We start from the raw sequence: 57,671 nt of genomic DNA on the forward strand, positions 1-57,671 counted from the left end.
TGGATATTTTTCATTAGCGTCGTCATTTTTTAATTCCTCCAATAATACACTCGATTTCCTGTTTTTCTAGCTGCTTTACGATTTTCTCTGGGATTGGTGTTTGTGTGATTAGGCCTGTAATGCCGTTCCATGATATTTTGAAGTTTGTTGTCTGGTGGAATTTCGTCTGATCAGCCAGCACGTGCACTGTTTTTGCATTTTGAATAATGGCTTGGTGGAGCGGGATATCGTCGATGCTATCATAATAAATGCCCTGCTCGTCCACTCCGGAGGCGCCGATAAACGCAACATCGAATTGAAATTGATGGATTTGCGCAATCGTGGCCGCTCCGTTCAAAATATTCGCGCCATGATGATAAAAACCGCCTAATACATAGATTTTCTCTGTATGTTTTGAAAAAGCTAGCGCGTTATCTAGTGAATTCGTGACCAACATCGTATTTCTAGCTGTCATATGTTCTTCCATTAGTTGTACAGTCGTTGATACATCTAGCCATACCGTTTGATTATCCTGTATGAAATGGCTCGCCTGTTGCGCAATTCGTTGTTTTTCCTGACTATTCTTGATGAGTCGTTCTGAATAGTTCTCAATCTTCTGTTGCATGCGTGGCAAAGCAATCCCGCCTCGCCTTCTTTCCGCAAGACCTTGCTCTACTAATTTTAAAATGTCGCGTCGTGCTGTGTCTTTTGAAACGCCGAAATAGGCTACTAAATCTGCGAGTTCGAGCGATTCTTTTTCATCTAATAAATCTAATATTTTTATTATCCGTTCTTTTTGTTCCATTTGCATCACCATGTATAGTATAGAATATATAGGATTAGTTTGCAAGTTTATAAGTTTTATATGTTTATATATAAGTTTTTATAAGTATTTTATTTTAATATAGCTTTATTCTCCAAAATAATCTAAAATAAACCTGTATGCGCTTTATCATAAAAAATAAAGGGAGAGAATAAAACAATGAAACCAGCACAAACAGTACTTAAAAAAGGGAATTTACTTCTGATTATCTTGATGCTCTTCATCTCAATGACTTCGTTTCATCAACAAGCGCAAGCCGCAGAGCCACTTACAGTAGGTGTTTTGGCGGGAAGTGATGTAGAAGGAAACAATGTGAATATCCATGTCCAGACTAATCTGCCGAACAAAATGAAATTTTTCGCTACGATTACTGGGCCAAATGGTTATAACGAAGAAATAAAGCTGAAAGTAAAGAAGGATGGGAAACTTAAGAAGACTATCGGAGAACTAGATAAGGGCACTTACGAGATTAAATTCCAATCCTATCAACCCAAAAAACAAACCGATAGCATGCGCAAAATCATCGGTAAAAAAGGCGGTAACCTAGAAGGCGATCTCGTTAATAAGAAGAAAGTGATCAAGTTTACAGAAACAATTAATATCACAACTCCTTCCGAGAAAGAGCTACAAAAAGCAGCCGCAGAAAAACAAGCACATATTGATGCTGAAAATGCCGAAAAAGAGCGTATCGCAAAAGAAGAGCAAGCCGCCAAAGAAAAAGAAGCTGCTGAGCAAAAAGCGAATGAAGAAAAAGAACGCGAGCAACAAGAAGCTCAGGATTCAGCTCCTGCCCAGGAACAAGGACAGATTAAAGGAAGCTATAGCGGCATTTATCATGTACCTGGCAGCACATATTACGACCGAACAACGAATGTAAAAGAATGGTTCAATACTGTAGCCGAGGCTGAAGCTGCTGGTTATCGCGCTCCAAAACGATAAGAATGACTCGAAAGCTTTCTTTAATGTATAACTTATGATGTGGAAATCATTTGTTGGCGTTTTAGAAAGCTTTTATGCGCATTATGCCTGTTCCAATCGTAATGCTTGACGCATGAGGAACAGCAGTTTATATTTATACATAGACTCTTATCTATATGATATCACCTAACAAGTAACTACTGGCAGTTTTAGCTGCTCGAATAAAGGGGTTTACTATGCAAATTACGCTTACTATTTTAGTTTTTATAATCACGCTTATTTTTGTCATCTGGCAGCCGAAGAACTTATCCATCGGTTGGTCAGCTTGTGGCGGTGCGGCGCTCGCGTTACTACTTGGTATCGTCACTTTTACGGATGTTATTACCGTTACAGGCATCGTTTGGAACGCGACACTCGCATTTATCGCAATCATCATTATTTCGCTTGTCCTTGATGAAATTGGCTTTTTTGAATGGGCGGCACTACATATGGCACGAATCGCCAAAGGAAACGGCATTTTGATGTTCGTTCTAGTTTCTGTTTTAGGAGCTTTGGTCGCAGCTTTCTTCGCAAATGATGGCGCGGCGCTTATTTTGACACCGATTGTTTTGGCAATGGTACGCGCGCTTAAGTTTGATGAGAAAAAGGTATTTCCTTTCATTATCGCAAGCGGATTCATCGCGGATACAACGTCTTTACCGCTCGTTGTCAGTAACTTGGTGAACATTGTTTCGGCAGATTTTTTCGGGATTTCTTTTTCACAATATGCGTTAATGATGTGGATTCCCAACCTCTTTTCGCTAATTGCTAGCATCGTTGTCCTGTACATTTACTTCCGAAAAGCCTTGCCAAAACGGTATGAAACAGCTGAACTAGCCGCACCAGCCTCCGCTCTTAAAGATGTAAAAATGTTTCGAATCTCTTGGGGCGTCTTGATTGTGCTTGTCACGGGCTACTTTTTGAGCAGTTTCTTGGATATTCCTGTCTCCTTTATTGCCCTGTTAGTCGCTGGCATCTTCTTGTTTTTAGCGAAAAGAAGCCATGCTGTTCGCGCTAAATCCATTGTGAAAGCCGCGCCTTGGAGTATTGTATTTTTCTCGATTGGGATGTATATCGTTGTGTACGGCCTTCAAAACGTTGGAATTACAAAATTATTGGCGGAAGCTGTCGAGCATATTGCGAGTTATGGCTTGTTCGCCGGCACAATTGGGATGGGCTTTATTGCCGCGATTTTATCTTCCGTTATGAATAATTTGCCAACAGTGATGATTAATGCGTTAGCTATCGACCACACGTCGTTTACCGGAGTGATGAAAGAAGCACTTGTTTACGCGAATGTCATAGGATCAGATTTAGGTCCAAAGATTACACCGATTGGGTCTTTGGCTACGCTGTTATGGTTGCATATTTTAGCACAGAAAAACGTGAAGATAAGTTGGGGTATGTATTTTAAAATCGGTATTGTAATTACGATTCCAGTTTTGTTTGTGACGTTGGTTGGGTTGTATTTGTCTTTGGTGATTTGGAATTGATACTATCTATATATGACAAAAAAACCGCTAGACATAGTGAATAGCGGTTTTTTTGTGTTACTTTATTTCTTAACTTGATTCATTACTTCCTCAACAAAGTTATCTTCTTTCTTCTCAAGACCTTCTCCAACTTCAAAACGTACAAACGATTTGATTGTAGCGCCTTTTTCTTTAACGAATTGGCCTACAGTTACGTCTGGGTTTTTAACGAATGGTTGGTCTTCAAGGCTGATTTCGCTTAGGTATTTTGTTAAGCGGCCTTCTACCATTTTCTCAACGATATTGGCTGGTTTGCCTTCGTTAAGTGCTTGCTCTGTTAGGATTTTTCTTTCGTGGTCGATTTCGTCTTGAGAAACGTCTGCACGAGAGATATATTTAGGGTTGATTGCTGCAACATGCATTGCCACGTCTTTAGCAACAGCATCGTCCGTTGTACCTTCAAGAACAACTAATACACCGATACGTCCGCCCATGTGGATGTATTCGCCGAATGCGTGATCTGCTACTTTTTCTTTGATTTCGAAACGACGTAGTGAGATTTTTTCTCCGATTGTTTGGATCGCTTCATTGATGTAGTCTTGTAAAACTTGACCGTTTGGCATTTCTGTTTTAAGAGCTGCATCCAAGTCAGTTGGACGAACAGTCAATAATTGGTTAGAAATGTCTTGAACTAATTGAATGAACTTGTCATTTTTAGCTACGAAGTCAGTTTCTGCATTGATTTCAAGTACGATTGCGTGTTTGTCATTGCTGACAACGCTTGTCATACCTTCTGTAGCGATACGATCGGATTTCTTAGCAGCTTTCGCAATACCTTTTTCGCGTAGGTAGTCGATTGCTAAATCCATATCTCCATCTACTTCTACTAATGCTTTTTTACAATCCATCATACCAGCACCAGTTTTTTCGCGTAGTTCTTTTACCATTTGAGCTGTAACGTTAGCCATTTTACAATTCCTCCTAAAAATAAAATCTTTCAAAAAAGGTGATAAGAGAGTGTCACTTATCACCTTGTGAGTTTAAAATTACGCTTCTGTTGTAGTTTCTTCAGTAGCAGCTACTGTTTCTTCTACTTTTACTTCTTCAGCTGGAACTTCTTGCTCTTCACCTTGGTTCACTTCGATGATAGCGTCAGCCATTCTAGCAGTCAAAAGTTTAACAGCGCGGATTGCGTCGTCATTTGCAGGGATTACGTAATCAATTTCATCTGGATCACAGTTTGTATCAACAATACCGATGATTGGGATGTGTAGTTTACGAGCTTCTGCAACAGCAATACGCTCTTTACGAGGGTCAACGATGAACAATGCATCTGGAAGACCTTTCATATCTTTAATTCCACCTAGGAATCTTTCTAATTTCTCTTGCTCTTTCTTAAGAAGAACTACTTCTTTCTTAGGAAGAACTTCGAAAGTGCCGTCTTCTTCCATTTTCTCGATTTTCTTAAGGTGTTTAATACGTTTTTGGATTGTTTCAAAGTTTGTCAAAGTTCCACCTAACCAACGATGGTTAACGAAATATTGACCTGAACGGATCGCTTCATCACGAACTGAATCTTGCGCTTGTTTCTTAGTTCCTACAAAAAGGATTGTTCCACCGTCAGCAGATACTTCTTTCATGAAATTGAAAGCTTCATCTACTTTCTTAACAGTTTTTTGTAAATCGATAATGTAGATACCATTTCTTTCTGTGAAGATGTATTTCTTCATTTTTGGGTTCCAACGGCGCGTTTGGTGACCGAAGTGAACACCAGCTTCTAACAATTGTTTCATTGAAATAACAGGCATGTTATTCCCTCCTATGGTTTTATTTTTGCGGATCATTCCGCCCTCCGCATGTATCAACCAGACAAAGACTTGCAAATGCAAGCACCGTTTGTTCTGTCCACAATGCGTGTGTGATTTAACACCGTTTACTATAATAGCACAAACTTCGCACTATGACAAGCATTTCGCGCTTTTTTATGTTTTGATTTTGCTAATATCAAGGAACATCGGTTGTAATTCGCTTTGAGATTGGAATAAAGCGCCGTATTTCATAAAGCCGAATGATTCGTACTTCTTGATAACTTTCTCCACATTGACGCTATCCAAGACAACGATTTTTCCGCCAACCAAGTTACGCGCGTTATCAATTTCTTGTATGGCGTGGGTTAATATATCGTTCGCGCAAAACCCAGACAGTGTATTATTTTCATTCTTTGCAACTTGTGCAATTAAATAGGCTGGTATTTCCGCAATATTATTTGGGCTTTTACTGCTCGCAATCAGTTTCTTCTTCATTGCGGTTTCTAACGCACTTATTTGGAGAATTTTTAATGATATTGTGGAGAAGCCTAGCCATTCCTCTTCATTAGTATAGAAATAAGTTCTTGTTAAATGATGTAATTCACTATCAAACGCTTTGTTTCTCAAAAAAGTCATTACATCTTTGTTTTTCGTACAATAAAAAGAAGAATCTACCCTATTAATAAAACGACGTCTAGCTTCTCTTTTGATGGATTTATCGCTTAGTTCAGGTGATTCTTCTTTAATTACGTGCATTAAATTTGTAATGATATTACTCAAAGTGTCCGTTTTGTATTGTTTGCCTATGCTCTCATCCAACTCGCAACAACTCTTTCTGTCGTTTTTCTTTTGGCCATTGCTGCCTTGCTCTCTGTACTCAACATTTTCTTTAGTTTCTCGGTGGGGACTGCTTTGTCTAATTTCTCTAAATCGTCAGCGCTCAAAATTATTTGTCTATCAATACTAACCGTTGCCATGCTCAGCCTCTCCTTTCTAGTTCGTATAACTCCTCTGAATTATAGCATATTTCCGATGTAAACATCAAGTGATTTCGTTCAAAATATTACTAAAAAATCTTTATAATTAGGCATATAAAAACCTCGCCAACAGCACCAACTCATTGACGAGGTTCCCATTTTATTCGTGCGTGTGTCCTGAAAACGGTGTGTACACATTATCGTATTGCAAATGCATCATCATTCCATTCGTTGCATGATCGAGATTATGACAATGATCCATCCAAATACCCGGATTATCTGCTTTAAAGGCCACTTCATATGTTTCACCTGGCGCGACATTTAGTGTATCTGTCCACCACGGACTACCAGTTGTTGCTTTTCCATTTCGTGTTAATACGAGCATTTTATGTCCATGTAAATGCATAGGATGGTGACTATAACTCCGATTCACAAATGTTGTTTTGACTAGGTCACCTTCACTTACCATCAACATCGGTGTATTTGGATAAAGCTTGCCATTTATCGTCCATAAATGATGCACCATGCCATCAAAAAATGCTAACTTGCTATCAAAAACCATTGTAAATTCGCGGTCAAATCCTTTACTGACATCCAAACCGCTATTCATCTTAGTCCCATAACTTTCGCGCTGAAAAGCTTCTTCTGGAATCTCCTTCGACGGTGCTGCTGATTTTCTTTCTGATTGGAACACCCAACCGCCCGATTCATCTTTTGCATCAAAAATTCGTACCTCGTTATTTGGCATCACAAACGTTAAATCGACGCGTCCCCCTGCTGGTATTTGCACATACTTGCCCTCAACATCAGTCGGCTGATTCACTTCATTTCCATCAATCGCAGCAACTTTAAACGGTACGCCATTTAATACAATTTTTTGCGGTTTATTATGCGCATTTGTTAAACGAAGACGGATTTTTGTATCTTTAAGTAATTGTTTTGGCCACTCATCGCTTGAAATTAGCGCCCCGTCGTTATCGATATATTTCGGTGCAACGAACGCTACCATATCAAGCTCGTCGTCTGGCTTTGTTTTTGGATCAACAATGAGAGAGCCAAATAAGCCATGCCCCACTTGCTCTGATGACTGGCTATGCGAATGATACCAGAACGTACCGACCGTGTCTGCCTTGAAGCGATACGTATAGCTTTCCCCGATTGCCACCGCTTTTTGCGAAATATCAGGCACACCATCCTCAGCATTTGGAACATCGTAACCATGCCAGTGAATCGTCACGCCATCTTCAATATTTTCGTTTGTCAGCGTGACTTCAACCACATCTCCCTGTTTCACGTGAATCGCTGGCCCCGTCATTTGTCCATTGAAAAGCCATAATTCTTTTGTCGATCCATCCGGAACTTTCATTTTCTTCGTTGCTGCTGTGAATTGAAATCTTTCTGTCACGGCGGTTTCTTTAGGTCCTGTCAGTTTTGTCACGTCAAGCTCCGGCTTCATTCCCAAGTCCTTTCCACCGCCCCAATCCATCACCATGTCGTCACCACTGGCATTTAGCGCCGTCGCATTCATTAGCAATGACCCAAAAATAAACGCCACAACCAAAATCACACTACCAAAAGCAATCCAACCACGGTTCCACTTCCCAGCAAGCCATTTCTCCCAAACATATAATAAGAAGAAAACCAGAACTGGTACACCAAAACATAATATATACGTCGCAAAAGTCGGAAATGCAGGAATCTGAAAAACAATCATAAACACCGCAAGCCACGACACAATAACGGCATACCGCTTAACAAGTCTCATCCAATTTGCCCTTTTTGCAAAAATAAACAACAAAACAAACGGCGAGAACACCATTGGCATGAGCATTCCAAAAATCTGCCGCACAAATTCCCAACCGATACTTCGCGCGGCAATGAACGTTACCAAACACCAGCCAACAAAAAGCACCGCGTTAATCCAAAGCAACCAACGTCCCCGTCTAAACGGAAATATCGACCACAAAACCGCCATGGCTACTAATAACAAAACAGAACTCCCAAAAAACATCATATACATCTCTATGTAACCCCTTTTTATCTATAGATTCGCGAACACTCCATTAGTATACTATAAAATGCACAATCTTTCTTAAGAATAGCTATAAATCCTCTTACAGTAAGCTAAGATGCTCTTAATGAACTCTCATTTCACTCTTAAATTCGCTAAGTCAAATGCAATATCTGTCTCTTTTTAAATATGTCTTTTTTACCATTTTAGTTATTAGTGAATGTTTTCACAAGAAAAACCTAGACAAAGACTTTGTGAAGTGTTACACTTACTTTGTAAATAAGAAAGCCAAAAAAAGAAGGGCGAGTCGACCGCCTCAATTTTTTTGAAATAACAGGGACGTTAAATGTCACAAATGGACGTTTTTAGTCCCAATATCATTGGAGGGTTCACAAATGGCAATGAAAGAAAAAGCTGTTGATGAAGTAGTAGAAGTTCAAAAAGTAATTGATAAATTAGCAAGTAACGGACAAAGCGCGTTAAAAGCCTTTGCAAATTATGACCAAGAACAAGTAGATAACATTGTACACGCAATGGCACTTGCTGGCCTTGACCAACATATGCCGCTTGCAAAAATGGCTATCGAAGAAACTGGTCGCGGTATTTATGAAGACAAATGTATCAAGAACATTTTTGCAACAGAATATATTTGGAATAACATTAAAACAAATAAAACAGTCGGCATTATCAATGAAGACAAACAAACTGGTGTAGTTGAAATCGCAGAACCAGTCGGTGTTGTCGCTGGTGTAACTCCAGTAACGAACCCAACTTCTACTACATTATTTAAAGCAATCATTGCAATTAAAACACGTAACCCAATCATCTTCGCTTTCCACCCAAGCGCTCAAAAATGTTCCTCTGAAGCCGCTCGTGTTGTTTATGAAGCAGCCGTTGCAGCTGGCGCACCAGAACATTGTATTCAATGGGTTGAAAAACCATCCCTTGAAGCGACAAAACAATTAATGAACCATAAAGACGTTGCCCTAGTTCTTGCAACTGGTGGAGCAGCAATGGTTAAATCAGCGTACTCTACTGGTAAACCTGCACTTGGCGTTGGTCCTGGTAACGTTCCAGCATACATCGACAAAACAGCGAAAATCAAACGCGCAGTAAACGACATCATCCTATCAAAAACATTTGACCATGGTATGATTTGTGCATCTGAACAAGCAGTCATCGTTGACAAAGAAGTTGCTAAAGAAGTAAAAGCAGAAATGGAAGCAAACAACTGCTACTTCGTAAAAGGCGCTGAATTCAAGAAATTAGAAAGCTATGTTATCAATCCTGAAACACATGCGTTAAACCCAAATGTTGTAGGTAAATCCCCTGCTTGGATTGCAAACGAAGCTGGATTCAAAGTACCGGAAGATACGAAGATTCTTATTGCTGAAATTAAAGGTGTAGGCGATGCTTACCCACTATCACACGAAAAATTAAGCCCAGTTCTTGCATTCATCGAGGCAAAAGATCAAGCAGAAGCTTTCGATCGTTGTGAAGAAATGTTAGTATACGGTGGTTTAGGTCACTCTGCAGTTATTCATTCCACAAACCGTGAAGCACAACTTGCCTTCGGTTTACGCATGAAAGCTTGCCGTATCATTGTAAACGCACCATCTGCACAAGGCGGAATCGGCGACCTTTACAACGGCTTCATCCCTTCCCTAACACTAGGTTGCGGATCTTACGGTAAAAACTCTGTATCCCAAAACGTTAGCGCAACAAACCTATTAAATGTAAAACGTGTTGCAGAACGGAGAAATAATATGCAATGGTTCAAACTTCCACCAAAAGTATTCTTTGAAAAATATTCTACTCAATATCTACAAAAAATGCCAAACATCGAACGCGTATTCATCGTAACTGACCCAGGAATGGTTCAATTCAAATATGTAGACGTTGTTATCGAACACTTGAAAAAACGCAGCAACAATGTGGACTATCAAGTTTTTGCAGATGTTGAGCCAGATCCATCTGATGTTACCGTTTATAAAGGTGCAGAATTAATGAAAGACTTCAAACCAGACTGCATTATCGCCCTTGGTGGTGGTTCCGCAATGGATGCCGCTAAAGGTATGTGGTTATTCTACGAACACCCAGAAGCTTCATTCTTCGGCTTGAAACAAAAATTCTTAGATATCCGTAAACGTACTTTCAAATATCCTAAACTTGGTGAAAAAGCACAATTTGTGGCTATCCCTACTACATCAGGTACTGGTTCTGAGGTTACCCCTTTTGCGGTAATTACGGATAAAGAAAACAACATCAAATACCCACTAGCTGACTATGAGCTAACTCCTGACGTAGCGATTGTCGATGCACAATATGTTATGACAGTTCCAGCACATATCACAGCTGACACTGGTATGGACGTATTAACACATGCGATTGAGTCTTACGTATCTGTTATGGCAAGCGATTATACACGCGGATTGTCTCTACGTGCTATCGAAATGGTATTCCAATCATTACGCGCTTCTGTTTTGGAAGGCGACGAAGATGCACGCGAAATCATGCATAACGCTTCTGCAATGGCTGGTATGGCATTTGCCAACGCATTCTTAGGAATCAACCATAGCTTGGCACACAAAATCGGACCTGAATTCCACATCCCTCACGGTCGTGCGAATGCTATCTTGATGCCACACGTTATTCGTTATAATGCAACAAAACCTAGAAAACATGCGTTGTTCCCAAGATACGAATCTTACCGCGCTGACCAAGATTACGCACAAATTGCTCGCGTACTAGGTCTTCCAGCTTCTACTACAGAAGAAGGCGTGAAATCACTAGTTGATGCTATCATCAGCCTTGGTAAAGATTGCGGAATTGACATGAGCTTGAAAGGTCAAAACGTTGATAAGAAAGCATTTGATGCAGTGGTTGATACACTTGCTGACCGTGCATTCATGGATCAATGTACAACTGCTAACCCCGTTCAACCGCTTGTTTCTGAGTTGAAAGAGATTTATATTAACGCTTATAAAGGTGTTTAATAACATATGATTAGAAGAGCAGCCCCTTTTACCAGGGGTTGTTCTTTTTTAGCTTATATAGTTTACATAATAATATTATTGTCACTTAATATGTTTTATAAATGGTATTTCCATCTCGAATCACTTATACTATCCCTATCACCGAAGCGTGATAAAAAATGGAATCCTAGGAGGAAAAGACATGCCAACGACAATACCATATTTAATGTTCGACGGGAATGCAAGAGAAGCTTTAGACTTTTACGTAGAGGCTTTTGATGCGAAAATAACACAAATCCAAACGTATAAAGAAATGGGCGATTCGCGAGGCGATGAAGCTTTAGGCAATCGCATTGTCCATGCCCGTCTTGAAAAAAATGGTGAAGAGATTCTGTATTTCTCTGATGCTTATGAGGACGGCGAAGTTGTTGCTGGTAACATGCTTTCTATCGCTTTCTTGTATACAGATGAAACCTCATTGACTGCTAGTTATAATTTCTTGAAAGAAGCTGGTACAATCTCTATCGAACTACAAGAAATGCCTTGGGGCGGCCTGTACGCCAAAGTAACCGATAAATTCGGTGTGGAATGGCAACTTAATTGGCAAAAAGCGTAAAATAAAGCGAAGAGTAAAGCCCGTGAACGTCGTGGCTTTACTCTTCGTTTTTATTTATGACCGATTCTCCGTATGATACGGACATGTAATCACATGATCATCAATCATACCAATTGCTTGCAAATAAGAATAAATAATCACAGGTCCAACAAAAATAAACCCGCGTTTCTTCAAGTCTTTACTAATCCGCTCTGAAAGCGCTGTTTGGGCTGGCATTTGTGACATATCTGTCCAGTGATTCACGATTTGCTTGCCATCTGTGAACCCCCAAATATACGCACCAAATGAACCAAACTCTGCCTGCACTTTCAAAAACGCTATCGCATTCTTGCGGACGCCTCGTATTTTCAGTTTATTTCTGACGATTTCGGCGGTTTCGCGAATGTGTTCTAGCTCTTCATCCGTTAACATCGCACATTTATCCGGGTCAAAATCGTGAAAAGCCGCCTTGTAAGCTGCTCGTTTATTTAAAATCAGGCGCCATGATAATCCGGCTTGCGCACCTTCTAAGTTCAACATTTCAAATAAATAGCGCTCGTCATGACTTGGTACGCCCCATTCATTATCGTGATACACCTGTTCTACAGAATCATTCATGGCCCATCCACATCGTTCTTGCTGCATCGGCTTATCCCTCTTTCCTATTTGAATAACGCGCGAACAGATGCGATTTCTTCATTTGTCAGCGCGGCATTTAATGTTTGCATATTCGCTCGAACTTGCGCCGGGCTTTTAGCGCCTGGGATCACTACATCGATGCCGTCAATGCCAAGCGTTGTCGCTAATACAATATTGGCAATAGACACATGATGGCGGTCGGCTAGTTCTTGTAAACTTGTGACTTTCGCGACGGTATCTAGGTAAGCTTGCCCTTGGAAATGCGGACGGTCTTTACGGAAGTCTTGTGGCGGATTCTGCGCTGTGAATTTCCCTGTTAATAGGCCACTGGCAAGCGGTGTATAAGGTATGAAGGAGATTCCTTGTTCGATACAATACGGAATCATATCCGCTTCTAATTCTGGATACACTAAGGAATATCGGTCTTGAACGACGTCGACATAGCCGTCTTGATTCGCCGCACGCAATGCATCCACGCTAAAATTAGACACACCGATAGCGCGAATTTTGCCGGCTTCTTTCAGTCTTTGTAACGCGCCAACTGCTTCTGCTGGAGGTGTCACGCCGTCTGGAAAGTGAATGTAGAACAAGTCAATGTAATCCGTGCGTAAACGCTCTAATGCGATGTCCACAGACTTCTCTAAAAATGCCGGTGAATTATCTAATTTCACACTAGCATCCGTCACAATATGCGCCGCCTTCGTTGCCAGCACTACCTCCGAACGACGCCCAGTCCCCGCCAAAATCTCACCAATCAGCTCTTCTGAACGCCCAAGCCCATACATAAAGGCACTATCAAAAAAGTCCACACCATCTTGGAGCGCCACACGCAGCGTTTCACGGCTCACTTCTTCATCAATATTTTCAAATAAATTATGCGCACCAATCGTGTTCGCGCCAAAACCTATCGGCGTCACGCGCAATCCTGTATTGCCAATCTCCACTTGCTTATTCATCTCGTAAAACCTCCCTTATTTTCTATATGCTATCATGATAACATAAAAAATCACCAAACGCACGTTCTGGTCTGGTGATTTTCGAATTTATTTTTTTAGTTTGCCACGGAGTACCATTGGAAGGATTCCGCCGTGACGGTAGTAGTCGATTTCTACATCTGAATCAAAGCGTACAATTGCTTCGAATGTTTTATGTGTGCCGTCCTCAGCAACTGCTGTTACTGTTACAAGGTCTTGTGGTGATACCGATTCATCGATGGCTACGCTGATTGCTTCGCGGCCAGTTAAACCTAGAGAATCTGCTCCTTCGCCTTCTTTGAATTGTAGCGGTAACACGCCCATCATCGCTAAGTTAGAACGGTGAATCCGCTCGTAGCTTTTGGCAATAACGGTTTTAATTCCTAGGAGATTGGTTCCTTTTGCAGCCCAGTCACGCGATGATCCCATACCATAATCGTCGCCCGTCAATACAACAAGCCCTGTTCCTTCTGCTTGGTATTTCATCGACGCGTCATAAATCGGCATGATTTCTTCCGTTGGCCAATACGTTGTGTAGCCGCCTTCTGTGCCTGGTGCGATTTGATTACGAATACGAATATTGGCAAAAGTACCACGCATCATAACATCATGATGACCACGACGCGAACCATATGAGTTAAAGTCACGAATTGCTACACCATGTGCTTGCAAGTACTTCCCAGCTGGTGTATCTTTACCGATGGCTCCCGCTGGTGAAATATGGTCCGTTGTTACAGAGTCGCCAAATTTACCAATAACGCGAAGACCGTGTAATGCTTCTACTTTTCCAGCTTCGGCTGATAAATGCTCGAAAAACGGTGGGTTGGCAATGTACGTTGATTCGCCGTCCCAGTCATAGAGCGCTTGTTCCGACGTCGCAATCGCATTCCATTCCTCATTTTGGCTAAAGACATGCGCATATTGTTCGCGGAATAGTTCTGGCGTCACAGTAGCTTCCACTAGCGCCTTCACTTCTTCTTGTGCTGGCCAAATATCGCTTAGGAACACGTCTTGCCCGTGTGCGCCTTTACCAATTGGCTCATTTAACATATCAATGTTTGTCGTTCCAGCAAGCGCATACGCCACGACAAGCGGTGGTGAAGCTAAGAAGTTCGCTTTCACTAACGCATGAATCCGCCCTTCAAAATTCCGATTTCCACTTAGCACGGCAGAAACGAGCAAGTCGTTATCAATAATCGCCTGTTCAATCTCATCTTTTAATGGACCTGAGTTACCGATACACGTCGTACAACCGTATCCTACCAAGTCAAAACCTAATTTTTCAAGGTATGGCAATAATCCTGCGTCTTCTAAATAACCAGTGACTACTTTCGAACCTGGCGCAAGGGATGTTTTCACGAATTTCGGCACTTCAAGACCTAGTTCAACGGCTTTCTTCGCCACTAATCCAGCGCTTAACATGACGTAAGGATTCGATGTATTCGTACAACTCGTAATCGCTGCGATAGCTACAGAACCGGTCTTCATCGTTGACTGATCGCCATTTCCGAACGTTACGTGCGCTTCTTTATGCAAGTCTTTCTTGGCTAATCCAAAACCTTGGTTGCCATTTGGTGCTGTAATCGATGCTTGGAAAGTTTCCTTCATTTTGGAAAGTGGAATTAAATCTTGCGGGCGTTTCGGACCTGATAAATTCGGTTCGATAGTGCTTAAATCAAGCTCCACAACGGATGTATAATTCGGTTCTGCATTTTCTGGCGTGAAGAAGAGTTCGTTATTTTGCAAGTATTCTTTTACTAGCGCGATTTGCTTTTCTTCGCGGCCTGTCAAACGTAAATAAGTCAATGATTCTTCGTCTACTGGGAAAAATCCGCACGTTGCGCCATATTCGGGAGCCATGTTCGCAATCGTCGCACGGTCTGCAAGTGGTAATGTTGCCACGCCTTTTCCGAAAAACTCGACAAATTTGCCAACGACTTTCTTTTCACGCAAAACTTGGGTGACTTTTAAGGCTAAATCGGTTGCTGTTGCGCCGTTTGGTAAGGCATTGATCAGCTTCACTCCGATAACTTCTGGGATTGGGAAATACGAAGGTTGGCCTAACATTCCTGCTTCTGCTTCAATTCCACCAACGCCCCAGCCAAGTACGCCGATACCGTTAATCATCGTTGTATGTGAATCTGTGCCGACTAAACTATCTGGGAATGCAGTATATTCGTTGTCTGCCACTTGGTTCGCAATGACAACGCTCGCTAAATACTCCAAGTTCACTTGATGCACAATTCCTGTTGCAGGAGGCACCGCACGGTAATTATCGAACGATTTTTGCGCCCAATTTAAAAATTGATACCGTTCCATGTTGCGCTCAAATTCAAGTTTCATGTTGATTTGCAATGCTTCTGGATTCGCGTAGCTGTCCACTTGCACAGAGTGATCGACAACAAGATCGACCGGAATTTCGGGATTGATGTCCTCTGGGTCCCCGCCCATGTCCGCCATCGCTTTACGCAACGAAGCTAAGTCAACAACCGCTGGAACTCCCGTGAAATCTTGTAAAATAACACGCGCCGGTTTAAATGGTACTTCCCCGTCGTTCTTGCCATCTGCATTCCAGTGCGCTAAATCTTCAATATGTTTATCCGTGATGATTCTTCCGTCCGCTTGACGCAATACTGATTCTAGCAATACGCGAATGGAGTAAGGCAGGCTTTTAATGGATGTTTGACCATCCGCCTCTAAAGTTTTTAATTGATAATAATGGTACGTGTCGTCGCCGATTTGAAACGACTGCTTTGCTTTTTCATTCCAATTTGTCATCGTTTTTTCCTCCCACTTGTAATCCCATCTTGATTACCATGCACTCTCGTTGCAGTTTTCTACCTCTCTATTGTACGAAAAAAACCGTGATAAGTAAACTAAGATAAATCGATGCATTTCGATAAGTAAAAATTATGACAGTGCACAAGGCAAAAAAGCCAAACAAATTTGCCTGACTTCTTTATTTTGTAGCGATATCTTTGTTCCACGCCTTCTTAAACTCATCGCGGTAAAACAAAATATCTTTGACATACACATCGCTATGATTGTATTTAAAAATCGCCTGGGCTTCCTTCCCGTCCTTCGCGCCGTTATCCGCTAAGAAGTTCGCCGTCGAAAACACCGCGTCCTCCAAATCCCATGGATCAGCCTTGCCATCCCCATTCGCGTCCACACCGTACCCGCCGTACTTCTTAATAATAGCAGGATCGACCAAATCATCATCCGTAAAAGAACCAACGCCTCCCGTTGCTGGACAGCCGTCTGCACTCCATCCCACAAACGTACATGGCATAAACTGCATCGGACCAATCGCACCAACACTAGAAATCATCGGCTCTACCGTCGAAAATTTCGTCTCCACACGATGCACCGCAGCTAACAAAAACCAGTCAAGACCATACTCCTTGGCCGCACGCTGATAAATCGCCACGTACTGCTCCGGAATATCTTGCGTATACGGTTTTGGCTTCTCCACCGCGCGAAACTGCATCAAAATCACCAATGCAAGTCCTAATACAAACAAAGCCAAAATCGCCAAAAACATGCTGCGTCGTTGCTTTATTTTACGTTGTTGTGCCTTTGTTGGCTTCTTTTTTTTGACCACAATTATCTCGCCAAAATCAAGATTTCGCCGCTGTGTATCGCACGAACAAACTCATCAATTTGCGCATCTGTTAAGTCAAAATCCGCCAATAAACGTTTCACCGATTTATCACTCGTATTCGAGAACCATTTCGCGAATGGCCCTGCCGCGTAAAGTGCGCCGTATTTCGGGTTGTATACTTGCGGAATCACGATCGCACCGCTAAGTGATTGTAAAATCCCCGAAATAACGCCAAATGCTGCTTCGTTGACTGGACGTTCGCGTTCCACATCTGTTGACTCGATAATTTCTTCTATTTCATCTTCTTGATCTGATTTCGCCAAGATAGAAATATTCTCTTTTTTATAACCACGAACTTCTAATTCTGTAATTTTTGCAACGGCTTCCTCATCATTTCCAACGACAAATACTTCCCAGTTTTCCATAATTGCATCGTCCCTTCATTAATTCAATGTTAAAATCTCTTTTATCTCTTCTGTTGTTAATCGATGTAACATTTTTTCGCCAGGTTGGATTAGTGCATCCATCAAAGCTTGTTTTTGCTTTTGTAAATTATAGATTTTCTCTTCAATCGTGCCTTTTGTAATCATTCGAATGACTTGGACGACGTTTTTCTGGCCGATTCGGTGCGCCCGGCTTGCCGCTTGTTCTTCCACAGCTGGATTCCACCATAAATCATACAAAATCACGGTATCCGCGCCAGTCAAGTTCAGCCCAGTTCCCCCAGCTTTTAGCGAAATAAAGAATAAATCCGCATCGCCTGCATTAAACGCGTTTACAAGGTCCATTCGGCTTTTCGAAGGTGTGCTGCCATCCATGTAAAAATAGCGATATTCCTCTTCTTCGGCCTTGGCTTTCATGATTTGCAACATCGATGTAAATTGCGAGAAAATCAAAATTCGTTTGCCGTTTTCACGTGCTGTTTGTATTGTATCAAACAATTGCATCAGTTTACCAGAACCACCATCGTAATTCTCGACAAATAATGCTGGATCACAACAAATTTGACGTAACCGCGTAAGTCCTGCGAGTAATTTGATACGGTCTTCTTGCTCGTTTTCGCCAATTTCCTGTTGAATTTTCTCCAAATAAGCTAGGTAAATTTTCTTTTGTGGCTCTGTTAATTCGGAGTACAGGTTCGTTTCGATTTTGTCTGGCAGTTCTTTTACGACATCGCGTTTCAAACGGCGCATCAAGAACGGCCTTATCATCTGTGCCACGCGTTCGTGCGGTAATTCTTTAAACTTGCGTAGCGACGGGAAAAATCCTGGCATAATCGTTTGGAACATCGTCCACAGCTCATCAATGCTATTTTCAAGCGGCGTACCACTTAAAGCAAAAACATTCGTCGTCTTCAGGCTCCGTACAGCTTGCGACGCCTTCGTATTATAATTCTTAATCGCTTGCGCCTCATCCAAAATAATCGTCTGAAAACGCGTCCCTAAAAATTCATGTTCATCTTGACGTAACGACGGATACGAAATTAAATACACATTATTCGGCGCGATTTTCTGAATCATTTCCGTCCGAATTGGTGACGTCCCGTGAATCACTGTCACCGGCACTTCTGGTGCAAACTTCTCAAACTCGCTCGCCCAGTTGTAAAGTAGCGATGCTGGCGTTACAATCAGAACTGGTTTCATGTCCACATTGTCTTCTAAGCAAGACGTAATGTACGTAATCGCCTGCAACGTTTTCCCAAGACCCATATCATCAGCCAAAACACCGCCTAAATGATATTTACTCAGCGACTTCATCCATTCAAAACCAGTTACTTGATACTCGCGAAGCTCCGCGTTCAAATTTTCTGGTAGTGGGTACGAAACCGCCTCTTGGTTCACAATTTCATGTAGCAATTCGCGGAATGTGCGGCTGAACTTGTTGTGTTCGGTCTTCGCACTCCCCATCGCTTCATAAATCTGCATACCCCGGTAAAGCGGCACAGCCATTTGTTGCGCGACTTCTTTTTTGCGTACATCCAAAATATCAAAAATTGCTTCCATTTGTTGATAACTCTCGTCTTCCAGAGAAAGAAAACGGCCATTATGCAAACGATGGTACTTTCTTTTTTCACGTAGCGATTGGAGTACTTCTTGGATTTCATTCGTGTCGATGCCTTGAAAATCAAATGCCACAGATAAGAAATCATTATCCTGCGATACATCGATTGTCGTCGTTGGCTTGACGTGCTCTTCCACCATTTCCTCCAAGCCATCTTCCAAATACACCTCCACGTCTGTCGCAAGGCTTGGTACAACGCGATAATAAAACTCATAAAGACTAGCCTCATCCGCATTCACAACCATCTGTGTCTCGGAAAAATGAACAGGTGCCGCTTCCATCCGGTGCATAATTTTTGCTTCCATTTCCATATCGCGAATCATAATCCGCCCATCGGGATCCACACTATCTGTCAGCGCGAACGGATCAAACACTTGGGGACCGTAATGATATTCCAATTTAACGACATGCTCACCATTCTTTTGCGAAATCCACATCTTGGCAAGGAGTGGTTGTTGAATAACACGGTCTTCAATCGATGGATCAATTTGGACATGTCCACTTTTTTGCAAAGATGGCAATACGTAAGACATCACTTCGCTCAGTTGCGATTCCGAGAACTGGACCACTTCATTTTCCGTTACGTTATGAAAATGGATCAGCGGCGTCAGTTGCTCCCAAATCGCATCACTCGGACGGTAAAACACGCCATTCAGAAATAATAGTCGATAGTTTTCCAAATAACTCGCCTGTTGCAATTCTTCCATCACAAGTTGGTACATATCGCCGTTTTCATTTTTACGAAAAACGAATGAGAACGGTAGCGCGCCTTTTTTAAAAGCGAGACCGCTATATTTAATATCATCATGAATACACGTCGTATTTTGCAACATTAAATCGGCCAAAATTGTCTCAGCCAAGCTCGGCGGAATGATCAACACCTTCTCCTCCGCATACGATTTGTTCCAATAAAAGCTGTCCGTATCATACATCTTAGCAATCTCATGAATCTTCATCAATTCATTAAAAATCGCTAAATCACGCGTATCGAAATAATGTTCATTCGGATCAAAACTGAAATTCTTCGTGAAAAAGTAGCTCGTATTTTCTTGAATGGCTTGCAAAAAGTCACCAATATTTTTCACAACATACGTACGATCTTCGCCCACTTTCAAATCAATTGTCAGCGCATTTTTTTCCTTACTTTCTTGCATTCGCAAAATGTATTCTACTTTTAATGGTGATTTCGCCGTTGTATCAAAGGTATCGAACTGTCGATCCATGTTTTCTTGAAAAAGCGATAATAATGTCGTTGCTTCTTGTGCTAAAATACGTTGTTTGAAATTCGCTTTCTCGATTTGGGTTTGGCGCGCTTCATGTTCTAGTTGAATCGCATAAATATGCGCACATATACCGCCTTCTTGGTACACGATACAATCGCATTGGTATTTCTCGTGATTCATATGTTTTATTTCATAAGATACGCCATCATCCACGACGACAGAACGCGTTATTTGCGGCTGACTCGTTTTTTCCTCAAAAACAGTAATCGCCCCATCTTCTAGTAATTCGCGCCCCTTTTTCTTCATCGAAACAGGAATCATCATGTTTTTTGGATCTGTTAACAAACCGCTCAACTCCTGACATTTTGGGTCATATGATAATAATCATGACCGGATAAAACCAAATCGTATTCCGATTCGTAACCTAATTTTTTATACAAACTTAATGCGCCTTCGTTTGCTTTTTCTACGTTTAGCGCGATGATTTCGCAGTTTTTGGCAACCGCTAGTTCTTTAAAGGCATGCAGTAGTTCTTTACCGATTCCTTGCCCGCGGTACGCCGAATCCACAACGAGTGAATCCAAATAATATTCGCCCATCCATGTTTCCTGCTCTGTGAAAAGCGGCATTTTATTCACGATGCCAAACATATCTTGCAAACCTTCCCAAGAATCATCGTGATTTTCTGCGTGTTCCCCTTGATAGCTCACCATGATACCGGCAATTTTGCCATCGATTTCTTTGACCATCACGTTCTCTTTGCTAAACCGATAGTCCGGTCGCACGAAGCTGGCCTCAATCATTTGTAACATCATCGGCCTGTTAACACCTTTTAAAAATGGTAATTCCATGTCTTCTAATATAATTAAAATCAGTGGCGCCACTTGATCTGCGTCTTCTGCTCTCGCTTGTCGTATCATCACAATTCCTCCATTCATCCCGCCATTACGAAATTGGGGTTCCTTTTTTTAACCAATTAATCTATTATATCGAAAAAATGCTGATGTTTCAAACAGAGGAGCTATTTTTGTATCACGTACGGACTTCTATTTCTGTCAATTGTCCTTGTGTGTGAAATTTCGTCGTGCTGCCGTGGTTCGTTGCGGTTACTTCTAGCCTTGATGAAATGCGCTCTTTTAGCTCGGGAACGTGAGAGATAATACCGACTAAGCGCCCAGATTGTTGCGTTTCAAGCAAGCATTCTACCGCCATATCAAGCGATTCAGGGTCTAGTGTGCCGAATCCTTCATCGATAAACATCGTCTCCAGCGAAATCCCGCCAGACATCTCCTGAACGACCTCAGCAAGCGCCAAAGCAAGTGCCAATGATGTTTTAAAACTTTCACCGCCAGATAATGTCTTCACGTGCCGTTCCAAACCAGTATATTCATCGTAGACTTCGAGTTCTAAGCCACTTTGCACGTTTCCTTTAGACTTTTCCTTTTTGCGAATCAGTTGAAACCTACCATTCGTCATTTTTTTCAGGCGTCCGTTTGCCCGAAGCAAAATCGTGTCTAAAAATGTGGCTAAAACATAGCGCTCAAATGTTAAGCGTCGGTCGTTTTTCCCGCGAGCCATGTCCGCTAAATAACCAACATCCGCATAGGCTTCTTCGGCTTGTTTTGTTTCTGCTAGCGTTGTTTGGAATTGTTCTGCAAGCGTTTGGAGTTTGCGAATCGTTTCTTTTTGCGCGATTGCTTGTTCCGTTTGTTCTTGGTACACTTGCCCTGCCGCTGTGCTTTGTTGTTGTAATTGTGGTAAATCTGGCTTCTCGGCGCCCTCTAATCGTGCTTCACTTTCTTTCAAGCGCTCCGTTACGAAATGGTATTTCTGCTCGTACGCCTGCACGTAAGCTTCTTTATCCGCCAAAACTTCCGCTGATAAAGTGGCTTGACGATATGTCGCATAGTCCGCAAAACCGTTTTCCATCATGATGTTCTTGAAAACTTGCCGTTGTGTCGCCAGTGCTTCAGTTGCTTTTTGCGCCGCTTTTTCGGTCATGTCTTTGGATGAAGTCGCCTTCACATGTTGCTCTTTCGCATGATTATAAGCCGTTTCCACCGTTTGCTGTTTTGTCTCAAAAGCTTGAATTTGCGCGGTTAGAACTTGTTGTCGTTCGAAAAATTGCTTCGCATTGCGAAACGGCTCGGGAACATCTTCTAAAAGGAGCGCATGCGTTGTTTCTGCGGTTGCCACTGTTTTTTGCACTTCTTCGTAGGCGGACTGGAGTTCTTTTTGTTGTCCCGAAATCACCTCAGCTTCCGTTTTATTCGCCGTTATTTGTTCCTCGATATCTGCTGTCTTTTGTAAAAAAACATCTAGCTCGGTTTGTTGTTCCGCCAATTGTTGCAGTTCTGCGGCACAATCCTGATGCAGTTTCTCCAAGCCATCTACATCAACCTCAAAAATAAGCTGTTCGATTTGCCATTTTTGTTGGCTTTGTTGCATTACTAAAGAAGCTAGCGCCTCTTTCTTGAGACTGAATTGTTCCTTTGCCGCGTCTAATGCCTCTTTCGAAACAGATAGTGTATGCGTGGCAGCCATTGGGTGTTCCAGCGCGCCACACACAGGGCATGCTTCTCCATCGACGAGCGTTAACGCCAGTTGTGCCGCCTGTTCTTGTTGCCAATCTTGCTCTAACTTCGAAAATAGCTTTTCTGCCTCTTCTGCTTCTTGTTGGGCGATTGTTATCGATGTTTCCAATTGTTCTAAAGTTGTCTCTAACGTTTGTTTTTGTTGCTTTTTCTTTATTTCCGCGGCAAACAATGTTTCTTGTTGTTGCAATTCGGCTTGTTTTTGTTTCAAGGTTGCCTGTTTGAGCTGTGTTTCATGCACATGTTGACGCGTCTTCGCTAATTGTTCAGCGCGCTCTGCCACCCGTTTCTCATTTACCACGAGCCGTTCAAGGTCTTGTGCCACCGCTTGTTTCCGTTCATTCTCGCTTGTTATTGTTTGCTGTACTTCCAATGCCCGGTTCACTTTTTCTTCCATGATTTGCAATTGTTCTTGCTCTTTTAGCCAAGCTTGATAGGACGGCTCCAATTCCTTTTGTTGTGTCATTTCCCGCGTCGCCACATCCAGCGCTTCCTCACAATCTCGCAAATGCACGATAGCCTGCTGTGACTCCAGTTCCGCCTCATCCAACTGCTGTTTCAAACGTAAACACAACGCATCCTGATCGATAATCGCGCCCGCTTTTTTGGCCCAAACAATATGCTCTTTTTCTTGCAAAATTTGTGCTGTTTCCCGTTCCAATTTTTCTTTATCCAAACGTAATTCTGCTAATTGCGCCCACTCTGCCATTTTTTCCTCAGCAAGCGTCACATTTTTAGCCGCTATTTCCGCTTTTTCCTTAGCTATCGCAACCTGCTCCTGCAAAACGGCACCGGCCTCTTCTTCCGTCTCAATTCGCGTCACAAAAAGCAGTGCAATATCCTGCGCCGTTTTTCCCGAAAGCGTCTCCTCATCAAACACCATTCGCGTCACATTCGCCGTTTTCGCACGCAACTGCCGTACTTGCTCCTCTTGCTCCTTCTGCGCTTGCCATAAACGTTCCTCGATGGCCTGATAAAAATGCGTTCGCGCCAACCGTTGCAATATCGCTTCCTTCTCCTTACTTTCCGCGACTAGCAATTCCCGAAACTCGCCCTGCGGAATCATCAAAATTTGCCGGAACTGGTCCACCGTCAATTGCATAATCTCCGCCATTTTCGTCCCAACATCCCGAACCGAACTTGCCAGCAACTTTTCCGTTTCTCCGTCTAGCTCATACAATTCCGCTTTCGCAGTCACCGTCGTCATACCCTCACCACGCTGCTTCGGCACATCCTGCTGTGGCACCCGTCGAATCAAATACCGCGTCCCACGCAGCAGAAACTCCAACCGAACCTCCGTCAAGTCCTCCGCCTTCGCAAAATGACTCCGCACCGAAAAGCCTTCCCGATCATTCGTGTTCGCCTTCCCAAACAACGCAAACGTCATCGCATCAAAAATCGTCGACTTCCCGGCTCCCGTCTTGCCCGAAATCACAAAAATCCGTTCCTGTCCCAACTCCGTAAAATCAATCGTCTCTTCCCGCGCATAAGCTCCAAAAGCCTGCATCGTCAGCCGTAACGGTCTCACGCGTCCTCGCCTCCCTTCACCAAATCCATCGTCTCACGCATTATCTCCACTTGCCGCTCCGTCAATTCCTTCCCACTCACATGCGCGAAAAATTGACCAAACAGCTCCAAATCATCCTTTTTCACAACGTCCTCAAAACGTTCAAACGCCGTATCCGCTAACTTTTCGCGAACCCGTTCCAAATGCAGTACATTCGGATACATCGCGCGCAATTGCCCCATCGGATCAACCAACGCGCCCTCGTCCAACAAATTAATTTGCAGAAAATCCTCATTTCCCGGTGCCACATTCGCTAATAAGTCCGCCAAATAGCCCTCCACCACACGCAAATCATGCAATGGCTCTAGGAACCGTTCCCGAACCTCTTCTAAATCCTTCCCGTCCATCGTCACAATTCGCACACTTTTCTTATCCTGCGCCTCCGAAAACGAATATTTTAGTGGCGACCCCGCATAAAAAATCGTCGGATGATGAATCGCATGCGGATGATGCAAATGCCCTAGCGCCACATAATCAAATCCATCAAAACAATCCGTCGACACCCGATCTACATTCCCAATTGCCAGTTGCCGCTCCGAATCACTCGGAATACCCCCAGCAACAAACGCATGCCCAACTAAAATCTGCGGCTTCGTCTCATCCCACTTCGCCCTAATACCAGCCGTCACCGCCTGCATCGCATCTTCAAACGACCGCACAGACTTATCCTCCAAAGTCGCACGAACAACCGCAGGCTCATGATACGGCACAAGCCACACCTGCGCCCCACACCATTCAATCGGCGCCAAATCACGCGCTAACGTCCCTTGAATATGCAAACCACTTTTCTCATACCAAGCCGAACCAAAGTTAACCCGCTCCGCACTATCATGATTCCCACTAATCGCAAAAACCGGCAACCCAAGCCGTACATTCAATTCCATCAAAATATCATTCAAAAGCGTCACCGCATCCGCCGGAGGAACCGACCTATCATACAAGTCTCCCGCAATAATAATCCCGTCAACCTGCTCCTCCTGCGCAATCCGTCCAATCTGCGCCAATATGTACTCCTGCTCCACCAACATCGAAACCCCGTTCACCATTTTTCCCAAATGCCAATCCGCTGTATGTAAAAATTTCATTCCAAACACCTCATCACAATTATTACTGCCTATTATACTACACTTTCCAACACTTAAGCACTAGACGTTTTCCGAATCTTTCAGTATACTAAAAAGAAGATAAAAAAGAATCATGGGAGTGAACTAACTTGTTCTATACATTTGCACGAAACACCGTACATGTCATTTTAACAATTCTCGGCGGTCGTTTCCAAGTTCAAAACAAAGAGAAAATTCCAGAAGCACCGTTCGTCGTTGTTTCTACGCATACCACATGGATTGAAATCCTCTACCTCGGCTTTGCGATTAAACCGCTACAAATCAACTATATGGCCAAACAAGAACTTTTCAAAACAAAATTCCTAAACTGGCTAATGCGTCACCTAAACGCCTTCCCAGTTAACCGTGAAAACCCAGGCCCAAGCGCTATCAAACTACCAATTCGCCTCCTAAAAGACGGCAAAGTAGTCGGCATCTTCCCAAGTGGCACACGAAAATCAGCCGGTCTCCATCTAAAACGCGGCGCCGTAACAGTTGCCCTAAAAGGTAAGGTTCCAATTCTACCCGCTGTTTATGACGGCCCGAAAACATTTGGTGAACTTCTAAAACGCAAGAAAATCACAATTCGTTTCGGCGATCCAATTCACTTCAACGATAAAGACGTCGAACAAAAAGATTTGCTAGAAATGAAATCAGAAGCAGTATTAAACGCTTTTGAACAATTACAATCCGAAATCAATGCAACCAAATCCAAATAACAACAAAACGCGTAGCATCCATTTTCATGGGTACCACGCGTTTTTTCATGTCGCTAACTTATGCAGCTGTATCCGTCATAATATCAGAAGGTGCCAAACCAGCATCTTTCAATACTTTACCAAGATCTTTAGAAGCCTTTTTCATCGCGTCATCTGCTGATTTCGTATCGATTGGAGAAGCTTTCAAGCCTTTTGCTTCCTCCGCATACGCATCGCTCAACTCTTTGACAGCATCTTTAAATTTATCTGTGTACGTTCCTAAATTCGGCACTTTTGTATCTGCTAATACTTGTGATACTTTATCCGCAGAATCGCTTGCCGCTGTTGCTAATGTCGTTAATTCCGCACCAGTTGGCGGTGTGTCGCTACCAATTGCTGCTTGATACGCATCATAATCCGCATCGTTATCATTAATTTTTGCAACTAAATCCATGTAGAAATTCATGATGTCTGCTTTCACATCTTTTTTCTCTGTTGCTTGCTCATCCTTATTTGTTTCTCCACAAGCTGCTAGTCCGAAAACAAGCGCAAGTGAAAATAAAGCTATTAATACCTTTTTCAAATAAAACCCTCCTCTTTTTGTTATACCTGTCGCCTAATTTGTGCAACCTTATTTATTATAGCTATGTTACAACAATATTTCAACCGTTTGTATAGAAGAAATATACACCTTGTTCATCACGAAGCTTCTTCAGGCTGTTCCAACTTCTGCGCCACATTTTTATATTGGAAATACATTGCAATTCGCCACGGAACAATCATCGCAAAAGCAAGTATCCAGAACATTCCCGATAACTCACCAACGTCCACCGAACCACTAATCCAATACTTAATGCCTAATCGAATCAACAGCAAGCTTAGTAAAATAACCGGAAATGATTTCGTGCGCTTAATAAAGACATATTGATGTCTAATTTCAAATCGCGTTGTCCAAATTAAAATCAGCGAGAAAACCAGCCCCATAACGACAGCTTCTAGAATCCCACCCGGTGACACACGGAAGTACGGAATCACAAACATTAACGCCCCCGTGCTCATCATAATCGGTGGAATAATAATTTTCTTCACGGACGCCGGTTCCTTCGACGCCTTCATCCGAATTAAAATAACCCCCACACCAAAAACAAGCGTAATAATAATTGATAAAATAAATGACACTGTCTCTTCCTCCTAATTTCAGCATGTTTCTTGCCTCATTATAAACTTTTTTAGAAGAAAAACAACCTTTTTGACCGTTTAGCCAATGTCTTCTAAATCCATTCCGCTGTTTTGCAGTTGATACATCGAATGATAGACACCGCCATGTTCCAGCAACGCTTCATGCGTCCCGCGCTCAATAATATTTCCCTTACTAAGCACCAAAATTAAGTCAGCATCTTTAATCGTTGATAACCGGTGCGCAATCGCAATCGTCGTTCGACCTTGTCGCATATTCCGCAAGCCCGTTTGAATCAAGCTCTCCGTCTCTGTATCAATATTCGCCGTCGCCTCATCCAACACGAGAATTTGCGGATTCGTCACAACTGTCCGCGCAAACGAAATCAATTGCCGCTGCCCACTAGAAAACGAAGCCCCACGCTCAATCACCTTATGATCATATTTGTCCGCCAGCGTATTAATAAACCGATCCGCCTGTACAAACTGCGCCGCTTCCACGATTTCCTTATCGCTAATCAACCGATTATGCAACCGAATATTGTCTTTAATCGTCCCATAAAACATAAAACTATCCTGCAAAACAAGCCCGGTCTTCGCACGCAATTCCTCCATCGGATACCGCTTAATTGACTCTCCATCAATCAAAATCTCGCCTTTTTCAAACTCATAAAAGCGCATCATCAAATTGATAATCGAACTTTTTCCACTTCCCGTATGACCAACAAGCGCGACGGTTTGTCCTGACTCTACTGTAAACGAAATGTTTTTCAGCACATCTTTTTGCCCATCATACGAAAACGTGACATCTTTAAATTCAATTTTTGCATTTTCAATCGTTAAATTATCTTTTGCGTCTTGCTCTGGCGCTAGCTCCGTGCCATCCATAATTCGGAATACACGCGAAGCCGCCGTAATCGCCTCCTGATACATCGCCAAGCGCTCCATAATGTTATAAATCGCCTCTAAAAAGCGGTCAAAATAACTAACAAACGCAAAAATCGTACCGATAGCAACGGCTCCCGAGAACGACTGAATCCCAAAGAAACTAAGAATCAGCACCACCGCAAGCGAATAAATCAAATCAATCGCAGGACCTAGCAACAACGCATTAAACTTAATGTTTTTCATACCAACATCATAGTAGTCCTTATTAATCGATTCAAACTCACGAATCAAACGTTTCTCCTGGTTAAATTGCTGCACAATCGACATACCAGAAATCGACTCGGCAATCTTGGCATTAAGCTGACTCAACTTCTCCCGTTTCGCCCGGTAAAACTGCGAACTATACTTGCGGTACACAATAATAATCAACACCGTCAGCGGAAAAATTAGCAAGCTATACGACGCCAACTGCGCATCCAGTACAAACATCGCTGAATAAATCCCCACAAGCATAAACAAGCTCTGAATCGCCGTTCCTAACACGTTAATAAACATGTCCTTAATCGCTTCCGTATCATTCGTTACCCGCGAAACCAGACTTCCCGCAGGCGTTTGATCGAAGTACCGCATCCCCATCGTTTGTAATTTACTAAAAATATCAATCCGAATCCGCTGCACAATGCGTAATGCGATTTTTTGGAATAGGACAAGTTGGAAATACCACACAATCGAGCGCCCAATCGTCAAACCAATGTACGCCGATGTGAGCATTAAAATCGGTCCAGCTGCAAAATGAAGCGGCGTCAAATAGTCATCCAAGATTTTTTTAATAATAATCGGTAGAAACACATCGGCTAACGTCACAAGTAAAACGAGGAATATCGTCACACTCAGCGCTGGCACGTGATATTTCGTGTAACTAAATAAGCGTTTTAATACCGCGCGATGTTCTTTCCCGTCCATCGTCAGCATTTCTTCATTATTCGGTTCCATTCGTCTCACCTCCAGCCTCAATGAATTCCTCTAGTTGTTGATTATGGAACATATCCGCATACCAGCCATCAAGCGCCATCAATTCCGCATGCGTCCCGCGTTCCACAATTCTTCCCTTATCAATCACAACAATCAAATTCGCATGTTCCACGGAACTAAGCCGGTGCGCACTAATAATCGTTGTTTTATCTGCACGATTTTCTTTCAAATTTTGCAAAATTTTCTCTTCGGTCTTCGCATCCACAGCCGACAGCGCATCATCTAAAATAAGTAATTCCGGATTCATAATTAGCGCACGAGCAATCGCCAGTCGCTGTTTTTGACCACCCGAAAGCGAAACACCACGCTCGCCGACAACCGTATCATAGCCATCCGTGAAATCCATTATGTCCTCATGCACTGAAACCATCTCCGCAATGCGCTCCACCTCAACTTGCGGCAACTCCGGATTTCCAAAACGAATATTTTCCCGCACCGTTGTCGAAAACAAAAACTGATCTTGCGGCACATAACCAATCGCTTTTCGCAACCCACGCACCGTATAGCGCTGAATCACTTCTTTATCGAATCGAATCGTACCATCATACGCATCATATTCTCGCATCAGCAATTTCAGCAACGTCGTCTTCCCAGAACCAGTCCGCCCGACAATACCAAGCGTGCCACCAGCTGGCAACTGAAACGCAACGTTCTCCAAGGCCGGCTTCTCTTCATCAGGATACGTAAAAGCTTTCAAATCAAAGTCAATCGCCCCTTTTGGCACATCATCCAGCGCACCTTGCTCATCGCGCACTTCCTCCGGCTCATTTAGCAATTTATTCAACCGATCATACGAAGCATTCCCGCGCTGAATCACATTAAACAAGAAGCCAAAAGCCAACATCGGCCAAATCAGCAAAAACAAATAATTCGTAAAAGCAATGACCTGCCCAATCGTAAGCGTCCCTTCCATCACGAATTTCGAACCAAAACCAAGCGCCAAAACAAACGAAACACCAACAATAATGGAAATCATCGGATCAAACATCGCATCTAATTTGGCAACCTTCACGTTCACGCCAACAACTTCCTCCGTCTGCTTCCTAAAATCCTCGATGTCCTCCTGCTCCTGCCCGAACGTTTTCGTCACCTTAATTCCCGACAAACTTTCCTGCGTCTTATCATTCAACTTCGAAAATTCCGCCTGCGCACTATGAAAACGATCATGCAACTTCCGGCCAAGCACGGAACTCCCCCAAACCATAAACGGCATCGGAATAAGCGCAATCAGCGTCAAACGCCAGTCAATCGTAATCGCCATCGTCAAAATAACCGTACTCCCCGTCAAAATCGAATCACAAAGCGTCAGCACACCAAACCCAGCCACCTGCTGAATCGCCGAAATATCATTCGTCGCGTGCGCCATCAAATCTCCCGTCCGATACCGCTGAAAGAAAAACGGTGACATCTTCGACAAATGCTCAAATAGCCGTAACCGCAATTTCCGCTGCAACTTATTATCCGACCCAAAAATCATCATTCGCCAAAAATAGCGAGCAACATAAGCAAACAACGCTGCACCTAATAAAATTCCCATCCACATCAGCAACTGATTTTTTGTTAACGTTTCTTTCGTTACCGCGTCCACCGTCATCCCAATAATTTTCGGTGGCACCAGTTGAAGCAAGGTAATCATAAATAGCAAAGAAACCCCGACAATATACGACCGTTTCTGCTCTTTAAAAAACCAGCCCAACTCCTTATAAATCTTCATTTCGCCAAACCCTCCTTCAAAAACACCATTTTTTTCCTAATTTGGACATAAAAAATAACGGACACATCTTGCTTTGTCCATTACTGTTTGGAAATCTATATCGAATTTAAGCCATAGGAGTCCCTTAAATAAACGTGCACATCTCCCTCGATATAACGGACGCTGAAAAACGGTCCTTCCCTACAATAATGGTCTTCACATCAAATCCAATTATCTTTTTCATCGTCCTTACCTCCTCTTCGAATTTGTTTACAGAAACTAGTGTAACCGATTTCTTTAAAAGATTCAAGTAAATTGTAAATTTTTTTATTTCACAGACAAAGAACCCTTAAAAAGGATTCTCCGTCAAATACGCAAACGCATACTGCGCATAAAGCTCTGCGCCCAGAACCATCGCATCCTCGTCCACATTAAAACGCCCATGGTGATGCGCCCATTCCGTATCTTTTTCAGCATTTCCCGAACCGACAAGCGCAAAACATCCCGGCGTATCTTGCAAATAATAGCTAAAATCCTCACCTGCCGTCGTTGGCCGATCTGAAAACAACACATCCCTACCAAAACTATCCGTCACAACACGCTGCGCTAGCATCGCACTATCCGCCTCATTAATCACAGCATGCGTCCCATATCGATACGTCACATCCGCCGTCGCACCATACGTCGCCGCCACATGTTCCGCATAACGCCGAATCGCCTGCTCCAATTTTTCACGAACTTGCGGGTTAAACGCGCGTATCGTTCCTTCCAAAATCGCATGCTCCGCAATCACATTATAGCGCGTCCCAACATCCATTCGACCCACTGTAAAAACTGCTGGTTCCAGTGGATCTGTTTCCCGCGAAACAATTGCCTGCGCGCCCATCACAAAAGCCGAAGCAACCACCGAAGCATCCACACACGCATGCGGCATCGCACCATGACCTCCACGTCCCGTAAAATGCACCTCCACAACATCCGCCGATGCAAAAACCGGGCCCACATTACACGAAATCGTATTCATCGGCATTTGCGACCAAATATGAATCCCGAACACATTGTCCACGTCCGTCATCACACCCTGCTCAATCATCGCCTCCGCACCCTCCGTAATCTCCTCAGCCGGCTGAAAAATAAAACGCACCGTCCCGCGAAGTTCATCCTTCACAGAAACTAGCGCCTCCGCAGCATTCAGCAACATCGCCGTATGCGCATCATGCCCACACGCATGCATTTTCCCGTCGTTCTCCGATTTATACGCCAATGTCTCACTAAGCTCCATCACTGGCAACGCATCCATATCCGCACGCAAAGCCACCGTCTTACCTGGCTTCCCACCAACCAATTCCGCCACAACACCCGTTGGCTCCATCCGTCGACATTCCAGCCCAATCCGTCCCAATTCCTCTACCACACGATTCGTCGTCCGAATTTCCTGCCACGACAACTCCGGATACCTATGTAAATCCCGTCGAAAAGCAATCATTCTCTCCTCATTCCGCTTCACTTCACGCTTCAACTTCTCATTCATTCCATCGCCTCCAAGCAGTTTTTCATATATTTGTCCATTTTATCACGCGCACCACAGATAAGCTCCTACCAAGTCCCACAGCACAAAAAAACACCCTCTAAAATTACGTATCACCACGTAAAATCAGAGCGTGCGGTCAGTCAAAGAACTTACACGACTATTATTACAAAAACGAATCAGTGCAATGAAGCCCTATTTCATTATTTTTTCTTCTTAGTCTTCGCTTCTTTTTCTTGTTGTTTACCCATTGCATTCATCATTTGATTGATTTTCTTCTGTGACGGTTTCATTCCCATTTGGGCCATCATCATTTGCAACATTTGTTCATTAATTGGTGGGTTCTTCTTCAGGTACGTCATCATGTAACGTCTTGCGATAAAGAATCCAAGCGCTAAACCTGCAAGCAAGCAAAGTACGCCGATAAGTATATACCACAACATATTCTCTTTCTCCTCCTCGAAACTATCTATCCCTCTTATTGTACTTGATTTATCAGGTCAAAACAATAGTTTTTCCACATTCGAGACCAATAAAAGTTTAAAAATCACAACTGCCTCATTATACCATCAACGACTTATTTGTACAATCCTCATCACGCATTTTCTTTACAAAAAAACAGCGCAGAACTGCACTAGTCAAACTAGCCGTCCCGCACCATTTCATCTGCTTATTATAATGATTTCACAGTCTTCACTACATTTTCAACTGTAAAGCCATAGTTCTCAATAATTGTATTACCTGGTGCAGATGCGCCAAATTTATCGATACCGATTGTTTTGCCATCAAGCCCCACATAACGTTCCCAACCAAGTGTCGCACCCATTTCAATTGAAACACGTTTACGAACAGCATTTGGTAGGACACTTTCTTTATACTCTGCTGATTGTTGCTCAAACAAATCAAACGATGGGATACTAACAACAGATGCGTCAATACCGTCTTTCGCTAATTCTGTTTGTGCTTGTACAGCTAAGTTCACTTCAGAACCCGTCGCCAAAAGAAGTACATCAGCAACATCTTTTTTCGCTGGTGATAACACGTAAGCTCCTTTTGCCACGCCTTCTTCTGCTAGTTTCGCCGAGTTTGGCAATGTTGGCAAGTTCTGACGAGTCAATACTAGCGCTGTTGGACGATCATTCGAAGTAATCGCGATTTTCCAAGCTGCTACGACTTCGTTACCATCTGCTGGGCGAAGTACTGTTAAACCAGGCATTGCGCGAAGTGATGCAACATGTTCTACAGGCTCATGTGTCGGACCATCTTCCCCTACAGCAATACTATCATGTGTTAGCACATAGTTTACTGGCAAATGTTGAATCGCTGACAAACGAATTGCCGCACGCAAGTAATCTGAGAATACGAAGAATGTTCCACCGTACACTTTAAGACCTGTATGAAGCGCCATGCCATTCAAAGCAGCTCCCATTGCAAATTCACGAACACCAAACCAGATATTGCGATCTGCAGGCGTTTCTTTTGTAAATTCGCCATCCGTTGCGATATTTGTATTGTTTGATCCAGCTAAATCAGCTGATCCACCGAATAATTGCGGTAATTTCGCTGCTAACGCATTGATTACTTCACCACTAGAAGCACGGCTAGCAAGTGATTGGTCATCACCGTAAGATGGTAAATCTTTATCCCATCCTTCTGGAAGTTCTCCGCTCAAGCTAAGTTCTAATTGTGCAGCTAGCTCAGGATATTTCTCTTTATAAGAAGCAAACATATCGTTCCACGCAGCTTCTTCCTGTGCACCACGAGTTCCAATCGTCTCTTTAAAGCGGTCATACACTTCACTTGGAACGTAGAAATCTTCTTCATAATCCCAACCATACGCAGCTTTTGCAGCCTTCGCTCCATCAGCACCAAGTGGAGCACCATGAACTTTGCTAGTTCCAGCATTTGGAGCACCGAAACCAATAACCGTCTTCACTTCAATCATTGTTGGTTGCGTTGTATTTTGTTTCGCTTTCTCAATCGCCGCTAGAATCTCAGCTGTATCATTACCATCTTTCACTAATAAATGTTCCCAACCATAAGACTCAAAGCGTTGTTTCACACTTTCAGAGAAAGATTTATCCAAATCACCATCAAGTGAAATATCATTTGAATCATATAAAAGCACTAAACGACCTAATTGTTGATGACCCGCTAGAGACGCCGCTTCAGAAGCAACACCCTCCATCAAATCTCCATCACCACATAATGCATATGTATAGTGATCCACGACTGGGAAGCCATCTTTATTATACATTGCTTCTAAATGTCTTTCTGCCATCGCCATACCAACAGCCATTGCAATACCTTGACCAAGTGGGCCAGTCGTTGCATCCACGCCATCTGTATGGTGAACCTCAGGGTGACCAGGTGTTTTACTATCCCATTGGCGGAATTCTTTCAAATCCTCAAGACCTAATTTATAACCACTTAAGTGTAATAGGCTGTAAAGTAACATCGAACCATGACCTGCCGACAATACAAAGCGATCGCGGTTAAACCAATGTGAATTGGCTGGATTAGCCTTTAAAACTTTGGACCATAAAGCATATGCCATAGGTGCAGCTCCCATTGGAAGTCCTGGGTGTCCAGAATTGGCTTTTTGAATTGCGTCGATTGATAATGTTCGAATAGTATTAATTGCTAATTGATCAGTTTTATCAAACAAATGAAACATCCTCTCTTGTTTTAGTCACTACTATTCATAATAATCCTTTCCAACGTTTTTCACAACTAAAAAATACGTATATGTTTAAAAATGTGTTAAATTGATTGTTTTTGTTCGTTTTAGATTAAAAAAAGCGCAGGAACACAAAACTAGCGCCCCCACGCTTTCCCTTTACTACAGATGATACTTTCATTCTTTACCTTGTTGTAACTTATTTCGCTCTTCACGTTTACGTTTAATCTTGTCAGGTGTCACATCATCACCATTCGGATCGATAAATGTCGTATGTTCAATTGTTGTTCGAACTTGGCTACGGAATGACTTGATGTATTCTTGACGCAACAAATCTTGCTCTACCTTCTCATCAGCTGTGAGCGTCCCATCCTTCTTCTTGCGAGATAATTCATTAATACGATCAATCTTTGCTTTTTCTAACATTATACTTCTCTCCTATTCTTGTTAAACAGTTGCATTGCCTTCTGTAGCCACTAGCTCCGATGTGCAGTGAGGGCATTTCGTTGCCTTCTCAGGAACAGATGACAGACAATACGGGCACTCTTTCGTCGCTGGTTGTTTCGGCTCTTGAGGCATGTACTTCGATATAAGCTTAACAATTAAAAAGACAGAGAATGTAATGATCAAAAAGCTGATAACATTATTGATAAATAAACCGTAATTAATTGTTGGTGCACCTGCATCTTGTGCTGCTTTCAATGTATCATAATGCGTACCGTTCAAACTTAAAAATAAATTAGTAAAATCAACGTTACCAATCAGTAATCCTAAAGGTGGCATAATAATATCATCAACCAACGAATTAACAATGCTTGTAAATGCGGCGCCTATTACAATCCCGATGGCCATCGCAAGTGCATTCCCTTTTGCAATAAAAGCTTTGAATTCTTTAAACATCTAAAAACCTCTTTTCATTTCACGATTAACGCCTATTTTACATGAAAAGCATTGGTTTTTAAAGTAATTACCCTTTACTCGTTCGCTAGTTGAATAGAATTATCTTGTTCTAGATTGGTCTGCTTTACCGGAATAACAATCTTATCTCCTGCTGTTAACTTCCCGTCAATTAATTGATTCTCTTTCTCAACCCACGCAACAAAATCTTGCTTGCTCATCTTATATTTCCCTGCATAATCGTCGGCTAAGCTCCAGATAGAGTCTCCAGATGCAATGCTCACCTCATTGTACTCAGTATCCGCTTGATTCACTGTTACGATTAATAATACAATCCCCAATACAAAACAAGTAATAATAAAAATAATAGCAATATAATATCGATCCCAAATAGATTTAAACGTCATCTTTACCCCTCCAAAAGAATGTATGTTCGCTTTTTCTTTATTATAGAACACTCGTTCTACTATGTCAACAAAAAAACGAACAATTGTTTGCATATCGATAAATTATTTGCTATACTTGAGTTACTAAAGAAGTAACAAAAGAGTAAACGGGGTGAAACAAATGAAATTATCAAAACGTCAACAAGATATCTATGACTTTATCAAGTCTGAAGTAAAGGATAAAGGTTATCCACCTTCTGTACGTGAAATCGGTGAAGCGGTTGGTTTAGCTTCGAGTTCCACTGTACATGGACATTTAGCTCGTTTAGAAGGAAAAGGTCTCATTAGACGGGATCCAACCAAACCGCGTGCGATTGAAATTCTTTCATTAGATGATGATATAGCAACACCAAGCGTTGTCAATATCCCGTTAATCGGTAAAGTAACTGCTGGTATGCCTATCACTGCGATTGAGAATATCGATGAATACTTTCCACTTCCAGAATACATGGCGAACGGTGAAACAGAAATCTTTATGCTTGAAATCGATGGTGAGAGTATGATTAATGCAGGTATTTTAGATGGCGACAAAGTTATTGTACGTCAGCAAACTTCTGCAAATAATGGTGAAATCGTCGTCGCAATGACAGAGGAAGATGAAGCGACTTGTAAGAGGTTTTATAAAGAAGCAAACCACTTCCGACTTCAGCCTGAGAATGACGCATTAGAGCCAATTATCCTTAATAATGTCTCTATTTTAGGTAAAGTTATCGGTCTATATCGCGATATTCGCTAAACACAAAAAAGAGGTCCCCGCCAAATCTGGCGGAGGCCTCTTTTTTCTTATATATCTTAGTAGATTTCTAAATATTGATCGCGTTCCCATTGGTGGACAGCTGTTCTAAACATATCACACTCAATTGTTTTCGCTTCTACGAAATGCTCGAAAATGTGTTCGCCTAAGCCATCAACAATAACGTCATTTGACTCAAGTTCTTTTAGCGCCATGGCTAAGCTTTCAGGCAAGTCATAAATGCCGTGTGCATGACGCTCTTCTTCATTCATGCCATAGATATTACGATCCACTGGTTTTGGTGGCGTTAATTCATTTTTAATACCATCTAAACCTGCGCGAAGCAATACAGCCATCGCTAAGTATGGGTTCGCTGCTGGGTCAACGCTACGAAGTTCTAAACGTGTGCTCAAACCACGCGAACTTGGTACACGAACAAGCGGGCTACGATTTTTACCAGACCAAGCGATATAACAAGGTGCTTCATAACCTGGAACTAGACGTTTGTATGAGTTGATTGTTGGATTTGTTACGGCAGTATAGCCTTTTGCATGTTTTAACATACCTGCTAAGAAATGATATGCTGTTTGGCTTAATTGCTCTTCGCCATTCTCATCAAAGAATGCATTTCCATTTTCATTAAATAAGGACATGTTAAAGTGCATACCTGATCCGTTTACACCAAACAATGGTTTTGGCATGAATGTCGCGTGTAATCCGTGCTTACGCGCAATTGTTTTTACAACTAACTTAAATGTTTGGATGTTGTCACAAGCAGTAACGGCATCCTCATATTTAAAGTCAATTTCATGTTGTCCTGGCGCTACTTCATGGTGACTTGCTTCGATTTCAAAGCCCATTTCTTCAAGTTCTAATACAATATCACGACGACAGTTTTCGCCTAAATCGGTTGGCGCTAAGTCGAAATAACCGCCGCTATCGTTCAATTCCAATGTCGGTTTGCGATTCTCATCCAGTTTGAAAAGGAAAAATTCGGGTTCAGGTCCTAAGTTAAAATCTGTAAATCCTAATTCATGCATTTCGGCTAATACACGTTTTAAGTTAGCACGCGGATCCCCTGCAAAAAGTGTTCCATCTGGATTATGAATATCACAAATTAGACGCGCAACCTTGCCTTTTTCAGCTGTCCATGGGAATACTACCCACGTATCAAGGTCTGGGAATAAGTACATATCGGACTCTTCAATACGAACGAAGCCTTCAATGGAGGAACCATCAAACATCATCTTGTTATCCAATGCTTTCGTTAATTGGCTAATCGGAATCTCTACGTTCTTGATAATTCCTAGAATATCCGTGAATTGCAAGCGGATGAATTTCACATTTTGTTCGTCTGCGAAGCGAAAAATGTCTTCTTTAGTATACGATGTCGTCATAATTAAATCCCCCTAATATTTTGATATTATATAAACTTATTAAAAGTAAATATCTTCTGTCAAAACCTCGGCAACTGTTGCTTCCCAGAGGCGTCTTGCTTCACAAAGCGGCCAGCTTGTTGCATTTCTTTGCGTAAAATCTTGCGCACATCTTCATCCGTGAGTGGTGTTTTCTGTTCATCCTGCTGCATTTGGTACATTTTCTTAATTCCTGCAATATTCAGACCATCATTCAAATAATCTTTAATCTCAAGTAATGTATCGATGTCTTGAAGCGAATACAATCGATGATTCCCTTGATTCCTTGCTGGGTGTATTAATCCTTGATCCTCATAGTAACGAATTTGTCTAGCTGTTAAATCTGTCAACTTCATCACAGGACCAATTGGGAAAAGAGGCATCGATCTTCTAATTTCCTTCTCACTCACGATTTTTCCCCCTTTACAAAACAGCATTTTTTTCATTTGTTAGTTGCATTATAATGTATGTAATATCTTTTGTCAAATTTATGTTAGATAATCTAACATCTTCATAAAACCTTTCATACCAACGCTTTTCCTATCAAACAAAAAAACAGCAAAAATAAATTTACTGTTTTTTTCAAACTTTTTTACATCTAGATGTTATACCGGTAATTGTAAAAGTCCGCGTTTTATTAGGCTTGCCATTGCTTGTAATACAGCGATTTTTACGTGTTCATATGTCAGGCCACCTTGGACATATAATTGGTATGGTTCGCGAATTGGACCATCAGCAGTCAATTCTAAGCTAGCTCCCTGAATAAATGTTCCTGCCGCCATAATGACATCATTTTCATAGCCAGGCATGTAGGCGCCTTCGGGAGTTACGTGTGCATTGATTGGAGATGCTGATTGAATCGCTTGGGCAAAAGCAACCATTTTTTCTTGATCATGAAAAGAGACGCTTTGAATAAGATCGGTTCGTGGCGCATCCCAAACTGGATCAGTTTCTATCGCACATGCAGCCAACATTCCAGCTGTGAACCGTGCACCTTTAATGGCTTGCGAAACAACGTGCGGCGCTAAGAAAAAGCCTTGATACATTTCTAATAAGCTGTACAAAGATGCGCCTGCTTCCGCTCCAATTCCTGGTGTCGTTAAGCGGTACGCACAGCGCTCTACCAAGTCACTACACCCCGCAATATATCCACCTGTTTTCGCTAAGCCACCGCCAGGGTTTTTAATTAAAGAGCCTGCAATCAAGTCAGCGCCAACTTCAATCGGTTCGGTCATTTCGACAAATTCGCCATAACAATTATCTACAAAAACAATAACATCCGGCTTTATTTGACGCACATAAGCAATCATTTCTTGTATTTGCGCAATCGTGAACGACGGTCGGTCTGCGTATCCTCGTGAGCGCTGAATGCCAATCATTTTTGTTTTAGCGGTTATTTTTGTTCGTATTGTTTCTAAATCGACTGCACCATCTGCTAGTAACGGCACCATGTCATATCCAATCTGATATTCTTTCAATGAACCTATGCCCGCACCGCGCACACCAACGATTTCTTCTAACGTGTCATATGGCGCACCTGTTATATATAACAAATCATCTCCAGGTCGCAAAACACCGAATAAAGCCGTCGCAATCGCGTGTGTTCCAGAAATAATTTGCGGCCGAACTAACGCAGCCTCCGCTTTGAAAACATCGGCATATACGCGCTCTAACGTATCTCTGCCATCATCATCGTACCCATAACCTGTCGATGGCGTAAAGTGAAAATCACTGACTCTGTTTTTCTGAAAAGCTTGCATGACTTTCCATTGGTTTTCTTGTGCAATCTGCTCTGTTTCTTGTTGCAATGCCAAAATCTGTTTTTCCACTTGATTGGCTAATGCTTGTAGTGGCGCAGGTATTTGATTTAAAAATGTTGTCATTTCCTCGTTTCCTTTCGTGCTTGATACCCTTTTAATTGATAGCTTTCCGTTTCTTCATCAAACGTTTCTTCAATGACGACCGTTTTTTGTTTGTATTGATATAACGCATGCCCGTCACTCACCGGAATCGTCACAATGTACGGTTGCCAAATCTGTTTAATCTCCCATAACATATGCTCTTTTAAAATGGCTTGGCTTGATGGTTCTAGCGCACTAATTTGGACATAGTTCGGTTGCGTTGGAATAAAATAAGGCAACTGCTTGTCCGCTTTGTTATAGATTGTCAAAATAGGAATATGTTGCATCTCCAGTTCCGCTAAAAGTCCAAGAACCGTTTGTTCATGCTGTACATAGTCTGGATTCGAGCAATCCACGACATGTAGCAATACGTCCACATTCGCCGTTTCCTCAAGCGTCGAGCGAAATGCAGCCACCACCGTCGTCGGCAAATCCTGAATAAAACCAACCGTATCCGTCAAAAGCGCCGTGTAACCTTGCGTAAATCCTAGTTTTCGCGTAGTCGGATCAAGCGTCGCAAACAACTGATCCTCCTCCAGCGTCTTCGCGTCACTCAAACGATTGAACAGCGTCGATTTCCCAGCATTCGTATAACCAATCAAGCCGAACCTGAAAATATCCTGATCATTTCGCCTCGCCGTCATCCGTTCTCGGTGTTTCACAACAACATCCAGCTGCTTCTTAATGTCTACCATCTTTTGTCTAATGTGGCGCCTATCCATTTCAAGCTTCGTTTCCCCAGGACCACGCGTCCCAATCCCACCACCAAGCCGCGACAAAGAAATCCCTTGGCCGCTAAGTCGAGGTAATAAATACTGATACTGCGCCAAAGCCACTTGCAGTTTTCCTTCTCGCGTTTTGGCCCGCATCGCAAAAATATCTAAAATCAACTGCGTCCGATCCAAAATTCGCGCATCAATGACTTTCGCGATATTCCGAACTTGCGTCGCACTCAATTCACTATTAAATAAAACAACATCGACATCCATCTCTTCCACAAATGCCGCAATCTCCATCAATTTTCCCGAACCGAGAAATGTCGCTGGATGTATTCGTTCTCGTTTTTGCGTTACTTCCCCGACTACGTCTGCCTGCGCCGTCTTCGCCAAGTTGCCCAGTTCTAGCATCGAATAATAAAAATGTTCCTCACTTACTTTTGGCAATTCACAGCCTACTAAAATCGCTCTTTCCATCGCTTGATGTTCGCACCTCTATTCTTGACCTCATGCCTAATCGTAGCATAAAAGCCAGCACATGAAAAGCCGAATGTCCATGGCGCACATAGCACACACAAACATTCGGCTGGGTAATCATTTCGTTATTCTGATTACTTATTCATCATCTGATTTCAATGCCACATTTTTTTGCGGCGAGAATGTTGATATCGCATGTTTAAACACTAGTTGTTGCTTGCCATCCACATCGAGTAGCACGGTAAAGTTATCAAAGCTAATAACACGTCCACGCAACTGGAAACCATTTGTTAAAAACACTGTTGCCAAAATTTTCTCTTTCCGCAATTGATTTAAGTAATGATCTTGTAACCCTTGCCCACCTTGTTTCATATTGAATCTCTCCTATTCTCTATCTTTATCAGTTATCTTTATTTTAAACGAAATGCGGCAGAACTACAAATTGCACTCCCTAAAAAAAGATTCTTTTTTCTATGCTAGTCTCAAATACCCTTTTTGGTTATAGTTAAAACCCTTTATTCACTGTCAAAAACTGCTTAATCTCGCTTGTAATCACGCTTTCTATTTCCGGTTCATCAACATCAAACCAATGCACATCCATCCGATTCCGAAACCACGTTAACTGCCGTTTTGCAAAGCGCCTAGAATTGCGTTTTAATAACGTAATCGCATCATCCAACGTCATCTTGCCATCAAAGTATGTAAACAGTTCTTTATAGCCGATACCACGCACCGCCGGCACATCGCGCAAACCAGTGTCGTATAAAGCTTTTGCTTCCTCTAACAACCCTTGCTCCATCATGATATCGACACGTAAATCAATCCGCGCATACAAAAGTTCTCGTTCGCGTGTCAGTCCAATCAATAACGGCGCAAACTCGCTCGCCTGCTCTTCTTGACTCTGCAACTCCGAAAACTTCTTACCCGAAAAATGATGCACCTCTAACGCACGAATAATGCGTCTCGGATTGTTCGCATGCAGCCTTTCCGCACTTTCAGGATCAACCTTTTGCAACATTCCTAATAATTCCTCGCCAGGTTTCTGCGCTAATGCTTCACGATAAGCCACGTCACCCTCCACCTCAGCAAATGTATAGTCATAGAGTACCGACTGAATATATAAACCAGTCCCCCCAACGATAAACGGAATTTTTCCAGATTGCCAAATTTCGCGAATGAGGCGATGTGTTTCCTTTTTAAAAATGGATGCGTCATATGGTTCACTCGGTTCGGTAATATCGATTAAATAATGCGGGACACCAGCCATTTCTTCAGGGGTTATTTTAGCTGTGCCGATATCAAGTCCTTTATACACTTGCATCGAGTCACCGCTTATGATTTCACCGTGAAACTGCTTGGCCATATCAATGCTAAGCGCTGTTTTCCCAACCGCAGTCGGACCAACGATAACAATAACTGGAATCTTATCCAAAAAAACCTCCCCTTTCGATATCTCCAATGTATCATAAATTAGAGATTTGTAAAGGGAGGTTTAGGATATCATGCCTACTTATTTTTTAATGCCAGTCTGCTGGTTCACGAGCATCGTCAATTTGTGTTTGTAATTCTGTTACAAGTCTTGCTTTTGTTTCATCATCCCATTGGAATAACTCGTTCATATCTGCGACAACGGCTTCTTTCCATTCTAGCAAATATGGCATATCAAACAGCAAATATCCTGTACGACGTAATAAGAAGTCGATTGGGTGTACAACGGATTCGTGATAAATCGCATAACGCAACTGCGCGTATAAGCTGTTTGGCAACTCGGACGTGCCTTTTTCTTTATGTTCTTGCGCGTAAGTGAAAACAAGATCGATATTAGAACCGTAACGTTTCGCTAATTCGCGACCTTCTTCTAATGTCCAACCGAAGCGATTATTGCCTTCTTTCGCTTTCTTCTCAATGAAAGCGTCGATATTAGCTGAACCGCCGACATCGCCACCTGAGATTGGTAAATGGTGTGTTTGTACCGTTTTGAATTTCTTACCTGTTTCTTTTGCAAGTGATTTGGATACTTCGTCGAGTAATTTCTCGGCCATCTTGCGGTAACCTGTTAATTTCCCGCCAGCCATTGTGATCAAGCCACTTTCAGAGAACCAGACTTCATCTTTCCGGGAAATTTCAGATGGATCTTTTCCTTCTTCATAAATGAGCGGACGCACGCCAGCCCAGCTTGATTCGATGTCATTTTCACTAATATGCACGTCTGGGAACATGTAATTAATCGCTTTAATCACGTATTGATGGTCTTCTTCGTTCGCTTTTGGATTAATCACCATTTCGTCATATACCGTATCTGTTGTTCCGACATACACTTTCTTCTCCCGCGGAATCGCAAATACCATGCGACCATCTGGTGTATCAAAATAAACAGCCTGCTCCATCGGGAATTTCGATTTATCAATGACAAGGTGAATTCCTTTCGTTAAGCGAAGGTGCTTGTTATTAGTCGTATAATCCATTTTCCGAACACGGTCAACCCAAGGTCCCGCCGCATTAATCACACGACTACCTTTAATATCAAAAACTTTACCTGTAATCAAATTGCGCGCTACAACGCCTGTCACATGTTTTTTATTATCATAAAGGAAATTCTCTGCTTTGGTGTAATTGATAACTTTCGCGCCTAATTCGACGGCTTTTTTCATCACTTCTATCGTTAGACGGGCGTCATCTGTACGGTATTCCACGTAATAACCCGATCCTTTCAAGCCTTCTTTTTTGACGAACGGGTTTTTAGCTAATGTTTCTTTTGCTGATAAAATTTGGCGACGTTCATCTTTTTTCACGCCTGCTAAGTAATCGTAAAGTCGAATTCCGAACGAAGCGCTTAGTTTCCCCATGTTGCCGCCTTTGTGAAACGGTAGCATCATCCATTCTGGTGTCGTAACGTGTGGACCATTTTCATAAACGATGGCACGCTCTTTCCCTAAATCTGCAACTTCTTTAATTTCGAATTGTTGTAAGTAACGCAAACCACCGTGCACTAATTTTGTGGAACGGCTTGAAGTTCCTGCCGCAAAATCTTGCATTTCAATAAGGGCTACACTCATGCCGCGTGATACAGCATCTAATGCGATCCCCGCGCCTGTAATCCCTCCACCGACGATGACTAAATCAAATGTTTCCTCCGTCATCTTCGTTTGAATTGTCTCTCTGTCAAAAGCTGAAAATAATTGTACCATTCTCGTTTCCCCCTTCAATGTTCTAAACTATTACTATCTGTTTTCCACTTTCAGCCCGAATTGAAACCGAGCACAAAAAAGAGAGACTACAAAACAAGCGATTGCGCTCGCTATTTGTAGTCTCTCCGTATCTCAGACAATAATTATTATTAACTTGTAACCAATTATAGTACATCACTTTGGCAAAAGTAAAGCTATTTGTTTCTTTTTTTTCGGAGTTCCACTGCCTTCTCTGGAAAATCCGTCATAAAACCAAGCACATTTTCATCAAAAAGCGCTTCGATTTGCTTGTCTTGATTCGCCGTCCAACACCTTGTCGGGACATCTGCAAAGTCATCGATATTACGAATTTTGAACGGTGGGTTAATACTGTCTAATCGCAGACTATCCTTTTGCGCTAACGCTTCTTCAAATTCCAGGCCCGTAATCGCAGAAAGTTTAATCTCCGAATCTAATTCCCGCAGCCTTTTAAGCGTTTCTACATTAAACGAACAAAATAAAAAGGTCAGGTTGCCCGTGTTTTTTCGGCATAATTCTAACACTTTCTCTTCAATTCCAGGATAATCGTAAGTATCTGTCTTTAATTCAATATTTAAAATCAACGGGTACTTATTTAGCGTTTGAAGGACTTCTTGTAAAGTTGGAATCTTTGTTTTCTTAAATAAAGCCGCAAAACGTTTACGATAACCTTGATGAGCGTCCAATTTCTTTAGTTCTTTTAGCGTTAGTTCACATACTAATCCTGAGCCATTGGTTGTACGGTTGACTTTATCATCATGAATGACCACCGGAACTCCGTCTTTAGATAGCTGTACATCGAGTTCAATACCATCAGCACCAACCCTTACTGCCTCTAGAAAAGCTGGCATTGTATTTTCTGGATGCGTCCCTTTACTGCCTCGATGGGCAAATATTTCTGTCATTGTCTTCACCTCGTCATATACGTCATATTTCATTCTTTATTATACATAGATATGACCATTGTCTCAAATTTTTAAAAAAGCGATTTTTTTGCCCCCTATTGAATTACAGTCAAGCGTTGATGTGTTATTATAGGGTATGTAGTAGGACACATTGGTTGACGAAAATATAACTGGGGAGTTAGTGATATCATTTTGCCCCACTACGGATTTTAGCAAGCGATGGGAAACATTCTTTCCATATAGATTTGCAGTTAGGAGAGATTGCATGGAGAGATCCGCTCGACATAAAAGAAAATACGTACCGAGCATAGACGGACTTCGAGCATTGGCAGTTATTGCCGTTATCGCGTACCACCTAAGTTTCGGATGGGCTTCTGGTGGTTTCCTAGGAGTTGACATCTTTTTTGTTTTATCTGGTTATTTAATTACGAACATTTTATTAACGGAATGGGAAAATAACGAACGTATTGATTTAAAGAAATTTTGGATTGGGCGTTTTAGGCGCTTGATTCCAGCAGTTTACTTGATGATTGTAGTCGTGGTCGTTTTTGCAGTCATTTTTAATCGACCGTTACTCGCGACACTACGAGGGGACGCCACAGCTTCGTTTCTTTACGTAAGCAACTGGTGGTTCATATTCCACAACGTCTCTTACTTCGATTCATTCGGAATGGCCTCACCACTGAAAAATCTATGGTCACTAGCCATTGAGGAACAATTTTATCTAATCTGGCCCTTGTTCTTATTCGGAGCCTTGAAATTTATAAAAAAACCAAAAGCGATTTTGCGAATCATTATTATCGCAGCAATTCTTTCAGCAGTATGGATGGCAATTCTTTATTCACCAGACGGCGATCCAAGTCGTGTTTATTATGGCACAGATACACGAGCATTCGGCTTGTTACTTGGTGGAGCGCTAGCTTTTGTCTGGCCGTTTACAAGACTTTCGCCAAACATCCCGCTAAAAGGCAAATTAACAGTAAACATCGCCGGCACCGTGAGTGTCTTGATTTTCTTGTTTTGCGTTGTTAATTTGAATGAATATGATTCCTTTTTATATCGTGGTGGTATGTTCCTAATAGCAATAAATGCGATTGTGATGATTGCGACGATTGCCCACCCTGCTTCTTATTTGAGCAAATTGTTTAGTTTTAAACCGTTGCGCTGGATTGGGACGCGATCGTACGGCATTTATTTGTGGCACTATCCGATTATTACTTTAACGACACCGATTACAGAAGTCGGCACACCGAATTTGATGCGCGCAGCCCTACAAGTAGCCGCAACATTCATCATCGCCGAGCTGTCTTATCGTTTTGTAGAAACACCGATTCGAAAAAATGGTTTTATCGCTTACATCAAATCTTTTCGATTCCAAAATCTATTGCACTGGCGTGGCTATCCGATTGGAAAATGGGCGTTGACCGCAAGCCTCGTTCTTGTTTTAGGATTTTTCGCATTAGGTATGAGTAACTTAATTCCAGTGAAATCAAATGCAGAAGGTACGCAGAAAACGAGTGTCAAAACAGTCGCGAAAGCTGAAACACCAGCAGCTACGCCAAAGAAAGAAACACCGAAGAAAGAAGCGCCACCAGACACAGATACAACAAAGAAGAAAGCAACAGCACCACCTAAGAAAGAAGTCGCAGCAACGACACCAGATCAGATTAAATATGCCAAAACCGTTGCTATCGGCGATTCATTGATGATTGACATCCAGCCTGTACTAGAAAAAGCCGTTCCAAACATCGCAATTGATGGCCTCGTTGGTCGCCAAATGGTCGATGCGCTAAATACCGCAACCCAATACGAAAGCTACAACGCAAATGGCAATGCGGTAATTATCGAACTCGGAACAAACGGCCCGTTCGCACTGAAGAAAATGGAAGAACTCGTTCAAATGTTTGATAAAGCAAGCATCTATCTCGTCAACACACGCGTTCCTCGTCAATGGGAATCAGAAGTTAACGAATCCATCAAGAAAATTGACGCAGAATACGATAATGTGACACGTGTAGATTGGTATAGCCTTGCTGTTGATCATCCAGAATATTTCGGCCGCGACGGTGTCCATTTAACGAAAAAAGGCGTCGCAGCGTACGTAAACCTACTAACGCATAAGATGGCGAATAAATAAGAAAGAGGAGTTTGGTAATCACGCCAAACTCCTTTTTGATTATAAAAAAACTAGTCGCTCCTCTTCGTTAAAAAGCGTTCGAATTTCCTTAGATTGAAACAGCGCATCTTGTTCTTGATAAAACAAATACAACATCAACACACGATCAAAAGCGATACTAATCGCAATACTTTTCGGACGAACTAGCGTTTCTCGGTGTCGTCTGCCCTTCAAATCAATATAAAAGCTACGCCCCGAATCCCAATCCGTCTCCAAATTAATAGAATCGGGCTTCTGTTCATTTTCAAAACTATACAAATGCTTCGGTATATGCAATCGCAAAAAAAGACCTAACGCTCGTTCAACCGTTGCAACATCTGGGCTCATGTCAAAGTCCGTATCACGCAAATATGCTCTAATTTTATGCACATATTTCTGCCGATAATGACTACGCATTGTCCATAGATAAAAGGTCCGCGCCCCTTCACGCTCATCGGAAAATGTCGCTAAGTGCTCTCTTTCCAATAATTTCGCCTTCTTACTGCGAACATAAAAATAATGCCACTGTTCGCTTTTAGACAATCGTTCACGCTCTAATCGATAATAGTCTTCATCGCTTTCGTGGTACGTTTCAATCCCATTTTTAGTAACGATAATCTGCTCCCCACGCTGTTGCAATAATCGACAAATACGCTCTAATTCCATAAAACTAAATTCCTCTCCTAAAAACTACTCCTCCACTTTCAAATAGCCATAATCCATTAGGTTTTTGATAGAAGCGATAATCCATAACTCTTTTTCTACATGTATACGTCCTTTTAAATGGTGGCGCAAACCGTGATCAATAATTTCTTGTTGCTTCACTTCTTTTTCACAAGCTATTTCAAATGGTTCAATCACGCTATACTTCGCAGTTTGCTTGCCATCTACGTTCTGCTTTTCTTTCTTCTTTGGTAATCCTTGCAATTTATTTACAGCCTCGTTAAAGCGCCTCAGCTTAAAATCCATTTCATTTTGATGCATAATTGGAATTTTGTGCATTTTACTTCCACCTTTCCATAAACTTCTTGTCTACTCTAGGTGTTTCCGCTTTCACCATAAAAAGGAAAAGAAGGCCACAGCTTCAGTGACCTTCATCGTTGTGTATATATATACAATCTAACACATTCCCGCTAAACTGTAAATGTTTTTACAGGCTATTCTCCAAAAACTTGTGGCCATTCTTGTTTTTTAGCTAAGAAGTTACGTGCTAATTCTTGTGCACCTTCTAAACTATGGCTTGCCGCCCAGCCGCACTGTACTTCATTACATGCAGGAACTTCTTTGGCTGCCAACACATCAAGCAATGTTTTTTCCAAAATTGTTAGCACATCGTCATAATCCGTATGGTTAATCAATGACATATAAAAACCAGTTTGGCATCCCATTGGGCTGATATCAACAATCTTATCCGAATGGTTACGCGATAATTCTGCCATCAAATGCTCTAACGAGTGCAAAGCTGGCATTTCCATGTGCTCTTTATTGGGTTGCATAAAGCGCACATCGTATTTATAAATTTCGTCGCCATGTTCTCCTGTTTTTTGACCAGCAAGGCGGACATACGGGGCTTTTACTTTTGTATGATCTAGATTGAAGCTTTCTACGTTCATTTTTTCAGACATAGTACAAACAATCCCTTCTTTTTAAAATAACGATTCCTAGGATAGGCTTTTACGTCCATACTAGGAATCGTTGCTTGTTATTATTCTACCGTATTATCGGCTACTGGCGCTAGTGATAACCATGTTTCTACTGGAACGCCTTCTAATTGCTCATCCATGATGAACGAGCCATTGGAATAACGATCGGTCACGCGCAAGTTCGCAACATTCAGATCTACTACGACTTCTTTGTTTGTAGCAATATGAATGATGTCGCTATTATCAGCTAAATCTAAACTAATAAAGCGATGCGGGCTATTTTTAAGTTCGCGTAACATCAGTAAACCACGCTTAGCGCGCGAAATTGGTTCGAATTCGGATAATTTCATTCGTTTTGCTGAACCGCGTTGCGTGATTAGGACAAGGTCTTTCTTCTCGTCTGGCGCGATAACAACAGCTCCAGCTACAAAGTCTCCTGCTTTAAGGTTCATTGCCTTCACACCTGCTGTACGGGCGCCTGAAACAGGGACTTCGTTAACCGCGTAACGCAAACCATAGCCATTATGACTCGCCAAGAAGACATCTTCTGTACCGTTAATGACAGAAACAGAAAGAAGTGTATCGTCTCCTTTTAAGTTGATTGCCATCAATGTTTTCGAATAACGTTGCGGCTGGTAATTCAGTACCGCGGACGCTTTTATCATGCCATTTTTTGTTGTGAAGAGGAAGTTATCGGTTTCGTTGAATGTTTTCATCGGGATTGCAGCGATGACATCTTCGTCACCAGAAGCATCCGTGACAAGGTGGCTAATGTGCTCGCCTAGGCTCTTCCACTTAATGTCTGGCAACTCATGCACTGGACGATAAATATAATTCCCTTTACTTGTAAATAAGAGTAGCGCATCCATTGTGTTCATTGACTGCACAAAAATCGCATGATCGGTTTCTTTCATCGACAAATCTTCACCGTTAGAAGCTGCGTAAGAACGCATACCGGTGCGTTTCACATAGCCTTCTTTCGTCACGGAAACAACGACTTCTTCGCTGGCTACCAACACCTCTGTATCAATTTTAATTTCGGTAATTTCATTTTCAATGCTCGTCAAGCGCGGTGTTTTGTAAGCTTTCTTGATGCCTTGTAGCTCTTCTTTCAAACATTGAACCAGGTTCGCTTCATCACCTAAAATAGCTTCCAATTCAGCGATTAATTTCGCCAATTCTTCTGCTTCTTGTTGTAATTGCGTAATATCGGTATTTGTTAAGCGATACAATTGCAAGGAAACAATGGCCTCTGCCTGCTTTTCGCTGAAATCGTAGTTCGTTTGTAAATTTAACTTCGCATCTCGCTTATCTTTAGAACCACGAATAATACGAATGACTTCATCTAAAATGGACAAAGCTTTCATCAAACCGTCAATGATGTGTTGGCGCGACTTAGCACGTCTAATATCGTATTCCGAACGTCTCGTAATAATTTCTTTTTGATGCGCAATGTAGGCGTCCAACATCGAGATAACACCCATCAACTGCGGACGTTTATTAAAAATTGCCACCATATTAAAATTATAGGAAATTTGCAAATCGGTATTTTTGAAAAGGTAGTTCAGTACGCCGTCAGCATTCGCATCTTTTTTAAGTTCGATAACAATGCGCAATCCAGTACGATCCGTCTCGTCACGCACTTCTGAAATGCCTTCGATTTTTTTATCGATTCGCAAGTCATCCATTCGCTTCACAAGTGTTGCTTTATTGATTTCATATGGAATTTCCGTAATAACGATTTGCTGGCGTCCTCCGCGCATATCTTCAATCGCCGTCTTCGAACGAACGACAACGCGGCCTTTTCCGGTTTCGTATGCTTTTTGAATCCCGTCGATACCTTGAATAATACCACCCGTTGGAAAATCTGGGCCTTTAATATATTTCATAATATCGCTCGTGGTACAGTTCGGGTTGTCTAGTCGCTTCAATACGCCGTCAATAACTTCCGTCAAATTATGCGGTGGAATATCCGTCGCATACCCTGCTGAAATCCCCGTGGAACCATTCACCAACAAATTCGGAAAACGACTCGGCAATACCGTCGGCTCACTCGTCGTATCATCAAAGTTCGGAACAAAGTCTACCGTTTCCTTATCCAAATCGCGTAATAGTTCCGCCGAAATTTTCGAAATCCGTGCTTCCGTATAACGCATCGCAGCAGGCGGATCACCGTCCACACTCCCGTTATTTCCGTGCATTTCAATCAACGTATTGCGGACTTTCCAATCTTGACTCATCCGTACCATCGCCTCATACACCGAAGAATCCCCGTGCGGGTGGTAGTTACCAATAACATTACCGACTGTTTTCGCCGACTTACGGAAACCTTTTTCCGCCGTATTGCCTTCCACATGCATCGCAAATAAAATCCGTCGCTGTACTGGCTTCAAACCATCGCGCGCGTCCGGCAATGCCCGTTCTTGAATAATATATTTACTGTAGCGGCCAAATCGATCGCCCAGCACTTCTTCTAATGCTAAATCTTGAATTTTTTCATCTGGAGAACTCATTCGCCTGCCTCCTCAATAATCATGTTTTCATTTTCTAAAATGCTTTGGTCTTCTTCCAGCGTAAACTCGACATTTTTCTCAATCCAGTCACGTCTTGGCTCTACTTTGTCACCCATCAATGTCGCCACACGACGCTCAGCGCGCGCGAGATCATCAATCCGTACACGTATCAGCGTTCGTGACTCTGGATTCATCGTTGTGTCCCAAAGCTGGTCAGCGTTCATTTCACCAAGCCCTTTGTAACGCTGAATGATATAGCCTTTACCAATTTTCTTGATAGCAGCATCCAACTCGTCATCCGTCCAAGCATAGGCCATCACTTCTTTTTTACCAGCACCTTTACTTACTTTATAAAGCGGCGGCAAGGCGATGTATACTTTTCCAGCTTCCACAAGCGGTCGCATATAACGATAAAAGAACGTCAACAGCAACACTTGAATATGCGCACCATCCGTATCGGCATCGGTCATAATCACGACTTTATCATAATTACAATCATCCACTTCAAATTCAGCGCCAACACCAGCACCGACCGTATGAATAATCGTACTAATCTCTTCATTCTTCATAATATCTTGCAACTTCGCTTTTTCGGTATTAATAACCTTACCACGCAACGGTAAAATCGCTTGGAAACGGCGATCACGTCCTTGTTTTGCCGAACCGCCGGCAGAGTCACCTTCGACAAGATACAATTCATTTTTTTGCGGGTTGCGCGATTGTGCTGGCGTTAATTTACCAGAAAGCGATGTTTCAGAACGTTTGCGTTTCTTCCCGTTTCGCGTTTCCTCACGCGCTTTTCTGGCAGCCTCACGCGCTTCACGTGCCTTCACCGCTTTTTTGAGCAACAAAGCCCCAGCTTCCGGGTTTTCCGCCAGAAAATAACCAAGATGTTCCGCTACGACCGCATCAACCGCTGGGCGAGCTTCTTGCGTCCCGAGTTTTTCCTTCGTTTGCCCTTCAAATTGTAGCAAGTTTTCCGGAATTCGAATTGACAAAACAGCTGCCAAACCTTCGCGAATATCGCTACCTTCTAGGTTCTTGTCCTTCTCTTTTAAAACACCGACACGACGCGCATACTCATTGAACACCCGTGTCATCGCCGCTTTCATCCCAGCTTCGTGCGAGCCAGCGCCTTTTGTCCGAACATTATTAACGAAGCTCAAAATGTTTTCCGCGTAAGCGTCATTAAATTGGAAAGCCATCTCAATTTCAATCGTATTGCTTTCGCCTTCAAACGAAACAACAGGATGCAAAACGTCTTTGCCCTCGTTAATGTATTCCACGAAGTTCTTCACGCCGTCTTCAAAATGAAACTTCTCTTCCATCCCGATACGCTCATCTACTAACTCAATATCCATGCCTTTTAGCAAGAATGCTGATTCGCGTAGTCGTTCTGATAACGTCTCATAATTATACGAAGTCATAGAAAAAATCGCTTTATCAGGTTTAAAACGAATCGTCGTTCCTCTTTTGTTAGTTTTACCAAGCTTGCGTAACGTGCCAACTGGTTTACCGCCATTTGCAAAATCCATCTCGTATGTAAAACCATCGCGGTGAATCGTCACTTTTAACCATTCAGACAGCGCATTAACAACCGAAGAACCTACGCCGTGCAAGCCTCCACTTGTTTTGTAACCGCCTTGACCGAACTTACCGCCAGCATGCAGCACCGTTAGAATAACTTCTACAGTCGGTTTTCCTGTTTTATGCATTCCAACCGGCATCCCACGACCTTCATCCGATACACTGACACTTTCATCGGCATGCAATACTACTTTAATTTTCTTTCCGTAGCCAGCTAACGCCTCATCTACAGAATTATCCACGATTTCATATACTAAATGATGCAATCCGCGCGCATCCGTTGAACCGATGTACATCGCAGGACGTTTACGAACAGCTTCGAGCCCCTCGAGTACCTGAATCGAATCATCATTATATTCATTTTTTGAACGACTCATCTTTTTTTCTCCTTCCGTTTTATGCTTTATCTTGCTGTTTACCCATATCTACAAGCTAACCAAACACATGTGCTTAGCCACTACCTTATCAGAATAGCACTATCCAACAAAATAATAAAGCCCCATCACCAAAAATTTTAGACAAGTCAAAAGCCTCTATCAACAAGAGGCTTCCGCTCGCAACTATTTATCTAGTCTACCACTATCCCTTACCAGAAAGCAAATACTCCACCATAATACAGCGATCCATAATGACCGTATGTCCTCTTTCTTTCAAAAAATCATACGCCGTTTCATCCGAAATTCCAGACTGCGCCCAAAAGACATCTGCGTCTATGGCATCAAATTCTTCTGCAAGCGCCGGCAAAAATTCCGACCTCCGAAAAATGTCTACAATATCCACATGACCTTCAATGTCCGCAAGGCTCGCCACTGCTTTTTCACCTAAAACTTCATCTACATTAGGATTCACCGGAATAATCGTGTAACCTTCTTGCTGCATGCGTTCCGATATTTGATAGGACGTCCGTTCTGGGTTATCACTGAGCCCAACAACCGCAATCCGTTTCGCTTTGTTCAAAATCTGATGAATTTCCGCTCTTTCAGGATTCAATATCGCCATCGAAATCCCCTCCTATTACGCCTATCATAGCGGATAAACCTAGGAAATAGCAAGCTATAACTTCACGTTCCACTTATTTCGTTACTTTTTCCCGAAACAAGAAAAACTGTTCTAAAATAATCGCAAAAACACTGCCTACGATAAGTCCGTTATTTAACACCGCAATGACTGCAGCTGGCAAACCTTGTGTTGCCGTTGGAGATAAGAACATCACGCCAACACCTACCATCAGTGAAATACCGATAACAAGATATGCATTGTCTTCTCCGCTCGTAATGTTTTTTAATTCTTTTAAAGCCATAACGACCATATTTGAGAAAAGTACGAAAGTTACCGCATAGCCTACAGGAGCTGGTAACGCGCTCATAACGTTCATAATCGGAGGGAAAAGTGTTATGCCAATGACCAGCAAACAGCCAATTAAGAACGGTTTAATCGATTTTTGTCCCGTTTGCGAAACAAAGCCAGCCGCACCAGAAATCGGTACCGAACCAATCGCTGAAAATCCGCCGCCAAGTAGTTGGTTTACACCAGAGATAAGTCCGCCGCGTTTATACCTGCTTGAATCACTCGGTTTATTTCCCGCCACAATCGTTTCCATCAACCGGACAGATGCGACTAAATTCGTAATCAGAAGTAGCGTAATGAAAATCGCGGTTGTAATCACGCCTGAATCAAATGTCGGTGGACCAAAAGCAAATAATTTAGGCATATCAAACCACGAATGTGCCTCGCTGACATGCGGTGCTTTTCCAGCAACTAAAAACAAGCCCCAGCCTAATATCAAACTAAAAATAACCGAATATTGTCGTAACCACATTATTTTGGAGCGACCAAAGGCAAATGTGGCAATAATGACAATCGCGCTTAACAATGCCATCCAAGGATCCATTTTTGCATGATCCGCAGAGATTCCGAACATGCCCTTAATAAAGGAGCCGCTAAGTTGTAAAACGAGTAACATCAAATACACAAAGGTGACAGTTGGCGTGAATAATTTAGCGAGAACGCCGATAAAGCCGCTGACAGCTAAAATAATGAAAAATACACCACTGACAAGCAAGCCGCCAGACAACGCCTGTAACGCCTCAATATTCGATGTATAAAGCACACCAATAAATCCTGCGTAAATGGTAAAAACGCTCCACCACAAGCCAGCCGGACCTTCATGAATTGGCAACCTGTGCCCAAGAAGTCCTTGCAATAGCCCTGCAATACCTAATACAAAAATCGTGCGCTGCATAAAGCCTGCCGTATCTGCCGCACTTAACTGGTATAAATCCGCAATGGCAATCGGCGCCACAATCGCAGCCGCAATCATGAAAATCATCCATTGCAAACCAGCAATACCTACTCTCATCTGAAAACCTCTTTTCTTTTGTGTTATTTTCTAATATTTCGGATAATAAGAAAAACCTTTCCAACAATTTATTTTACGCCATATTTGTAAAAAAGTCTATAAAATTAGGAGAAGCGTAGTATTATCTCATCTCTTTTTGTGTTATAATTGCCGAAGATACATAGTTCGAATTTAAAAGGGGTTTCGTACACATGGAAATGATTATTTTACTTTGCGTTATAGCTTACATTCTCGGTTCAATTCCTTCAGGGTTATGGATTGGAAAGATTTTTTATAAGAAAGACATTCGTGATTTTGGTAGCGGCAACTTAGGTGCGACGAACTCTTTCCGCGTGCTTGGTGTCAAGCCTGGCATCGTTGTCACCGTGATGGATATTTTAAAAGGAACGGTCGCTACGCTCTTGCCGTTTTTCTTCCAACTTGATGTAAGTCATCATTTTTGGTTGCTCACTGGGGTTTTTGCGATAATTGGGCATAGTTTTCCGATATTTGCTCGCTTTAAAGGTGGGAAAGCCGTTGCCACTTCGGCGGGTGTGATTCTAGCGTACGCCCCGTGGTTATTTGTAGCCGCGCTCCTGATTTTTGTCATTTCACTCAAGTTAAGCAAATTCGTGTCGCTAAGCTCGATGATCGCAGCAACTAGCGCTTTGATTATTTCAATTTTCTCGTTTGATTGGATATTAGTTGGCATCATAGCAGCCATCGCCGCATTTATTATTTATCGCCATATTCCAAACATTAAACGCATCAAAAAAGGCGAAGAACCTAAAATAACATGGATGTAAAAAAGGCTTGGCGCCCGAATGAGTGCCAAGTCTTTTCTTTGGATTAACCGATAGTAATCGTGTATTCACTATTAAATGCGGCGCCAATAGCAAGCGTTTCAATCGCCTGCTTGTCTTTTAGCTCAACAGACGGGCCTTGCGTATCAGCAATACCGAACCACGGTTCAATACATAAGAACGGCGTGCCTGGTTTTGGCGTCCATAAACCGACAAATTTGAAATCTGGAAACGCTACTTTAACAAAATGACGGTTTTTGCGAGAACGGATTGTTACTTCATTTTTTGTAAGTCCTTCAAAAATAAGCGCGTCATTTCCGAATAGCTCGTAATTAAGCGGTAATTTCTTCGTTTTTCCGATTTCCTTCTTCTCACCAGATAAATAAGCACCAGCAAGCGTTAGCGAATCCAATTGCTCCTCCGCGCCAAAATCAAGGTAATAGTCCTCAAACGTTTCACCAGCAACAAATGGCACGTTAAACGCTGGATGCGCGCCGATAGAGAAGTACATCGTCTTGTCGTCTAAATTCTCGACATGGTACCCTACATGAATCGTGCCACCATCTAATCGGTATGCGATTTCTAATGCAAAACGGAACGGGTAAATCGCTAAGGATTCTTCGTCATATTCTAGTCGCAACGTGATCGCCTCATCGCTTTGTTTTACCACTTGAAAAACACGATCCCGTGCAAATCCGTGCTGTCCTAAATGAAAAGCCTCGCCGTCTACGAAATACGTATCCTCCACTAATCGGCCAACCGTTGGAAATAAGACCGGTGCGCGTCTTGCCCAATACTCACCATCGCCATGCCATAAAAATTCTTTTTGCGAGTTCTTATCGAAAATACGCGTTAACTCCGCGCCATCTTCTTTTAATT

General features: G+C 42.3%; 50 protein-coding genes (2 of these 50 only partly in view). 8 read left to right on the top strand and 42 right to left on the bottom strand.

Features of this window, described 5'->3' with window-relative positions; all coding sequences use genetic code 11:
- Positions 1-26, bottom strand: the 5' portion of a protein-coding gene (gene nagA / locus EP57_RS07060; RefSeq protein WP_036085469.1) for an N-acetylglucosamine-6-phosphate deacetylase. Its footprint begins 1,114 nt before the window's first position; the window shows 26 of its 1,140 coding nt (coding positions 1-26); its start codon is at positions 24-26; the stop codon falls past the left edge of the window.
- Positions 23-784 (bottom strand): DeoR/GlpR family DNA-binding transcription regulator, encoded by a 762-nt coding sequence (locus tag EP57_RS07065; protein ID WP_036085470.1) that lies wholly within the window; start codon positions 782-784, stop codon positions 23-25. The genes nagA and EP57_RS07065 overlap by 4 nt, the downstream gene beginning before the upstream one ends.
- A 177-nt stretch (positions 785-961) precedes the next feature.
- On the opposite strand from EP57_RS07065, the gene EP57_RS17345 reads away from it, so the two are divergent.
- Positions 962-1,741, top strand: coding sequence for a sunset domain-containing protein (locus EP57_RS17345; protein WP_206539130.1), 780 nt, complete (start codon positions 962-964; stop codon positions 1,739-1,741).
- A 215-nt stretch (positions 1,742-1,956) separates the two neighbouring features.
- On the top strand, positions 1,957-3,252 hold the full coding sequence (locus EP57_RS07075) for an arsenic transporter (RefSeq protein WP_036085472.1): 1,296 nt from the start codon (positions 1,957-1,959) through the stop codon (positions 3,250-3,252).
- 62 nt (positions 3,253-3,314) lie between these two features.
- Here EP57_RS07075 and tsf read toward each other — a convergent pair whose 3' ends face one another.
- From tsf to EP57_RS07095, 5 genes are all read right to left on the bottom strand, one after another.
- The gene (gene tsf, locus EP57_RS07080) at positions 3,315-4,199 is read right to left on the bottom strand and encodes a translation elongation factor Ts (protein ID WP_036085474.1); all 885 of its coding nucleotides are present in this window, start codon (positions 4,197-4,199) and stop codon (positions 3,315-3,317) included.
- Between the two features lie 78 nt (positions 4,200-4,277).
- On the bottom strand, positions 4,278-5,039 hold the full coding sequence (gene rpsB / locus EP57_RS07085; protein ID WP_036085476.1) for a 30S ribosomal protein S2: 762 nt from the start codon (positions 5,037-5,039) through the stop codon (positions 4,278-4,280).
- A gap of 174 nt (positions 5,040-5,213) precedes the next feature.
- Positions 5,214-5,858: a hypothetical protein gene (locus EP57_RS07090; protein WP_052167598.1), complete on the bottom strand. Its 645-nt coding sequence runs from the start codon at positions 5,856-5,858 to the stop codon at positions 5,214-5,216.
- On the bottom strand, positions 5,843-6,016 hold the full coding sequence (locus EP57_RS16960; protein ID WP_159106423.1) for a hypothetical protein: 174 nt from the start codon (positions 6,014-6,016) through the stop codon (positions 5,843-5,845). The genes EP57_RS07090 and EP57_RS16960 overlap by 16 nt, the downstream gene beginning before the upstream one ends.
- Positions 6,017-6,176: 160 nt before the next feature.
- Positions 6,177-8,036 carry a multicopper oxidase domain-containing protein gene (locus EP57_RS07095; RefSeq protein ID WP_052167599.1) on the bottom strand — a complete coding sequence of 620 codons (1,860 nt, stop codon included), beginning with the start codon at positions 8,034-8,036 and terminating at the stop codon, positions 6,177-6,179.
- 386 nt (positions 8,037-8,422) lie between these two features.
- On the opposite strand from EP57_RS07095, the gene adhE reads away from it, so the two are divergent.
- Complete coding sequence (gene adhE / locus EP57_RS07100; protein ID WP_036085477.1) at positions 8,423-11,023, top strand: bifunctional acetaldehyde-CoA/alcohol dehydrogenase; 2,601 nt, start codon at positions 8,423-8,425, stop codon at positions 11,021-11,023.
- Between the two features lie 181 nt (positions 11,024-11,204).
- Positions 11,205-11,618, top strand: coding sequence for a VOC family protein (locus EP57_RS07105; protein ID WP_036085479.1), 414 nt, complete (start codon positions 11,205-11,207; stop codon positions 11,616-11,618).
- Between the two features lie 54 nt (positions 11,619-11,672).
- On the opposite strand, the gene EP57_RS07110 is transcribed toward EP57_RS07105, so the two are convergent.
- From EP57_RS07110 to EP57_RS07150, 9 genes are all read right to left on the bottom strand, one after another.
- Complete coding sequence (locus tag EP57_RS07110) at positions 11,673-12,242, bottom strand: DNA-3-methyladenine glycosylase I (RefSeq protein WP_036085480.1); 570 nt, start codon at positions 12,240-12,242, stop codon at positions 11,673-11,675.
- 17 nt (positions 12,243-12,259) lie between these two features.
- Positions 12,260-13,192: an aldo/keto reductase gene (locus EP57_RS07115; protein WP_036085482.1), complete on the bottom strand. Its 933-nt coding sequence runs from the start codon at positions 13,190-13,192 to the stop codon at positions 12,260-12,262.
- An 87-nt stretch (positions 13,193-13,279) separates the two neighbouring features.
- Entirely contained in the window at positions 13,280-15,988 is a 2,709-nt protein-coding gene (acnA, locus tag EP57_RS07120) for an aconitate hydratase AcnA (RefSeq protein WP_036085483.1), read from the bottom strand.
- Between the two features lie 181 nt (positions 15,989-16,169).
- The gene (locus EP57_RS07125; RefSeq protein ID WP_036085485.1) at positions 16,170-16,814 is read right to left on the bottom strand and encodes a lytic transglycosylase domain-containing protein; all 645 of its coding nucleotides are present in this window, start codon (positions 16,812-16,814) and stop codon (positions 16,170-16,172) included.
- A 2-nt stretch (positions 16,815-16,816) separates the two neighbouring features.
- Positions 16,817-17,239: a general stress protein gene (locus EP57_RS07130; RefSeq protein WP_036085487.1), complete on the bottom strand. Its 423-nt coding sequence runs from the start codon at positions 17,237-17,239 to the stop codon at positions 16,817-16,819.
- An 18-nt stretch (positions 17,240-17,257) separates the two neighbouring features.
- Positions 17,258-20,422: a DEAD/DEAH box helicase gene (locus EP57_RS07135; protein WP_036085683.1), complete on the bottom strand. Its 3,165-nt coding sequence runs from the start codon at positions 20,420-20,422 to the stop codon at positions 17,258-17,260.
- A 26-nt stretch (positions 20,423-20,448) separates the two neighbouring features.
- Positions 20,449-21,018 (bottom strand): GNAT family N-acetyltransferase, encoded by a 570-nt coding sequence (locus EP57_RS07140; protein ID WP_036085489.1) that lies wholly within the window; start codon positions 21,016-21,018, stop codon positions 20,449-20,451.
- Between the two features lie 112 nt (positions 21,019-21,130).
- A complete protein-coding gene (locus EP57_RS07145) occupies positions 21,131-24,220 on the bottom strand; it encodes an AAA family ATPase (protein WP_052167600.1) in 3,090 nt (1,029 codons plus the stop codon).
- Complete coding sequence (locus tag EP57_RS07150) at positions 24,217-25,344, bottom strand: exonuclease SbcCD subunit D (protein ID WP_036085490.1); 1,128 nt, start codon at positions 25,342-25,344, stop codon at positions 24,217-24,219. The genes EP57_RS07145 and EP57_RS07150 overlap by 4 nt, the downstream gene beginning before the upstream one ends.
- Before the next feature lie 128 nt (positions 25,345-25,472).
- Here EP57_RS07150 and EP57_RS07155 point away from each other — a divergent pair, with 128 nt between their 5' ends.
- On the top strand, positions 25,473-26,081 hold the full coding sequence (locus EP57_RS07155) for a lysophospholipid acyltransferase family protein (RefSeq protein WP_036085491.1): 609 nt from the start codon (positions 25,473-25,475) through the stop codon (positions 26,079-26,081).
- A gap of 58 nt (positions 26,082-26,139) precedes the next feature.
- Here EP57_RS07155 and EP57_RS07160 read toward each other — a convergent pair whose 3' ends face one another.
- The 10 genes from EP57_RS07160 to yneA form a co-directional block, all read right to left on the bottom strand.
- Positions 26,140-26,643: a hypothetical protein gene (locus EP57_RS07160; protein WP_036085492.1), complete on the bottom strand. Its 504-nt coding sequence runs from the start codon at positions 26,641-26,643 to the stop codon at positions 26,140-26,142.
- A gap of 116 nt (positions 26,644-26,759) precedes the next feature.
- The gene (locus EP57_RS07165; protein WP_036085493.1) at positions 26,760-27,239 is read right to left on the bottom strand and encodes a CcdC family protein; all 480 of its coding nucleotides are present in this window, start codon (positions 27,237-27,239) and stop codon (positions 26,760-26,762) included.
- 78 nt (positions 27,240-27,317) lie between these two features.
- Entirely contained in the window at positions 27,318-29,117 is a 1,800-nt protein-coding gene (locus tag EP57_RS07170) for an ABC transporter ATP-binding protein (protein WP_036085494.1), read from the bottom strand.
- A complete protein-coding gene (locus EP57_RS07175) occupies positions 29,104-30,870 on the bottom strand; it encodes an ABC transporter ATP-binding protein (protein ID WP_036085495.1) in 1,767 nt (588 codons plus the stop codon). The genes EP57_RS07170 and EP57_RS07175 overlap by 14 nt, the downstream gene beginning before the upstream one ends.
- 328 nt (positions 30,871-31,198) lie before the next feature.
- Positions 31,199-32,380, bottom strand: a complete 1,182-nt coding sequence (locus EP57_RS07180; protein WP_036085496.1) for an amidohydrolase — start codon at positions 32,378-32,380, stop codon at positions 31,199-31,201.
- A 200-nt stretch (positions 32,381-32,580) separates the two neighbouring features.
- Positions 32,581-32,817, bottom strand: a complete 237-nt coding sequence (locus tag EP57_RS07185) for a YneF family protein (RefSeq protein ID WP_114982960.1) — start codon at positions 32,815-32,817, stop codon at positions 32,581-32,583.
- 233 nt (positions 32,818-33,050) lie between these two features.
- Positions 33,051-35,045 carry a transketolase gene (gene tkt / locus EP57_RS07190; RefSeq protein WP_036085498.1) on the bottom strand — a complete coding sequence of 665 codons (1,995 nt, stop codon included), beginning with the start codon at positions 35,043-35,045 and terminating at the stop codon, positions 33,051-33,053.
- A gap of 189 nt (positions 35,046-35,234) precedes the next feature.
- Positions 35,235-35,483, bottom strand: a complete 249-nt coding sequence (locus EP57_RS07195) for a DUF896 domain-containing protein (protein ID WP_036085499.1) — start codon at positions 35,481-35,483, stop codon at positions 35,235-35,237.
- 21 nt (positions 35,484-35,504) lie between these two features.
- Positions 35,505-35,957 (bottom strand): large conductance mechanosensitive channel protein MscL, encoded by a 453-nt coding sequence (mscL, locus tag EP57_RS07200; RefSeq protein WP_036085500.1) that lies wholly within the window; start codon positions 35,955-35,957, stop codon positions 35,505-35,507.
- A 74-nt stretch (positions 35,958-36,031) separates the two neighbouring features.
- Entirely contained in the window at positions 36,032-36,361 is a 330-nt protein-coding gene (yneA, locus tag EP57_RS07205; RefSeq protein ID WP_036085501.1) for a cell division suppressor protein YneA, read from the bottom strand.
- A gap of 160 nt (positions 36,362-36,521) precedes the next feature.
- Here yneA and lexA point away from each other — a divergent pair, with 160 nt between their 5' ends.
- Positions 36,522-37,136, top strand: coding sequence for a transcriptional repressor LexA (gene lexA / locus EP57_RS07210; RefSeq protein ID WP_036085686.1), 615 nt, complete (start codon positions 36,522-36,524; stop codon positions 37,134-37,136).
- 56 nt (positions 37,137-37,192) lie between these two features.
- Here lexA and glnA read toward each other — a convergent pair whose 3' ends face one another.
- The 8 genes from glnA to EP57_RS07250 form a co-directional block, all read right to left on the bottom strand.
- Positions 37,193-38,530, bottom strand: a complete 1,338-nt coding sequence (gene glnA / locus EP57_RS07215; protein ID WP_036085502.1) for a type I glutamate--ammonia ligase — start codon at positions 38,528-38,530, stop codon at positions 37,193-37,195.
- Between the two features lie 59 nt (positions 38,531-38,589).
- A complete protein-coding gene (locus EP57_RS07220) occupies positions 38,590-38,958 on the bottom strand; it encodes a MerR family transcriptional regulator (RefSeq protein ID WP_036085503.1) in 369 nt (122 codons plus the stop codon).
- Between the two features lie 195 nt (positions 38,959-39,153).
- On the bottom strand, positions 39,154-40,431 hold the full coding sequence (locus EP57_RS07225; RefSeq protein ID WP_036085504.1) for a methionine gamma-lyase family protein: 1,278 nt from the start codon (positions 40,429-40,431) through the stop codon (positions 39,154-39,156).
- The gene (hflX, locus tag EP57_RS07230) at positions 40,428-41,642 is read right to left on the bottom strand and encodes a GTPase HflX (protein WP_036085505.1); all 1,215 of its coding nucleotides are present in this window, start codon (positions 41,640-41,642) and stop codon (positions 40,428-40,430) included. The genes EP57_RS07225 and hflX overlap by 4 nt, the downstream gene beginning before the upstream one ends.
- 138 nt (positions 41,643-41,780) lie before the next feature.
- Positions 41,781-42,014, bottom strand: a complete 234-nt coding sequence (hfq, locus tag EP57_RS07235) for an RNA chaperone Hfq (protein ID WP_036064844.1) — start codon at positions 42,012-42,014, stop codon at positions 41,781-41,783.
- Positions 42,015-42,147: 133 nt separating this feature from the next.
- Positions 42,148-43,074 (bottom strand): tRNA (adenosine(37)-N6)-dimethylallyltransferase MiaA, encoded by a 927-nt coding sequence (miaA, locus tag EP57_RS07240; RefSeq protein ID WP_036085506.1) that lies wholly within the window; start codon positions 43,072-43,074, stop codon positions 42,148-42,150.
- Positions 43,075-43,159: 85 nt separating this feature from the next.
- Positions 43,160-44,830, bottom strand: a complete 1,671-nt coding sequence (locus EP57_RS07245) for a glycerol-3-phosphate dehydrogenase/oxidase (protein ID WP_036085507.1) — start codon at positions 44,828-44,830, stop codon at positions 43,160-43,162.
- Positions 44,831-45,024: 194 nt separating this feature from the next.
- Positions 45,025-45,753, bottom strand: coding sequence for a glycerophosphodiester phosphodiesterase (locus EP57_RS07250; RefSeq protein ID WP_036085508.1), 729 nt, complete (start codon positions 45,751-45,753; stop codon positions 45,025-45,027).
- Between the two features lie 265 nt (positions 45,754-46,018).
- Between EP57_RS07250 and EP57_RS07255 the strand changes: the two genes are divergently transcribed.
- Positions 46,019-47,890, top strand: a complete 1,872-nt coding sequence (locus EP57_RS07255; RefSeq protein WP_036085509.1) for an acyltransferase family protein — start codon at positions 46,019-46,021, stop codon at positions 47,888-47,890.
- Between the two features lie 39 nt (positions 47,891-47,929).
- On the opposite strand, the gene EP57_RS07260 is transcribed toward EP57_RS07255, so the two are convergent.
- The 7 genes from EP57_RS07260 to EP57_RS07290 all read right to left on the bottom strand — a co-directional run bounded on the left by EP57_RS07260 (position 47,930) and on the right by EP57_RS07290 (position 56,010).
- Positions 47,930-48,574 carry a hypothetical protein gene (locus EP57_RS07260; protein ID WP_036085512.1) on the bottom strand — a complete coding sequence of 215 codons (645 nt, stop codon included), beginning with the start codon at positions 48,572-48,574 and terminating at the stop codon, positions 47,930-47,932.
- Positions 48,575-48,598: 24 nt separating this feature from the next.
- Positions 48,599-48,910 (bottom strand): hypothetical protein, encoded by a 312-nt coding sequence (locus EP57_RS07265; protein WP_036085513.1) that lies wholly within the window; start codon positions 48,908-48,910, stop codon positions 48,599-48,601.
- Positions 48,911-49,065: 155 nt separating this feature from the next.
- Positions 49,066-49,533 carry an S-ribosylhomocysteine lyase gene (locus EP57_RS07270; protein WP_036085514.1) on the bottom strand — a complete coding sequence of 156 codons (468 nt, stop codon included), beginning with the start codon at positions 49,531-49,533 and terminating at the stop codon, positions 49,066-49,068.
- Positions 49,534-49,613: 80 nt separating this feature from the next.
- Positions 49,614-52,064: a DNA topoisomerase IV subunit A gene (parC, locus tag EP57_RS07275; RefSeq protein ID WP_036085515.1), complete on the bottom strand. Its 2,451-nt coding sequence runs from the start codon at positions 52,062-52,064 to the stop codon at positions 49,614-49,616.
- Positions 52,061-54,028, bottom strand: coding sequence for a DNA topoisomerase IV subunit B (gene parE, locus EP57_RS07280; protein WP_036085516.1), 1,968 nt, complete (start codon positions 54,026-54,028; stop codon positions 52,061-52,063). The genes parC and parE overlap by 4 nt, the downstream gene beginning before the upstream one ends.
- A 202-nt stretch (positions 54,029-54,230) precedes the next feature.
- Positions 54,231-54,650 (bottom strand): CoA-binding protein, encoded by a 420-nt coding sequence (locus tag EP57_RS07285; protein WP_036085517.1) that lies wholly within the window; start codon positions 54,648-54,650, stop codon positions 54,231-54,233.
- A gap of 73 nt (positions 54,651-54,723) precedes the next feature.
- Positions 54,724-56,010 carry a purine/pyrimidine permease gene (locus EP57_RS07290; RefSeq protein WP_036085518.1) on the bottom strand — a complete coding sequence of 429 codons (1,287 nt, stop codon included), beginning with the start codon at positions 56,008-56,010 and terminating at the stop codon, positions 54,724-54,726.
- 191 nt (positions 56,011-56,201) lie between these two features.
- Between EP57_RS07290 and plsY the strand changes: the two genes are divergently transcribed.
- Entirely contained in the window at positions 56,202-56,795 is a 594-nt protein-coding gene (plsY, locus tag EP57_RS07295; RefSeq protein WP_036085520.1) for a glycerol-3-phosphate 1-O-acyltransferase PlsY, read from the top strand.
- 43 nt (positions 56,796-56,838) lie between these two features.
- Here the strand turns inward: plsY and EP57_RS07300 are convergent, their stop codons facing one another.
- On the bottom strand, positions 56,839-57,671 hold the 3' portion of the coding sequence (locus EP57_RS07300; protein ID WP_036085687.1) for an aldose 1-epimerase family protein. 34 nt of this gene lie beyond the right edge of the window; only the last 833 of its 867 coding nucleotides appear in the window; its start codon lies beyond the right edge, outside the window; it ends in the stop codon at positions 56,839-56,841.

This window comes from Listeria booriae (assembly GCF_000766865.1).
GTDB lineage: Bacteria > Bacillota > Bacilli > Lactobacillales > Listeriaceae > Listeria_A > Listeria_A booriae.

Excerpts from the sequence above, each read along its gene's own strand:
- EP57_RS07245 (WP_036085507.1), bottom strand. The coding sequence starts at position 44,830 with ATGGTACAATTATTTTCAGCTTTTGACAGAGAGACAATTCAAACGAAG.
- EP57_RS07065 (WP_036085470.1), bottom strand. The coding sequence starts at position 784 with ATGGAACAAAAAGAACGGATAATAAAAATATTAGATTTATTAGATGAA.
- plsY (WP_036085520.1), top strand. The coding sequence starts at position 56,202 with ATGGAAATGATTATTTTACTTTGCGTTATAGCTTACATTCTCGGTTCA.
- EP57_RS07250 (WP_036085508.1), bottom strand. The coding sequence starts at position 45,753 with ATGACAGAAATATTTGCCCATCGAGGCAGTAAAGGGACGCATCCAGAA.
- EP57_RS07255 (WP_036085509.1), top strand. The coding sequence starts at position 46,019 with ATGGAGAGATCCGCTCGACATAAAAGAAAATACGTACCGAGCATAGAC.
- EP57_RS07265 (WP_036085513.1), bottom strand. The coding sequence starts at position 48,910 with ATGCACAAAATTCCAATTATGCATCAAAATGAAATGGATTTTAAGCTG.
- EP57_RS07150 (WP_036085490.1), bottom strand. The coding sequence starts at position 25,344 with ATGAAATTTTTACATACAGCGGATTGGCATTTGGGAAAAATGGTGAAC.
- glnA (WP_036085502.1), bottom strand. The coding sequence starts at position 38,530 with ATGACGACATCGTATACTAAAGAAGACATTTTTCGCTTCGCAGACGAA.
- lexA (WP_036085686.1), top strand. The coding sequence starts at position 36,522 with ATGAAATTATCAAAACGTCAACAAGATATCTATGACTTTATCAAGTCT.
- EP57_RS07260 (WP_036085512.1), bottom strand. The coding sequence starts at position 48,574 with ATGGAATTAGAGCGTATTTGTCGATTATTGCAACAGCGTGGGGAGCAG.
- EP57_RS07140 (WP_036085489.1), bottom strand. The coding sequence starts at position 21,018 with ATGATACGACAAGCGAGAGCAGAAGACGCAGATCAAGTGGCGCCACTG.
- EP57_RS07110 (WP_036085480.1), bottom strand. The coding sequence starts at position 12,242 with ATGCAGCAAGAACGATGTGGATGGGCCATGAATGATTCTGTAGAACAG.
- yneA (WP_036085501.1), bottom strand. The coding sequence starts at position 36,361 with ATGACGTTTAAATCTATTTGGGATCGATATTATATTGCTATTATTTTT.
- EP57_RS17345 (WP_206539130.1), top strand. The coding sequence starts at position 962 with ATGAAACCAGCACAAACAGTACTTAAAAAAGGGAATTTACTTCTGATT.
- mscL (WP_036085500.1), bottom strand. The coding sequence starts at position 35,957 with ATGTTTAAAGAATTCAAAGCTTTTATTGCAAAAGGGAATGCACTTGCG.
- hfq (WP_036064844.1), bottom strand. The coding sequence starts at position 42,014 with ATGAAACAAGGTGGGCAAGGGTTACAAGATCATTACTTAAATCAATTG.
- EP57_RS16960 (WP_159106423.1), bottom strand. The coding sequence starts at position 6,016 with ATGGCAACGGTTAGTATTGATAGACAAATAATTTTGAGCGCTGACGAT.
- EP57_RS07135 (WP_036085683.1), bottom strand. The coding sequence starts at position 20,422 with ATGATGATTCCTGTTTCGATGAAGAAAAAGGGGCGCGAATTACTAGAA.
- parC (WP_036085515.1), bottom strand. The coding sequence starts at position 52,064 with ATGAGTTCTCCAGATGAAAAAATTCAAGATTTAGCATTAGAAGAAGTG.
- hflX (WP_036085505.1), bottom strand. The coding sequence starts at position 41,642 with ATGGAAAGAGCGATTTTAGTAGGCTGTGAATTGCCAAAAGTAAGTGAG.
- rpsB (WP_036085476.1), bottom strand. The coding sequence starts at position 5,039 with ATGCCTGTTATTTCAATGAAACAATTGTTAGAAGCTGGTGTTCACTTC.
- EP57_RS07130 (WP_036085487.1), bottom strand. The coding sequence starts at position 17,239 with ATGGAAAACTGGGAAGTATTTGTCGTTGGAAATGATGAGGAAGCCGTT.
- EP57_RS07095 (WP_052167599.1), bottom strand. The coding sequence starts at position 8,036 with ATGTATATGATGTTTTTTGGGAGTTCTGTTTTGTTATTAGTAGCCATG.
- EP57_RS07105 (WP_036085479.1), top strand. The coding sequence starts at position 11,205 with ATGCCAACGACAATACCATATTTAATGTTCGACGGGAATGCAAGAGAA.
- EP57_RS07115 (WP_036085482.1), bottom strand. The coding sequence starts at position 13,192 with ATGAATAAGCAAGTGGAGATTGGCAATACAGGATTGCGCGTGACGCCG.
- EP57_RS07195 (WP_036085499.1), bottom strand. The coding sequence starts at position 35,483 with ATGTTAGAAAAAGCAAAGATTGATCGTATTAATGAATTATCTCGCAAG.
- EP57_RS07270 (WP_036085514.1), bottom strand. The coding sequence starts at position 49,533 with ATGTCTGAAAAAATGAACGTAGAAAGCTTCAATCTAGATCATACAAAA.
- EP57_RS07170 (WP_036085494.1), bottom strand. The coding sequence starts at position 29,117 with ATGGAACCGAATAATGAAGAAATGCTGACGATGGACGGGAAAGAACAT.
- EP57_RS07290 (WP_036085518.1), bottom strand. The coding sequence starts at position 56,010 with ATGAGAGTAGGTATTGCTGGTTTGCAATGGATGATTTTCATGATTGCG.
- adhE (WP_036085477.1), top strand. The coding sequence starts at position 8,423 with ATGGCAATGAAAGAAAAAGCTGTTGATGAAGTAGTAGAAGTTCAAAAA.
- EP57_RS07180 (WP_036085496.1), bottom strand. The coding sequence starts at position 32,380 with ATGAATGAGAAGTTGAAGCGTGAAGTGAAGCGGAATGAGGAGAGAATG.
- acnA (WP_036085483.1), bottom strand. The coding sequence starts at position 15,988 with ATGACAAATTGGAATGAAAAAGCAAAGCAGTCGTTTCAAATCGGCGAC.
- EP57_RS07175 (WP_036085495.1), bottom strand. The coding sequence starts at position 30,870 with ATGAAGATTTATAAGGAGTTGGGCTGGTTTTTTAAAGAGCAGAAACGG.
- EP57_RS07285 (WP_036085517.1), bottom strand. The coding sequence starts at position 54,650 with ATGGCGATATTGAATCCTGAAAGAGCGGAAATTCATCAGATTTTGAAC.
- EP57_RS07075 (WP_036085472.1), top strand. The coding sequence starts at position 1,957 with ATGCAAATTACGCTTACTATTTTAGTTTTTATAATCACGCTTATTTTT.
- tsf (WP_036085474.1), bottom strand. The coding sequence starts at position 4,199 with ATGGCTAACGTTACAGCTCAAATGGTAAAAGAACTACGCGAAAAAACT.
- EP57_RS07225 (WP_036085504.1), bottom strand. The coding sequence starts at position 40,431 with ATGACAACATTTTTAAATCAAATACCTGCGCCACTACAAGCATTAGCC.
- parE (WP_036085516.1), bottom strand. The coding sequence starts at position 54,028 with ATGAGTCGTTCAAAAAATGAATATAATGATGATTCGATTCAGGTACTC.